Consider the following 56,788-nt stretch of genomic DNA (forward strand, 5'->3'; position numbering starts at 1 on the left):
ACAGCAACACCTTCAAGGTCATCCCCGGCGACAAGACCTGGCGCCCCAAGACGCCGAACCGCCCGATCATGGACGGCCCGCAGATCGCGATCGTCACCGGCCCGGCCGGCGAAGAGATCCACTGCGACGCGCACGGCCGGGTCAAAGTGCGATTCCCGTGGGACCGCTACAGCCAAAATGACGAACACAGCAGCGCCTGGCTACGGGTCAGCCAGGGCTGGGCCGGTGGCAACTACGGCTTCATGGCGCTGCCGCGCATCGGCCACGAAGTCATCGTCTCCTTCCTGGACGGGGATCCGGACCAGCCGATCATCACCGGGCGCACGTATCACGCCACCAACACGCCGCCCTACGCGCTGCCGGAACACAAAACCCGCACCACCCTGAAAACCCAGACCCACAAGGGCGAAGGCAGCAACGAACTGCGCTTCGAGGACGAAGCCGATAAAGAACAGATCTACGTCCACGCCCAGAAAGACCTGGACCTGCTGACCGAGAACGACCGCACCGAGGTGGTCCACAACAACAGCCACCTCACCGTCGACCAGGACCGCTACACCCAGATCCAGGCCAACGACCACAGCACCGTGACCGGCGAGAAGCGGGAGAAGGTCGGGGCCGATATGAGCCTGACCGTGGGTGGCAGCCACCATAGCAAGCAGGGCAAGTCCCAACTGGTGCAGGCCGGCACCGAGATCCACCACAAGGCGGGCATGAAAATCGTCGTCGAAGCCGGCGCCGAAATCACCCTCACCGCCGGCGGCAGCTTCGTCAAAGTCGACCCCAGCGGCGTGACCGTCTCGGGCCCGACGATCAAGATGAACTCCGGCGGATCGCCGGGCAGCGGCACCGCCGTCGCCGCCCTCGCGCCCACCGCGCCGCAGTCGCTGGACAAGAACGTGCACAACGCGGTGGAGCCGGATGCGTTGGCGGAAAGCTCGACACGGGACACCTTCGAAGCGATGCCTAGTTCACCTCAAAAGCTCAAACGAGCAGCCCAGAATGACACGCTACTGAGCAAGCAATGCCATCGCCAGCCAAACGGGCAGTGTCCGCTTACGGACTGCCTGTGCGAAGAAAGCTAGGCCGGAAATAGCCATGATGGAACAGTCAAAATCCACAGAGCTTGATCGCGAAGCTATCCCCAACGAATTCCTGTTACTCGATGGCGCGATGATCGATGCCCTGATGATCACTTATAAGTACGATGATTCCCCGTGGGTGGAATGGCTTTATCGAAACACCCGCCATGAATCCGCGATTGAAGTGAGCCCTCTACTCGTCAAACCATCTGCGAAGTCACGCCTGTGGGAAAATCTGGGTGAATGGTCGAAGTATGGAATCGTTCTGAAAACAAAGGCGACAACTGACACGTTGCTTGGTCATTTGAGAAGTCTGATTAGTGTCCGACTTCCGTCAGGGCAGCTTAGCTACTGCCGCTTCTATTCCCAATCCCATTTACCCAATCTCCTGAACGCCATGAACGATGGCGAAAGAGCTACGTTTAGTGGCCCCGTCGAGACCTGGGAAAATCCGAGCCCAAATGCGGACTGGCATGCTATCCCGATAACGCCTACGGGCTCGATCAAGCAACCAGAGGATGAAGGCTGGTTTCAGCTTACCCGGAAGCATATTGACCAGATTAATGGGGCTAAGAAAGAGGGCTATCTCAAGAAACTTGCAGCCCACCTGAGAATGAAACCGGATGAGCAGTCATTCAGTACCTTGAACGCCATTGTTCAGCAGGCTGAAACACACGCTTTCTCGACCGAAAAAGATATCGCCCGCTACACAGAAATGGCGATACAGCATGGCGAAAGACTCAAAGCCCCTGAGTGCCAGTCCCTTCTGGCTAATAACGAACTCACCAATATCGAAAAACTCTCCAGACTTGACCATCTACTGGCATACGGAGGTGCGTGATGGCATCAGCTTACATCGTTAAGTCGGGTGACACGCTGAGCCGTATCGCCCAGAAGAACAACTCGACGGTTTCCGGCCTGATGAGGCTCAATCCATCGATTGAAGATCCCAACCGCATCTATGCCGGACAAGAAATCACGCTGCCCGAATCCAACGGCCAGGCATTCACCTCCGCTCAGGCGACCGATATATCAGACACGGCGTCTTGTGAAGATGAGTACGTGGAGATTGTTCACGTCACAGGAACTGAAGAACTGTTCTTCCTGACAGAGGACGATTTAAACGACCTGATCGAAGAAGAAAACTTGGTTGGGGGAGCAATCGAAAAACTCTACCAGGACCTGGAAAGCAGCAACCCGACAGAAACGAGCTCCAATAGTTTACCCGCTGATGCCGAGGGTGCGCTGGCAACGCCCATCCAGGAAGAGAAGGAGGCCACAGTCAATGAGCTCGAAGAGCTCGATGTTGTCGGCACTTCAATGCAAACAACTCCAAAGCTGACGGAGATTAAACGCCTCAAGGGCAATAAGCACTACACCTACGTCCGATCTGACAAGATTGCCAACCATTGGCGCAGCTACAAGATGACAGCCAAGGACCGCGACAGAGCAAGCGGATGGCTCTCGCGAAGTGGCGTGAATACGGGGAAACTCCGCGAGGCGGTCGAAGCTGATTTCGGTTTTCGCCTCAAAAGCAGTTTCTGGCAGTTGGATCCGGAGAGCAACTTCAGCAAATCAATCAATCAGTTTCACGAAGAAGTCAGCTGGTCAATCTGGGGCGACGAGCAGGACCAAGAACGTCAGCGTAATGAAACAGGTTTCGATGCCTCTGCAGAAGCACAATTCATGCGGTTTGCGGCGGGTTCGGGGGCTTTTGCAGAGTTCAATCCGAGTGCAGGTAAATTGCACGTCCAAGCCAGGGCCGATGCACAGTTCAGTCTCGCCCAGGGTAAAGCATCAATTGAGCAGGCGTATCCTGCAAACAATGATTCTGAAATCAGAATCTACTATCGCAAAGGCGGCTGGGGCGGAGAAAGACTCTATGAGACACTCGGCCATTTCCAGGCCAGATTGACGATCACTCTGAGCGGATATGCCGGAGCCTCCGCTTGCATCGCGGGCAATATTAAAGTCGATTGCAGCCAGGGAGTTCCAAGTCTCAAAGGGATAACTTCCAAGCCGAACGACGGACAGGGCCTGGACGCAGAGGCTAGTGCGTTTGCAGGCATTCGTGGCGGATGCGAACTCCTGGGTGGCCTGTATTGGACGGATACGCTGTCACAGCAAAGCGACTGGAAAACGCTCTGCCAGGTTGGCCCCAAGGTAGAGGGGGCCGCGGGTATCGGCGCCGAGGCGTACCTGAAAATCATCTTCAGTCCACGGACAGGAAAGTTTATCGTCAACGCTCACGCCGGCTTGGTTGTCGGTCTCGGCGCCAGCGGAAGTTTCATTTTGCAGGTCAATGCCAACGATCTCGTCAGGATGGTGCACTTTGTCTATAACAGCTTGCTCAAGGTTGACTTCCGATACCTCGAAATCTTCGAGGAGCAGTCCGAGGCCTTCAAGCGTTATGTTCAGATCTCGTTGTTTGCACTATCAAAAGGCCTTGATTACGCAAATGCTGCGGCTGAACTGGCCAACTCCGGGATAGTCGCAGTCGAAAGCTGGGTCATGGAATTCATTAGTGAGCAGCAAGAAGGCCTGTCGCAGGAAAACGAGAGCGAAGAACTTGCCGAAAACATACTGAACGATATGGCACGCGGTGAGGACAGCGTTTTCCTTCATTCGCCCCCTGAAGTCAAAGGGCCAATTCTGAACAAACTGACATATGACTACTGGCTGACGCCGCAGCTATTCGATGGCACCCTAACCAAGGTTCGTGCGATCGCGGAGATCCTTAAGTCGTTCCAGGGCTGGCGCGATTTTGAGGAAGCGACAAAACGAATGAATCCGGATGGCGTTGCGATCCCCGAGAACGCTGAGAGTAATGCACAGAGGCTCTTCAGCTTTATTGGTAAGAACCGGCATGACTATCTGATGTTCAAGCAACTGCTTGAGGGCAAATCAGCCATTGCTGACGCCCCAGTCCAACTTGACCCGTTCAGTGCTTGCCGCAACTGCGGAATAGCCTAGTTTTTTGGATGCGAAATGATGCTCAACCGTAAACGTCCGATCCTGCTTATCTCTTTTGCCGTCGCGATGGCCGGATGTTCAAGCGCTCGTTCAGACTCTGATGCGTCAGCGGAAAGTGTTGACAGCACCGTGAACAGGGCTGTCGATCATTTGGTATTCCTCGAGGGAGGGACGTTTCGCCTAGGGGATATTGGAGCTCCTGAGGACTCTCCTTACACCACACTAACGGACGACAATAAACCACCTGTCAGCGTCGCTTTGGATAGCTATTCTATCTCAAAGTATGAAACGACCTGGGAGGATTTCGTTGTCTTTCTCAAAGACGTCGGCCGACTGGAAAACTACACGGTGGACGCCGGGTTTGTCATGGCAAACAAGCTCCCCATTACGGCCAGCGACGATCCTTCTTCACCGAACTTTTACAAGAAACCCGCACGATCCCCAAATTACAGTGAGGCGGAGAGCTACTGCGCCTGGCTGGCGGACCAATCAGGACTGCCCTTTGCCTTGCCTACAGAAGCTCAATGGGAATATGCCGCACGCAGCCGGGGAGAAGATGTTGCCTACGCAACAAACGACGGCACCATGGAGAACGATACCTATCTTCAGCGGCCGGACGAGTACGTTGATCCGACGACACCCCCATCAGGCAATGCACTCAGCCATTCCTCACTAAAAACGGAAAGGCGTCCGGTCGGCAGTTATCCTCCAAACCCCGTCGGCTTGTATGACATGACAGGCAACGTCTCCGAGTGGACAAGCGACTGGTACGCCGAGAGCGCCTATCAGCACATGGCTGCCAAAAACCCACAAGGTCCCGACGCGCCGACCGATTCCGAGCATCCCCAGAAAGTGGTTCGTGACTGGGCTGGCTTGGGCGAACATGCCGGCGGTGGCGATACCGTATTCATGAGAGGTGGGCGGCCGGTGAACGATACCAACAATGGGTTTCGCTGCGTCGTAAACCGGGCTAGCCAAGTTAACTGAGCCTTCCGGACAAACCATCCCCTATCGATCCAGGCCTGGGTCCCGGGCACGGACATCCGCCATTCCTTGGGATGCCTGCCCCAGCCGACCAAAAGATGAGAATTGAATTACTTGCCCTAAATAGTAATGAGAAAGCGAAATTCGGCTCTTCAAAATCGAAACGAGGGCATGTATTTAAAGAGATTGACGAGTGCTTTCAGATTGTAGATTAAGACCTTTCAGGTTCATCTCACGACATGCGTTTGAGCGAAAAGCTACACTTTTTGCACTTTTTCTCGCCACTTTCCCGATGACACCCTTTGCTCAGATAAAACGATGCGGTTGGATCGACAACCCATCACCCGCCAACCTTTGGCTGACTGATCGTGAAGGGCAATGGATTGTCTCAGAGCAAGGTGGACGGCGAGCCGTTGGCGCAGACTTCATCATGCCTTCTGACCGTACCGAGTTCGTGAGCATGAACAATGGGTACGGCTACTTCTGTGGGTGTCTGTCTGTCGATGCGCGATCCAATGAATCGGTTATCGCCACGGTCTTGTCCTTCACGCAGCTTTCTCTGAAGCGATGTAATACCGATCCGAGCCTGGAAAAGCGTGACCTTGGATTCAATCAGGATAGCTTCACTAAATAGATCGGCATCTCGATAAACTGATTGCAGGTAGCCGTTTATTGAACGTCAGTGGGAAGCCGACAAGTCCTCAAATACGCCAACTGAACCACCTCAACTTCACACACCCACCCTCAATTAGACCGCTTCCCCAACCAGTCCGCCAGTTCGATCCAGCTGGCTTCGGGCGCGCGGCTGCCGGCGAGGATGCCCATATGGCCGCCGGGGACCACGCGGAAGGTTTTGTCCGTGGAGCTGACGTGATCCAGCACCCGGGCGGCCGAGCGGGGTGTGGCCAGGGTGTCGTCGTCGCCGGCGATGGCCAGAAGATTGGCCTGGATGGTCTCCAGCCGGGCCAGGTCGTCGCCGATCTGGATGGTTCCTTCCGACAACTGGTTGTCGATCCACACCCGCACCACCGTGTCCTGGATGATGCCGCCGGGGTAGGCCACCATGCGGTTGAGGAACGCGGCGGTGGTGGCGTGGTTGGCGACGAATTCCCGGTCGCCCAGATGCAGCAGCAGTTCCCAGTACCCCATCAGGCTGCCCACCGGGTTGGTCAGTTTGAAACCGATGGTGTTGGCCCAGCCCGGCGTGTGCAGCCAGTGGGGTTTGACGTTATGCAGGCGGAACGGCGTGTGGCGTCGCACCACGCCGGCCATGTCGCTGAAGCGGCGGTAGAGCCGGCCGATCAGGCCCGAGGCGTGGCTGTCGATGGGCGAGCCCACCACGATCGCGTTGCGGATGTGCGGGTCGCCGCTCAGCGCGGCGTAGAACAGGGTGAAGAGCCCGCCCATGCTCCAGCCGTGCAGGCTCAGGTCCTGTTCGCCGCTGTGGTGTCTCACCTTTTCCAGGTAGCGGGGCAGCAGTTCGGCGACGTAGGTGTGCAGGTTGTAGTGGCTGTGCTCGCGGGTGGGCATGCCCCAGTCGATCAGGTACACCTCGAAACCGCGGGCGCGCAGGTAACGCACCAGGCTGCGTTGGGGAAACAGGTCGTAGATCAGCATGTTCACCGCCAGCGGCGGCACGATTACAACGGGTACCCGGTGGACCCGGTCGGCTACCGGCAGTGTCGCGTCGCCCAGGTCGACCGTCGTTTCCGTCAGCGGCGGATAATAGCGCAGGCTGACCAGCCCGTCGCCGGCCAGGACGTCGAACGGTGTCTGGCCGGCCAGCACCATGTCCGCCGAGCGGAACAGGCGATCGAAGGCGTTGCCGGTGTAGGCGCGGGCCTTCCGGCCCAGGCCGGAACTGTGCTTCAGGGTGGCTTGCAGGCGGCTCACGATGCCTCTCATTTGGGTTCCCATGGTGTGACCGAAGTGTAATGACCCGGCGCAAGGCGTCAGTGGCGAGTGTGGCATGGTGGCCGGGCATTTTGGCCAGTCGCTTGTTATCATGAGCGCCGGTTTTTCGTTCATGCCCAAGGGTGGACAACAACAATGCTGAGTTTTCTTCCGGCGCCGGTGCGCGGGGTCATCGCCGCGCTGCTGCTGGCGATCAATACCGTGTTCTGGTGTGTGCTGCTGTATATCCCGGCGCTGCTCAAGCTGATCCCGATCAAGCCCTGGCAGGCGCTGTGTACGCGGCTGATCATCGCCATCGCCGAGGCCTGGGTGGCCTGCAACAGCGGCTGGATGAAGCTGACCCAGTCGACCCGCTGGGACGTGCAGGGCGCCGACAAGCTGCAGCGCCAGGGCTGGTACCTGGTGCTGAGCAACCACCAGAGCTGGGTGGACATCTTCGCCATGCAGCGGGTGTTCAACCGGCGCGCGCCGTTCCTCAAGTTCTTCCTCAAGCGCGAGCTGATCTGGGTGCCGGTGATCGGCCTGGCCTGGTGGGGCTTGGATTTCCCATTCATGAAGCGCTACACCCGTGAGTATCTGATCAAGCACCCGGAGAAGCGCGGCCAGGACATGGTCTCCACCCGCAAGGCCTGTGAGAAGTTCCGGTTTGCGCCGGTGTCGGTGATGAACTTTGTCGAGGGCACCCGCTTCACGCCGGCCAAGCACGCCAAGCAGAAATCCCCCTACAAGCACCTGCTGCCGCCCAAGGCCGGTGGTGCCGGATTTGTGCTGGACGCCATGGGCGACGCCATCGAAACCCTGGTGGATGTGACCATTGCTTACCCCGCCGGCTCACCGTCGTTCTGGGACTTCCTCTGCGGCAAGGTGCCCGAGATCCGCATGCGCATCGATACGGTGCCTGTTCCGGCTCACCTGAAGGGGCGTGACTACAGCGAGGAAGCGACGTTCCGCAAGGAGATGAAGGCCTGGCTGGGCTCGATCTGGGCGGAGAAGGACGTGGCGCTGGAGAACCTCAAGGGAGACTGAAGCGCGACGCTGGCCGATCACTGAAGTCGTGAGGGCGCTTGCGGAGAGCGGCGTACCCTCTCGGCTTGCCATCGTGATTCCGGTGCCACCGCGTCGAATATCCGTTCTCGTCGGGGGCGGTGGTCCGCCTATCGCACCGATTCCCCCGCATCCGCCGACCGCAGCAGCCCCGTTGCGGGCAGTTGCTCCAGCAGATCCGCCACCGCCAGGGGGCGGCTGAACAGGAAGCCCTGGCCGTAGTGGGCGCCCATGCCCAGCAGGCAGCTCAGCTCCGCTTCGTTTTCGATGCCCTCGGCCACCACGTCCAGCTTCAGGCGTTCGCACAGGGTCAGGATCATCTCCAGAATGGCCCGTTTCTCGCTGTCGTAATCCACGCCCGACACCAGGCTGCGGTCAATCTTGAGCTGGTCCAGCGGCAGGTTGCGGATATAGGCCAGCGATGAGTAACCGGACCCGAAATCGTCCAGGGCGATGGCCACGCCGTGCTTGCGCAGGCGATGGATCAGGTGGATGGCCACGTTGGGATCCGCCATGACCGCGGTTTCGGTCAGTTCGATCTTGAGCCGCGACGGGTCGGCGTTTTCCCACTTGAGGATCTGCAGGATGTGGTCGGCCAGGTGCGGGTCGTGCAGTTGCGTGGGGGACAGGTTCACGCCCAGGCTGAAGCGCTCGCCGAAGTGCGCTTTGAGGCTTTCGTCCTCCAGCATGGGGATGGCCTGGCGCAGCATCTGCTCGCTCAGCGGCCGAATCAGACCGGTGCGCTCGGCGACCGGCACATAGACCGACGGCGAGATCACACCGCGCTCGGGATGGTGAATCCGGGACAGCACCTCGAAGCCGGCAATGGCGCCGGTCTGGAGATCCACCAGCGGCTGCAGGAAGGAGGCCTGCCAGCCCTGGCGCAGGGCGGTGCGGATGGTCTGCTCGATGTCCAGGCGGCCGTGGCGCTGGGCGCGCATGGTGTCCTCGAACAGCACGAAACTGCCGGTGCCCTTCTGGCGGCTTTCCGCCAGGGCCGCCCGCGCCGACTGGATCAGGCGGTGGGTGGAGCCGGGACCGTCGGGCTGGCCCAGGGCCGCGGCGGCCACCGCCGACAGCCAAACCTGGCGCTCGCCTAGGCTGAACGGATCTTCCAGCGCGTTCATGATGTGCTGGGCGCGCAGACGCAGCTTGGGTTCGGTGACCTGGGAGACCATGAAGGCGAGGGTGCCGTCGGGCAGGGTGGCGGCCAGTTCGTCGTGGGCCAGGCTGCGCTGCAGGCGTTGGCGCAGGGCCATTTTCAGCTGGCGGGTCTCGCGCGCGTCGAGGGTCTCGAACACCAGCGTCCAGTTGGGAATGCCCAGCAGGATCAGCGACAGGTCTGGCGGTTCTGCGCTGTCCAGGCGGCGTTCCAGCTGCTCTTCCAGATAGTCGGCGTTGGCAAAGCCGGTGTCGGTATCGGTGTACTTCTGGTCGTGCAGGGCCTGGTCCATCAGCGCCAGCAGATCATTGACGGTGTCGAGCAGACCCTGCAGATCGGGATCGTCGGACTGAGCGGACATGAGACCGCCTTCACTCCGGAACAGGCGGTCGCGGAGCTGGCGGGTGACAGCTTGGATACCCTGCCGGAGCGGGTTGTCGTTATCCCTGGCTGTGCTTTCCCTGGACACTGATGTTCACCCGTGTGGGGCCGCTGGGGCGGCCGGTTTCAGGGGGATGGCTCGTCGTTGCTTTCCTCGTCCTGGCCGTCGTCCTCGACCTCATCCGGATGCGACTGCCGGTACTTTTCCCAGTCTTCCCAGTCGTGGGGGGTACCGGCGTGGGGACGTTTCAGATGCCGGGCATGTTCCATGGCCTGGCCGCGCAGGCTGTGATCCTTTTCGTCCTCTTTATCGAAGCCGTACTTCTTCAGGAACTCGTCGGGACGCATTGGTCACACCTCCCCGGGAAGCTTTCCCGTTGATCGGGGCGCCTGGTGACAGACTCCCCGTGAACCTGATTGGACTATGGCCCCCTGAAACGGCCATTTCAAGTCAGCCCTCCGGTTTGGACCCGGATTCGGCGTCGGCCAGCTGGAACAGAATCTGCCGTTTTTCCTTGTCCACGCCGGTGAAGCGGATGTTCACCGCCTGATCCAGCTGGAAGATACGGTTGTCCGGACCGGTCAGGCGCAGGGTAATCGGGTCGAAGCTGTACTTGCCTGTCATATCCCGGGTGCTGACGTAGCCCTCGATGCCGTTGTCGTCCAGACGCACGAAGAAGCCGGCCGAGGTGGTGCGGCTGATCACGCCGCTGTAGACGCCGTCACCAAGCTGTGGCGCGTACAGGCTCTTGAGCCACTGTTCCAGGTTGTTGGCGGCGCGGCGGGCGTTGATCTGGCCCTCCTGCAGCGCCTCCAACTGGCTGGCATCCAGCGGTTTGGCCTGGCCGTTCCAGAGGGCGGCGCGCAGCAGGCGGTGCACCATGAAGTCGGTGTACTTGCGCAGCGGCGACGTGAAGGTGGTGTAGGCGGCCAGCCCCATGCCCTGGTGCGGCGCGGCGTCGAACGACAGCTCGGCGCGGGCCAGTTGGCGGGTCAGGATCGACTTGATCGGCACCTCGGCGTCGAGGCTCTCGGTTTCGGTCATCAGGCGGCGGAAGCCGTCCGGGCTGGTGACGTCGATGTCCGCCAGCTCCGGCGCGTATTGGGTCAGCAGCGACTTGATGTTGTCGGTGCGGTCGTCGCGCAGGCCTGGGTGGGTGATGAACAGGCCGGCGTTGCCGCTGTTCTGCAGGGCGCTGGCGGCGCAGCGGTTGGCGGCCACCATGCACTCTTCCACCACACGGTGGGCCTCGTTCTGCGGCGAGGGTTCGATCAGACGGATGTGGCGCTGATCGTCCAGGCGCAGACGGAACTCGGGGCGATCCGGGCTCAGCAGGGCGTTGCTGTCGCGCCAGCGACGTAGGGCGCTGGCGGCCTGGTGCAGCTGGTCCAGGCTGGCGCTGACCGCTTCCGGCAGGGCGTTGATGTCGTCGTCGCTGCGCCCGGCGATCACGCCGTCCACCAGGTCGTAGCTGAGCTTGCCGTGGGAGCGGATGATCGCTTCGCTCAGTTTGAACTCGCCCAGCGAGCCGTCGTTGTTCACCTGGATGTCGCAGACGATGGCCAGGCGGCGGGCGTCTGGCACCAGCGAGCAGAGGCCGGTGCTGACCGCGTCGTGAAGCATCGGGCGGGGCTCGCCGGGGAAATAGATGGCGGTGGCGCGCTGGCGCGCTTCCCGTTCCACGGCGCCGTCCACCGGCAGCAGTGCGGTGGGGTCGGCGATGGCGACCGACAGGGTCCAGCCGGTGGCGTTGGGCACGGCGCACAGGGCGTCGTCCATGTCCTGGGTGCTGGGGCTGTCGATGGTGACAAACGGGTCGTCGCTGCGATCGCTGCGGCCTTCCGCCAGGGCGTCGATGCGGCTCTCGTCGACGGCCTCGAATTCCTTGCGGGCGGCGTCCGGCCAGTCTTCGCTCAGGTCGAACTGGGCCACGGTGACGGCCCGTTCGATGCCCACCTGGTCCGGCTTGCCCAGGCGCCGGATGACGCTGGCCTGGCCCTTGCCGTCCTTGACCGGGTGGCGGCCGATCTTGCAGTAAATGAAGTCGCCGGGCTCAGCGCCGGCGCGCTGCTTGGGCGGAATGAACAGCCAGTGATTGAGACCCGGGGTTTCCGGCGCCACGAAATGCCCCTTGCCGCGCACTTTGTAGCGGCCGACGAAGGTTTTCAGCGGCGATTCCAGCAGGCGGTCCACCTGGCCGTAGGTCTTGCCGTTGTCGCCTTCGTGCTCGGTGACTTCGATGCGGTCGCCGGGCAGGACCCGCTGCATCTGGTCCTGGGGCAGGTAAAGATCCCGACCGTCGTCCAGGGCGACGAACCCGAACCGGCCGTTGGTGGCTTTGACGGTGCCCGGGAAGACCACTTTATTGGCTTCGATATCGGTTTTCAGCTGGCGCAACTGCGTGAGGGCGTCGGCGTTTAGCATGCGATGGAACCTGACTGGCGGGATCTTTGAAAATGGACGGGCAGTATACCGGTTATGAGGACTGTCGTCAGATGCCCGACGGTGGCATTTCTGAAAAAAATGTAAGGATCGGTCCGCATCGCGTGGCCGTGTTGGCGGATTCGGCAGGGCTCGTCCAGACTTCGGGAATCGCCGACCATCCGCATCACGGAGTCCGTACCGATGAACATCCGCAACGCTCTGGCCATCGCTCTGGGGGCGGCCCTGCTCAGCGCCTGCAGCACCACCGATCCGCAACCGCCCGGCGGTGGTCGTCACCTGGCGGATGGCCCGCGTGGCCAGTTCGAGTGCGCCGACCGCAACAGCAACGATTACATCGACCGGGCCGAATTGGTGTACCTGCATCAGTGCGGTGTGGGCGAGGACCTGCGGTGCGGGCCGGTGCCCGCCAACGTCGAGGCGCAGGCCCCGCGCGCCGATTTCGAGGGCGGCCGGCGCATGCTGGACGTCATCGACGCCGACGGTGACCAGCGCATCAGCAAGCTGGAATTCCGCGCCCACTGCACCAGCCAGCAGGCGCGGTAGATCACCGCCGGATCAGTCGTATTGGGCGAACGGCCGGGTCTGGCCGTTGTCGTTGAACAGCATGACGGTGTACGGATCCTGGCGATCGCCCATCTCCATGCCCGGCGAGCCAATGGGCATGCCGGGCACCGCCAGACCGCGGGCCTGCGGAGCCTCTTTCAACAGGCGCTTGATGTCCTGCGCCGGCACATGGCCTTCAATCACGTAACCGGTGTTCCGGTCCCCGCCGACGAAGGCGGTGTGGCAGCTGGCGAGGTTGCGGGTCAGCCCCGCCTCTACCTTGATCTGGTTGAGGGCGGTGGTGTCGTGGCTCTCCACCTCGAAGCCGTTGTCCTCCAGATGCTTGATCCAGTCGCTGCAGCAGCCGCACGTGGGGGATTTGTAGACGGTGATGGCCTCACCGGCGGCGGCCAGGGCGGTGCCCATCATGCCGCCGGCCAGCAGGGCCGCGCGCAGCAGGTGTCGTGTTGGCGTCATGCTCTTGTCCTCAATGGTGATGGTGGTGATCGTGTGATTCCGGTTGTGACGGTCCGCTGAGCCAGAACCAGCCGATCACGAAAGCGGCCAGCAGCAGGCCAGCGCCGTTGATCAGGATCGATGCGATCATGCCTGGACTCCTTTACGGGTAGAGGTGGCTGTATCGGGCGAGGTGCCTGGAGCGTCGCTGTGAGCCGGTTTGAACAGGCGCAGCCGGTTGGCGTTGGTCACCACCGTGACCGACGACAGGGACATGGCAGCCCCGGCCAGGACCGGGCTCATCAGGATGCCCCACAGCGGGTACAGCACCCCGGCGGCGATGGGCACGCCGAGGCTGTTGTAGACGAAGGCGCCGAACAGGTTCTGGCGGATGTTGCGTACCGTGGCCCGGGAGATGGCGATGGCATCGGTGACGCCGTCCAGGGAATCCCGCATCAGCGTGATGGCCGCGCTCTCGATGGCCACGTCGGTGCCGGCGCCGATGGCGAAGCCCACGTCGGACGCCGCCAGGGCCGGCGCGTCGTTGATGCCGTCGCCCACCATCGCGACCGTGCGGCCCTCGTCCCGCAGGCGTTTGACGATGTCGGCCTTGTCCTCCGGCAGCACGTTGGCGTGCACCTCATCGATGCCGGCTTCCCGGGCAATGGCGCGGGCGCTGGCTTCCACGTCGCCGGTGAGCATCACCACGCGGATGCCCTGGTTGCGCATGCGATCGATGGCGGCGCGGGAGTCCGGTTTGATGCGGTCGGCCACGCCGATCACGCCCAGGGCGTGGTTGTCGCGGGCCAGGAACAGCGGCGTGCCGGCGGCCTCGGCAATGCGGTCGGCCGCGGTTTGCAGGGCGCTCAGGTCCACACCCTCCGCTTCCAGCCAGCGCCGGTTGCCCAGGCGCAGGCGCTGGTTGTCGCTTTGGGCGCTGACGCCCTGGCCGTTGAGGGCCTCGAAGCGGTGCGTTTCGGCGCGCGTCACGCCGGCCTCGTCGGCGGCGGCCAGAACGGCCTGGGCCAGCGGGTGTTCGGAGTGCTGCTCCAGCCCGGCCGCCAGACTCAGCAGCGTCTGTTCGTCGACGCCCTCGGCCGGGACCAGCTCGGTGACCCGGGGCTTGCCCTCGGTGATGGTGCCGGTCTTGTCGAGGACCACGGTGTCGATCTGCCCGGCCCGTTGCAGGGCCTCACCCTGACGGATCAGCACGCCGTATTCGGCGGCCTTGCCCACGCCCACCATGACGGACATGGGCGTCGCCAGTCCCAGGGCGCAGGGGCAGGCGATGATCAGCACTGTGGTGGCCGCCACCAGCATATGGGCGCTGGCCGGCGCCGGCCCCAGGTTGTACCAGGCCAGTGCGGCGGCGATGGCGACCAGCAGGATGGCCGGCACGAAGATGGCGGAAATGCGGTCCGCCAGACGGCCGATGGGCGGCTTCTCGCCCTGGGCCTTCTTCACCAGCTGGATGATCTGGGCCAGGGCCGTTTCCGAGCCGACACGGGTCGCCTCGCACACCAGCGAGCCGCTGGTGTTGAGGGTGCCGGCAGACACCTCATCGCCGGCGCCCTTGGCCACGGGCATGGGCTCGCCGGTCAGCATGCTTTCATCGAGGCGGCTGTCGCCGTCGCGGACCACGGCGTCCACCGGGATCTTCTCGCCGGGACGCACGCGGAAGCGGTCACCCACCTGCACCTGTTCCACCGGGATGTCCTCCTCGGAGCCGTCGTCGTGGATGATGCGCGCGGTCTTGGCGCGCAGGTCGAGCAGGCGGCGGATGGCCTGGGAGGTGCGGCCTCGGGCGCGCAGCTCCAGCGCCTGGCCCAGGTTGATCAGGCCGATGATCATGGCCGAGGCCTCGAAGTAGACGTGGCGCGCCGCCGCCGGCAGCAGCTCGGGCACCAGCACCACCGCCATGGAGTAGAGCCAGGCGGTCCCGGTGCCCAGGGCGATCAGGGTGTCCATGTTGGCGTTATGGTGGCGGAACGCTTTCCAGGCGCCGGTGAAATAATGCCCGCCGGCGAGTACGAGAACGGCCAGGGTAGCGGCGCCGACCGCCAGCCACGCGGGCTGGTTGGCGTCGGTGACCGTCATGGTGCCACCGAACAGGCCCCAGGCCATCAGCGGTACCCCCAGACCCAGGCCGACCACCATCTTGATCAGCAGATTCCGGTATTCGCGGCGATCCGCGGCCTCTTTCTCTTCGTCGGCGCGGTCCGGGTCCTGGATTTCCGCGGCGCCGTAGCCAGCGCTGCTGATGGCTTGGACCAGCGCATCGGGTGAGGCCGAACCGTGGGCGGTGGCGGTCAGGTCGGCCAGGTTCATGCGGGCGTCGGTGACTCCGGGCACCCGCTGCATGGCGGTTTCGATGGTGCGCACGCAGGAAGCGCAGGTGGCGCCGGTGATGGACAGGTGCACGTCGCGTCCGGCCGCAGACGAGTGATCCGCGTGGCGGTCGGTCTCCGCCCCGGATTCGGGGGGCATCTCGCAGCTTGCGCCGGCGTCATCGCCCGGGTGTGGCGGGGGATCGGCGGCCAAGCGTTGTGCCGGGTAGCCCGCCTCGCTGACGCGGGCGGCGGCCTGATCCAGATCGATGCCGGCGGGCAGGGTGACGGTCTGCCGCTCCAGGTCGACGGTCACCGTATCGGGGTCGTCCACCAGCGGCGCCAGGGCGTCCCGGATCTTGTTGACGCAGCCCTGGCACGAGGCGCCCTGGATAGCCAGGATGGCCGGTGCCCCGGCGTCGATTGGCCGGGCCGGATAACCGGCGTCGCTGACCCGTTGGGCGGCGCTGTCGGGATCGGTGCCGGCGGGCAGCGTAACGCGCTGCTGTTCCAGATCGACGATCACCTGTTCCGGGTCCTCGACCAGCGCCTCCAGGGCCTGTCGGATCTTGCGCACGCAGCCCTGGCAAGAGGCGCCTTCGATGGCGAGTTGAACCGGTTGCGGGGTGGCGGTGTTCATGCGAGACCTCCCTTGTTTGCAGGATGCGCGTCGGCGTCGTCCCAATGCTCGATCAGGCGGCAGATGGTGTGGCCGTCGGGGGTACCGTCGGGCATGCTCTGCCAGGCGGTCATGGCGTCGCGCATGCGATCGCGCAGGGCTTCGAGTTCGGCCAGTCGCGCTTCTACGTCGCGCAGCCGCTGCTCGAAGATGTCGCGCACCATGGGGCAGGGGGAGTGGTGCTCGTCCGCCTGACCCAGGATGGACTGGATCTCGCCCAGGGCGAAGCCCAGCTGGCGCGCCTTGCGGGCGAAACGCAGCCGCTGCAGGTCGTCGCTGGAGTAGACGTGGTAGCCGTTGTCCGGATTGCGCGACGGCTGCAGCAAGCCTTCACGGGTGTAGTAACGCACCGTGTCGGGATTCACGCCGGCGGCGCGGGCCACTTCGCTGACCTTCATCGGGATGACCCCTTCGTGAGTATCTGGACACAGTTTAGAACCTGTGAGCCACTCAAAGGTCAAGGAAAATCCGAGGGGTCAGTGTGACTGGCGCGCCCGCAGGAAGGTCTGGCAATGGCGGCACTGATCCGGCGCCTGCAACTTGGCCTGCCAGCCGATGCGTTCGCCGCAGGCGGGGCAGCTCAGGCGCAACTGCATCACGATGATCGGCGCAATAAACGCGGCCAGCAGCGGGCCCAGGGCGCCCCACTCATCGCCGCTGGACACACCGAGCTGGCTGCTGAACACCAGCAGCACGATCAGGGTGATGAAGGCGAAGATGAAGTAGCGACGGTTCCAGCGTTCCCAGCGGCGGATGCGCTGATCCTGTTCCGGTGTCAGGTAGGTCGGCGTCGGTGTATCCATGGGGCTCCGGCGAAAATCGGGTTTGGGCTCATTCTACCGTGGTTTACGAACCACTGCCCGGACCCGTTCACTGGTGGAATTGGGTGGCCATTCCGGTGCGGTCGGCGAGGAAACTCTCCAACTGCGTCGCCGGCATGGGGCGGCCGATGAAGTAGCCCTGGGCCAGGTCGCAGCGGTGCGAAGACAGAAACGCCAGCTGTTCCTGCGTCTCGATGCCTTCGGCTGCCACCTGAATGCCCAGGTTGTGGGCCAGGTTGATGACGGCGCGGGTGATGATGGCGTCGTCGTAGCGCTCGGTCACGCGGGTGATGAACGCGCGGTCGATCTTCAGCAGGTCCACCGGGAAATTCCGCAGGTAGGCCAGTGACGAATAGCCGGTGCCGAAATCGTCGATGGCCAGGTGGATGCCCAGCCCGCTGAGGCGCTTGAGCTGGTCCAGGTTGTGATCGAGATTCTCGATGAAGATTTCCTCGGTCAGCTCCACTTCCAGCCGTTCCGGGCGGATCTGGTACTGGCGCAGCATCCGCTCGATGTTTTCCACTAGGTGACTGTCCTCCAGCTCGCGACCGGACAGGTTGATGGCGATGCGCAGGTGCGAAAGGGGGCCGTCGCGCCAGGCGGCAAGCTGCTGGCACGCGGCCATGGCCACCCAACGCCCGATATCGGCGATGCGCCCGCTTTCCTCGGCCAGCGGGATGAAGTCGGACGGTGGCAGCAGGCCGCGGGTGGGATGCTGCCAGCGCACCAGCGCCTCGACGCTGCCGACCTGCTGGGTGGACAGGTCCAGTTGGGGCTGGAAGTGGAGAACAAACTGGTTTTCGCTCAGGGCGCGGTTGAGGTCCTTGTCCAGCTCCAGCCGCTGCACCTCCTTGGCGTGCATGCCTTCGGTGTAGAACTGGTAGTGATTGCGCCCGCTGGCCTTGGCCTGGTACAGAGCCACATCGGCGTTGCGCAGCAGCAGGTCGGCGTCCAGCCCGCTCTGGGGATAGATGGCCACGCCCATGGTGGCGGTAATGGCGTGGTCCTGGTTCTGGATCTCGAACGGCTCGACAAAACACTGTTTGACCTGCCCCAGCAGGGCGATGACGTCGTCGATGTCGTCGATCTGCTGCTGGCAGAGCATGAATTCGTCGCCGCTGGAGTAGGCCACCAGCACGCGCTCGCTGCTGAGGCGGTTGAGCCGGTCCGCCACGCGGATCAGCAACTCGTCACCGAACTGGTGGCCCAGGGTGTCGTTGAGCACTTGGAAGCGGTCCAGGTCCAGCAGGATCAGCGCCACCTGGCGGTACTGTCGGTCGGCGATGGCCAGCGTGTGGTCCAGGTCTTCCATGAAGAAGCGCCGGTTGGCCAGGCCGGTCAGGGCGTCGGTGGATTCGATGCGGGCCAGGTCCTGTTGCACCGACTCGCGCTCGCGGATTTCCTCGCGCAGGGCCTGTTGTGTGGATTCCAGCGCGGCATTCCGGCGCAACAGCATCTGGCTGAGCCACACCAGCAGGCTGATCAGGATGCCCAGCGCAGCGATGGCGATCAGCGCCAGCCAGGGCCAGCGCCCCTCGTGTCGCTCCACCCAGGCGTGGGTGGGGGAGACGCGCAGGCTCCAGTCGAGTCCCGGAATCGACAGTGGTACCCGACGCGTGATCGACGTATTGACGGCGCCCTCGGGCAGTACGGGATAGCGGATAACACCGCGCTCTTCCACATCGACCCGGAAATGCTCGCGGATGCGCGGCGTGATCAGGGCCTCAAGCAGCCCATCCATACGGAACACGCCGGCGATGAAGCCCAGGTCGGTGCCGTCGGCGGTGACGATGGGCGCGTAGATCACCAGGCCGGTGCCGCCCTGGCGCAGTTCAATGATGCCGGAATAGTCGATGCGCCGCTGGCGGGTGGCGTCGAGCAGGCTTTGTCGTCGCTCTTCGTTGAAGGCGACGTTGAAGCCCACCACCTGCCTGTTCCCCGCCATGGGGGCGACCCAGCGGATGCGCCGGTCCGGTCCTATCCACTCGATGGCCTGGTAGTGTCCGAAGTCCCGCAGGTAGCGTTCCGCGTCGGCCCGCCAGATGGTTTCAGGCATGTCGGGGGTGGTGGCGCGGCGCCGGGCCATTCGATCCAGCGCCTGGACGTGGCTGCGGAAGTCCGCCTCCAGCTCGCGCACCAGCGCCTGGGCTTCGGCGTCCACGGTCAAGGCGACCTGGTTCTGGACCTGGCGCTCGCTGCCCTGCCAGATCACCACCGCCAGCACGACGAAGATCGCCAGCAGAGCCAGGGCCAGGAAGGGGCTGCCGATCATCCGTCGGAAACGCCGGGCGCTGCGGTAAGACTGGTTGGACATGGCGTTCCTATGGGTCCTGGGATGAATGGCGAGCCGTCCCGGGATGAATGGGGGGTACTTGTTGGATTGTCGGCAAGTCGCCGCGAGACTTCATTGGAATTTACAAGTATTTGCAATTGGTGCCAAAAAAACATGGCGCGCCGCTCACTTTTGCCGCGGCCGTCATGGGTGAGGTCAGGGACGGCCTAGATCAGGCCCAGGCTGCGCATCACGTAAATGCCGACGCTCAGGGAGACGGGGGCGAACAGGGTCGTCATGGCGATGATGCTGGCGGCCAGTTGATGGTTGCCGCCCAGGCTGCGGGCCATCACGTAGCTGACGGTGGCGGTGGGGGCCGCGAACATGGCGAACAGGGTGCCCAGCTCCAGCGGCGAGAAATCGAACTGGATGGCGCCGAGGGTGAGCAGCAGGGGAATGGCCACCAGTTTGATGGCGGTGGCGGTAAAAGCCAGGGCTGAGCCGTGGCGCAGTGCATCGAGGCTGAGCGTGGCGCCCACGCACAATAGGGCCAGCGGCAGGGTCATCTGGCCGAAGTAGGCAGCGCTGGTCAGGATCAGGTCCGGTACGGGCACTTTCAATCCCGCCAGCAGCAGGCCGATCAGGATGCTGATGATCAGTGGGTTGCGCAGCATGCCCTTGACCAGCGCCGACATCGACAGCCGGCTGCTGCCGGAGGCGCTCAGGGCATAGACCGACAGGATGTTGTAGGTCAGCGTGATACCGGCCAGCAGCACGGAACCGATGGCCAGGCCGGTACTGCCGTAGAGACTGGCGCAGACGGCGACGCCGATGATGCCGAGGTTGCCGCGAAAGGCCCCCTGCACGAAGACGCCGCGATCGCGTCCCGGCCCGGGCCAGTAGGCACTGATCAGCCACAGCACCAGGAAGCTGGCGAGAGAGGCGACCACCCCATAGCCGACGTGGCGCGGATGCACCATTTCCCCCAGGTCCACCTTGACCAGGCTGGTAATGATCAGGGCCGGCAGGGCAAGGCTGTAGACCAGCCTGGAGCCGGTCTCGACAAAGTGGTCGTCGATCCAGCGCAGGCGGCGCAGCAGCCAGCCGGCGGCCATGACGAGGAATATCGGCGCGGTGACGGACAGCGAGAACAGCAGGTTATCGAAGTAGGTCACGGCGTTCCTTGGGTCGATGGGCGTGCCGGCGGGGGAATGCACTACGGTCCGGGGTGTTGGTTCCGGGTTGGGCAGGGCTGACCGGCGGTGCGGTTGGGGCGGACAGCAGGGCGTCTCGCCACACGCCGATTTTTGCCGAGCGGCGGTGAGAATTCAAGCGGGGCCCGTGACCGCGGGTGGCGGGTCAGTCAGGCTGCGACGGAGGCTGCTAGAAACCCAGCCCCGGGCTGCCGGCGTACGCCGAAGCGAGGATGAACAGCGCCGTCACGGCGGCAATCTTTGCGAACGAAACCAGGTGATCGACCATCCTGCACCTCCCGGGGCGGCGCGCCGGGCGGTCACGGTGACCGGTTGCCGGCGTGCTGGCGTCTTGGTTCATGCGGTGGGCGTTTGAAGCCCATGTCCTGTTCGGTACCTCTTATTTAATGTGGCGCAAGAAAAAGACCGTTTTGTGAAAACTCGTCAAAACGGGGTGGATTTGTCGGGCGAACTTGAGACATCGCCTTAAGACGCATTGGGACGGGTTGTAAAGAAACGCGACACCCGGCGCCGGCCGGCTATCAGGAGGTGGCCAGCGCCACGCCCAGGCGGGGAATTTCCTGCTTGGGGCAGCGATCCATCACCACTTCCAGGCCGGCGTCTTCGGCGCGTTGGGCGGCGTCCTCATCGATGACACCGATCTGCATCCAGATCACGCGCACGCCGGGTTTGCGCAGGGCTTCGTCCACCACCGCGCCGACCCGGTGACTGGCCAGGAACAGGTCGACCATGTCCACCGGCTCGGGGATGGCGCTGATGTTGGGGTAGACGGTCTCGCCCAGCAGGGTGCCGCCGGCCAGGCGCGGGTTGACCGGTATCACCCGGTAGCCGCGTCCCTGCAGGTAGGCCATGACCGCGTGGCTGTCGCGGTGGGGTTTCTCCGAAGCGCCCACCAGGGCGATGGTGCGCACACTTTCCAGGATCCGGCGGATCTGCTCGGGACGGGTCATAATGATTCCAGGCCGTTCGGTTTCATGGATCGGGCCATGGCGCGGGCTGGCCGCACCCGGGCCGGACGGGTAAAGTTGGCTCTGGCCGATTCTGGACCAGATTCAGCGGCCCGGACAAGTCTTCCCCGAAACCGGCAGGAGCGAACAGACAGCATGGCCACCCTGACCATGACCGGCGTGGGCCACTCGGAAGCCATGGCCCACTGGAACAACAACGCCCTGGTGACGGTCGGCGAGCAGCGATTGCTGATCGATGCCGGCTACACCATCAAGTACGCGCTGCGGGACCTGTCCCTGGATTTCGGGGACATTGCCGGTGTTTTCATCACCCACGTCCACGCCGATCACTGCTTCGGGCTGGAGCGCATGGCCATCGAATGCCGCTTCCGCTACGGTTTCCGGCCACGCCTGTTCCTGCCGCCAGGGGTCTACGACGAACTCTGGGAGCAGACCCTCAAGGGCGTGATGGGAACCGTCGGCGAAGGGCCGGCGACCCTGGACGACTATTTCGAGGTGGTGCACCTGGACGACGGCGGTTTCGAATTCGAGGGCGTGGCGCTGGAATATTTCCAGAACGCCCATACCCCCAACAAGCCGTCCTACGGTCTGTGCATCAACGACGGCCTGCTGTTCAGCGGCGACACCCGGCCGATTCCCGCGGAAGTGGCGCGGCGGGATCCGGCGGTGATCCTGCACGACTGCACCCTGGCGGACTGGAACCCGGTGCATGCCAGCCTCAGCGAACTGCGCGAAACCTATCCCGCCGAGGTGCGCCAGCGGATGTACCTGATGAGTTACGAGGACCATTTCGCCGACTTCGAAGCGGCGGTGGCCGGCGAATTTGCCGGCTTTGCGCGTCAGGGCCAGGTGTTCGAGCTGTGAGCGCGGCAATCGGCTCAGCCGCGGCGAGCGTATCAAGAGGCTTCAGCATGTTGAGAGGTGTGAGCTAGGTATGTGGTACCTGTGCGGTCTGGGAAGCAACATCGACCCGGTGAATAACCTGCCGCGGGCGCTGGACAGTCTGGTGCGGCGGTTGGGGCGGCTGCGGGTCAGCCCGGTCGTCGTCACCCGGCCCCAGGGCATCGATACCGAGCGGGATTTCCTCAATGCGCTGGTGGTACTGCAGTCGCCGCTACCGGTCGCCGCGCTCAAGGCCTGGTTTAACCGCATCGAGGCGGAACTGGGGCGCGACCGCAGCGACCCCGATTCCAGCCGCAAGGACCGCCCCATCGACATCGATATTTTGGAGGTGTCCGAGCACGGCCCACTCACCGGCGACGCGGTGGAGGAGGATTATTTCCGCCGCCTGCTGGAAGGCCGGGTCAGGCCCGACGAGGTACGCCGGGTGGCGCTGGGGGATGGCCGGCTAGGCGAGGCGACGGCCACCGTCCACTGGGATCATGGCACCGGTCATGAAATCGTTGTCGATCAGCGCCAGGGCCTGCTTGACCACACTTTCGAAACCGCCTTCCCGGGCCAGTAGCGTTTCCGACATGACCGTGGCCTTCTCCGCGTCCGTATGTCGCGGCAGGAAGCGGATCGGCCCGGGCATGATGGCGTTGACCCGCACCTCCGGCGCCAGCGACTGGGCGTAGCTCAGGGTCAGGTTGGCCAGAGCCGCCTTGGTGGCGCAGTAGGCGGCGTACTGCGGGTTGGGTTTCTCGGCGAAAATGTCGGTGATGTTGATGATCACCGGCAGCCAGCCGTGTCCGCGGCCGGCCTTGGCCAGGGTGTCCGCCAGCCCCTCGATCAACAGCATGGGGGCGATGGTGTTGGTGCGGAACAAGCGCTCGGACAGCTGCGCCAGGTCATCACGATCGTCCGGGTTGGGCTCGAATTCCGAGGCGTTGTTGATCAGCACTTTCAGGTGGCTGGTGCGCCGGATTCGGTCGATCGCCTGGGACAGGCTGTGGTTATCGGACAGGTCCACCTGGATCAGGGTGGCGCCCGCCTCACGCAGCTTTTCCAGCTCATCGGTGGCGGTGCGGTAAAGGGCGAAGACCTGGTAATCGCGGGCCAGCAGCGCCTTGCTAAGCTCGAAGCCGAGGCGGCGGCCGGCACCGGTGACGACGGCAGCGGGTAGAGTCATGGCGTTATCCGGAACGGTGGCTGATCAGTTGCAGGAATTCGGTCCGCGTGGCCTGGGACTTGCGGAAACTGCCCAGCATGACCGACGTTTTCATCACGGAATTCTGTTTCTCCACACCCCGCATCATCATGCACATATGCTGCGCCTCGATGACCACGCCGACGCCCTGGGCACCGGTGACCTGCTCGATGGCTTCGGCGATCTGGCGGGTCAGGTTTTCCTGGATCTGGAAGCGCCGCGCGTACATATCGACGATGCGCGCCAGCTTGGACAGCCCCAGCACACGGCCCTGGGGAATGTAGGCGATGTGGCACTTGCCGATGAACGGCAGCAGATGGTGTTCGCACAGGCTGTAGAGCTCGATGTCCTGGACCACCACCATCTCGTCCATATCGGATTCGAAGGTGGCGCCGTTGACCACGCTCTCCAGGTCCTGCTCGTAGCCCCGGGTGAGAAAGGCCATGGCCTTGGCGGCCCGCTCCGGGGTTTTCGCCAGCCCCTCGCGGCTGGTGTCCTCACCCAACTGCTCCATGATCTGCTGGTAGTGCTGGGCAATCGTCTCGGTCTTGTCGGTCATGCGGCTCGTCTCTGGGCGTGAACGTCTTCCTGCCCCGGACTCTACGTCCGCCGGCGCCGGGTGGATGAGACCCGACCGTGAGCGTGGCGCGCCCGGGGCGGTTTTTCCGAAGACTAAGGCATTTTCTGCCCAAATCCCAAATCCCGGGCGGCCCGTCCGATGACCTGTGTCCGCTCAGCCCGATTCGGGATGCCGGCGATGAAGAGCGGTGCTGATGGCATCGGCTTCGGCGGCGAGCACCTGACACAGGAGACTGTCCCGTCGGTGGCCACCACCGGCGCGTCTGAGTTGCTGTTGTTTGAGATGGTACAGGCGGTTCAGTTTTTCGCTGTCCCGTTCGTCTGGCTCGATTGATTCGGTGATACACATGGCAGGACCTCACACGACTTCTCAACGACCCTGTTTACACCCGATCCCCCTTGATTAATGACTGTGGGGGATCGTCCGTTTTTCAACCACTGTTTTCATCGATGGCAGGTTCCCGGAGTCCGGTCGGTCTCCAAAAGCCTCCCTGTCAGACGATGCAGGTTCCGTACCACGCGCCACTGTGGCGGACGCCGCTCACAAGCGGGACGTAACGACCTGACTTGCCGTGCCTTCCGGCGCCGGGATGGTCTAGGCTGGGGAATAATGGGCGCGGTCGCAGTACGTCGGATGCCCGGGTGTAAAGTTCGCTTTACAGATGCGACCGAAAACGTAAATTCTGGACAATAAACAGGCACTCTGGACGGAATGGGACATATGGAACGTATGGTTTCCCTGGGCATGCCATCCGCCGGCAGGGCGGCGGGAATCCCCGTCAGGCGCTGGCAGCAGGGCGGCAAATGGTTTGCCTACGGTGAACATGCCATCTTCAGTCGCATGGAGGGTCAGGGCGAGACCCTTTTGCTGCTGCATGGTTTTCCGACAGCCTCCTGGGACTGGAACCGGGTCTGGTCGCCCCTGTGCGCGTCACACCGGGTGCTGGTGGCGGATATGCTGGGGTTCGGCTTCTCCGACAAGCCCCCGGACTACCCTTACAGCATCGTCGATCAGGCGGACCTGCATGAGGGCTGGCTGGAGGCGCTGGGCGTCGACTCGGTTCACCTGCTGGCCCACGACTACGGCAACAGCGTCGCCCAGGAACTGCTGGCGCGGGACCAGGAAGGTGGCCTGCCGTTCCGTATTCGCAGCGCCTGTTTCCTCAACGGCGCACTGTTTCCGGAAGTGCACCAGCCGCTGCTCATCCAGAAGCTGCTGTGCGGCCGGATGGGCAGTCTGATCAGCCGGGGCCTGACGCGCCGTATGTTCGACTACAACTTCTCGCGGTTGTTCGGCCACCATACCCAGCCCACGCGTCGGGAGCTGGCCTGCTTCTGGCAGCTGCTGGAGTACAACAACGGTCGCGGCATCCTGCACCGGCTGATCCATTACATGGATGAGCGTCGTTGTCACCGCAACCGCTGGGTCAATGCGTTGCAGCAGGCGAAACAGCCGCTGCGGCTGATTTCCGGAACCGATGACCCGGTGTCGGGTCTGGCCATGGCGGACCGCTATCGCCAACTGGTGCCGCGGCCGGATGTCGTCGCCCTGGAAGGCGTCGGGCATTACCCCCACTTCGAGAATCCGGTACAGGTGTTCGAGGCGGTGCGGGACTTTCACGCCCGTCTGTAACGGTGCTTTGGCTGCAGGGCGCTGTGGTTCAGTCGTTGCCGGCCAGCTGCGCCGAGTTTGCTCCGGCGCTACCTTCCCGCGGTGATCCGCGCAGGGTGATGCTCCGGTTGCGGCCCGCATCCTTGGCGCTGTAGAGCGCCTGGTCCGCCCGATTGAGCCAGGTGGACCAGGTTTCCCCCTGTATCACCTCGGTCACGCCGGCGCTTGCGGTGGTCTGGACGCCGTTGCCGAAAGGCGCGTAGCTGATCGTGGTCAGCAGCTGGCGGGCCAGCTCTTCCGCGGCTTTCTGACGGGTCTCCGGCAGCACGATCAGGAACTCCTCGCCGCCAATGCGGAACAGGTAATCGGTTTCCCGCAGACGCCGGCGCAGGCGCTCCGCTGCCTCCTTGAGCACCTGGTCGCCGACGGCGTGGCCCCAGCGGTCGTTAATGTGCTTGAAGTGGTCCAGATCGATCAGGATCAGGCTGGCCACCCGCTCGTACCGCTCCCGCATCTGGATCTGACCGTTCAGCATCTGCGCCATCTGGCTGCGGTTGAGGCAGCCGGTCAGGGGATCGGTGGTGGCCAGGTTGGTCAGTTCCAGCTGCATGCGGCCCACCAGCCAGGCGAAGACCGCGGTGAACGTGCCGGTCAGGGCCAGTGAACAGGTGATGCGCCAGAACTCGGTGCTGGGGAACTGTTGCAGGGCGATGGCGGACAGGCTGGTGACGAGCACGCACACCGTCAGCAGCGCATCGCGCATGGGCAGCAGGAAAAATATGGCGGCGATGGCCGGGTAGGCCCAGTAGAGCCCGTTGTGGTCGTTGATCAGCGTCGAGTAAATACAGCAGGCCACCGCGAACACAGCGAACAGACGGCCGTGGAACAGGTAGCGGTCGCGCAGGCGCAGCAGCAGGATGACAATCACCAGACCCAGGCAGAACAGCCCCAGCATGACCGCCAGCAGGGGGTTGCCCGCTTCCCATTGCACCAGCGTCAGCGGCGCCAGGGCGACCAGGGACCAGAAATGCAGGTGGTAGATGATCTGGCGCCGGTAGCCGAGGATGGTGTCTGTCGGGTTGGTCTGGGTTACCCCGGTCAAGTACTGCATGCCCACTCTGCGCTCCTGCAGCCCGCGGATTCCGGCGCGGGTTGGATTCCATCGTGCACGACTCGTTAATGCCCAGTTATAGCACGGATCCGGTGGAGGGAAAGTCGCCGGATCGTTTCAGTGAGGTGCCGGGCGCGCGGCCAGGCCACCTTCGATGAAATCGACGAAATAGGTGAACAGGGTGTGGTCGTCGGGGCGGATGTTGCCGAACGGCGTATTCGACAGCAGGTCGATTTCCGCCGCCCCGTGAATCAGGCTGACCACCGTGAACGCCAGGCGGATGCGCAGCACGTCCCGGGGAACGTCCGGCAGGGAGCGGCACAGTTGGGCCTCGATGCGCTCAATGTCCGGCCGGAAGTGACGGTTCAGCAACTGGGCAATCTCCGGCGTGTTGTCGGCGTGCAGGTGGGCCATGAAACGCAGCGCGGCCGGGCCCCAGTCCGGGGTCAGGGTCAGCGCCAGGTAGGGAGCCGTCATGGCCTTGACCACGTCCCGCAGGGACGGCGCCGGGGCCGCTTCGATGGCCGTAAAACCGGTCTCGAACTGCGGCCGTGTATGATCAGTGATGTGCGTGACGACGGCTTCCAGCAGCCCCAGCCGACTGCCGAAATGATAGTGCGCGGCCGCCGAGTTGCGGGTGCCGGATTCCGCGCTGATGGTGCGCAGCGATACCCCGTCCAGCCCATGGCGGGCGTAGAGTGCCAGAGCGGTGATGAGGATCTTGTTGCGGGTCGCTTCGCCGTGATTCGCGCGGGCCATGCCGGAGACCTGTGTCGGATTCCGCCGCAGTATAACCCAGGGGCGTCGCCGGATCAGGCCGCTGCCGGTGTTGCCCGTGGCCAATGACGGGCTGGTTGCCCGGGCGGATATTGCATACACTCGCGCTCACATCGTCTGTGCCGTACAGGAAACTGCCATGTCCACCGCCACTCCAGACTCTTCGCTTCTCACCATCCGCGCCGGTCGCCGTGCCTACGCCCGTATTCGCGAACAGGGCCTGAGCCCGGCGGACGTGCACGTGGTTCCGGGAGCGGCCGGTGGCCCGAAAGCGCTTGGGATCAGTGGCCTGGACAAGGCGGTGTTCGGTGAATGGTTGCCGCGGGCGCCGCAGGTGCGCTCGCTGATCGGGGCGTCGATCGGCAGTTGGCGCTTTGCCGCCGTGGCTTCGGGCGATCCGGTGTCGCAACTGGCCCGGCTGGCGGAGCTGTACACCACCCAGCGTTTTCCCAAGGGCGTCAGCACCGCCGAAGTGACCCGGCGCTGCGTGGTTTTCCTGGAGGAGCTGCTGGCGGGTCGTGAGGACGCCATCCTCAATCACCCGGACTATCGCCTCAACATCGTCGTGGTCCGCAGCCGCGGGATGCTGGAACACAACACCCGCGGCCGCCTGGCGCTGGGGCTGATGACGGCTATCAGCGCCAACATGGTCAGCCGTCGCCATCTGGGCCGGTTCATGGAGCGGGGCATCCTGCACGACCCGCGTGAGCGGGCGCCGCTCGGCGACCTGATCGACTTCCAGAGCCACCAGGTTTCCCTCACCCGCGACAATCTGATGGCGGCGCTGCTGGCGTCGGCGTCGATTCCCATGGTGATGGACGGGGTGCCCGGCATCGCCGGCGCCCCGGACGGCGTCTACCGCGACGGCGGGCTGCTCGATTACCACCTGGACCTGCCCTACGAGCAGCCCGGTGTGGTGCTTTATCCCCACTTCACCGACCGCGTGGTGCCAGGCTGGTTCGACAAGTCGCTGCCCTGGCGCCGCGGCGACGGCACCCGTTTGCAGGATGTGGTGCTGGTGGCCCCGTCGAAGCCATACCTGGAGAGCCTGCCAGACGGCAAGCTGCCGGACCGCAAGGACTTCGAGCGCTACCTGGGCCGGGATGACGCCCGCGAGAAAGCCTGGCGCGGCGCCGTGGCCGAAAGCGACCGGCTGGGCGATGCCTTCCTGGACCTGGTGGACAGCGGCCGCATCGCCGAGGTGGTGCAGCCGCTCTGAGTCTATGACGCGTTGGCCGCAACCGGTTCCGGTTCGGGCAGGGCGCGGGTGAGCAAGGCGGCGGCCACCACCAGCGCGCAGGAGATCCACAGGCAGGCGACCAGGCCGTAACTCTGGAACACCCAGCCGGACAGCAGCGTGCCCAGCAGTCGTCCGGCGGCGTTGGACATGTAGTAGAACCCCACATCCAGCGACACCCCGTCGCTGCGGGCAAAACGCACGATCAGGTAGCTGTGCAGCGAGGAGTTCAGCGCGAACAGCACGCCGAACAGCAGCAGCCCACCGAGCAGGACCGGCCGTGCCGGCAGGCCCTGGTCGAGGCCGATGGCGATGGCCGCGGGCATCAGGGCCAGCACGCCGGCCCAGGCCATTGCGGCGGATCGACCGGGCGGCACCGCGCGGTCGCGCCCGGTCAGGCGCGGCGCCAGGGTCTGCACCACGCCGTAGCCGATCACCCATAGGGCCAGGAAGCCGCCCACTTTCCAGAAATCCCAGCCAAACGCGGTGTGCAGGTACACCGGCAGGGCCACCACGAACCACACGTCGCGAGCGCCGAACAGGCACAGTCGCGCCGCCGACAGGGCGTTGATGGCCCGGCTCTTGGAGAGCATGTCGGTGAACTTGGGTTTCGCCTTGCTTCGACCCAGGTCCCGGCCCAGCAGCACGAGGCTGGCCAGCCACACCAGCGCCAGCACCGACGCCATCAGGACCACCGCGCCGCGGAAGCCGGCCAGCATCAGCAGGGCACCGCCGAGAAAGAACCCGACCCCCTTGAGGGTGTTCTTGGAGCCGGTCAGCAGGGCCACCCAGCGATACAGCTTGCCTTGTTCGGTATCGGGGACCAGCAGCTTGATGCCGCTTTTGGCGGACATCTTGTTCAGGTCCTTGGCGATGCCGGACAGGGCCTGCGCCGCCATCACCCAGGGCACGCTGAGCATCGCCGCCGGCACCGCCAGCAGGCCCAGCGCCAGGATCTGCAGGAACAGGCCAATGTTCATGGTGCGGTTCAGGCCCAGGCGCGCGCCCAGGTAGCCGCCCACCAGGTTGGTCACCACGCCGAAGAACTCGTAGAACAGGAACAGCAGGGCGATCTCCAGCGGCGAGTAGCCCAACTCGTGGAAATGCAGCACCACCAGCATGCGCAGGGCGCCGTCGGTGAGGGTAAAGGCCCAGTAGTTGCCGGTGATGATCAGGTACTGGCGAATGGCCGGGGACACTAGGCCTCTCCCACCTTGCGCGCCAGTTCCATGGTGCGGTTGGCGTAACCCCATTCGTTGTCGTACCAGGCGTAGATTTTCACCTGGGTGCCGTTGATCACCCGGGTCATGGGCGCGTCGACGATTGCCGAGCGAGGGTCGGTGCGGTAGTCGATGGACACCAGTGGTCGCTCCTCATAGCCGAGGATGCCGTTCAGCTCGTCCTCGGCGGCGTCGCGCAGCATGGCGTTGACCGCGTCCGCGTCGGTGGCCTGCTCCACCTCGAACACGCAGTCGGTCAGCGAGGCGTTGGTCAGCGGCACCCGCACCGCGTGGCCATCGAGGCGGCCTTTCAGTTCCGGGAAAATCTCGATGATGGCGGTGGCCGAACCGGTGCTGGTGGGAATCAGCGAGCTGCCGCAGGCCCGGGCCCGGCGCAGGTCCTTGTGAGGTGCGTCGACGATGGTCTGGGTGTTGGTCAGGCTGTGGATGGTGGTGATCGAGCCGTGGCGGATGCCCAGCCGTTCGTGGATCACCTTGACCACCGGCGCCAGGCAGTTGGTGGTGCAGGACGCGGCAGTGACGATGCGGTCAGTGGCCGGGTCGAAGGTGTCGTCGTTGACGCCCATGACGATGTTGCGGGCGCCGGCTTCCTTCACCGGGGCGGTGACCACCACGCGTTTCACGCCCTGGTCCAGGAAGGCCTGCAGCCGGTCGACCTGGCGCATGCGGCCGCTGGCTTCGATCACCAGATCGCAGCCGGACCAGCCGCTGTCGGCGATGGCGGTATTGCCGCTGACGGCTATGCGGCGGCCGTCGATCAGCAGGGCGTCGCCATCGGCCTCGGCGTTGTGGTGCCACTGACCGTGCACGCTGTCGAAGTTGAGCAGGTGGGCGAGGGTGGCGGCGTCGGCGCCCGGGTCGTTGATGGCGACGCATTGCATGTCGGGCCAGTCGAAGGCGGCGCGCAGGGCTAGCCGGCCGATGCGTCCAAAACCGTTGATACCGAAGGTGACTGTGCTCATGGCTTTCTCGCTGATTGGCTTGTGACTTGTGGCTTGGGAGAGCGAGGCGTACGCCCAGGGGCCGGGGCGGCGTCAGGCGCAGTTTTCCGGCCGATTGGGCATGTTGCTCAGGCGCTCTTCCTCGGTGTCGAGCAGGGCCGGATTGGCGGCGTCGGTCTCCCCGAGGGCGGTGACCAGCCAGTCCGGCAGAGCCGGGTGCAAGCGGTAATAGACCCACTGGCCGCGGCGCTCGTCCACCAGCAGGTGACGTTCCCGCAGCTGCCCCAGTTGGCGGCTGATGGTGGGCTGCGACGCATCCAGAGCCGCCACCAACTCGCAGACGCACAGCTCCCGGTGGCGCGCGATCAGCAGCATGATGGCCAGGCGCCCCTCGTCGCCGAGGGCCTTGAAAACCGGCGCCGGCGGGTAATGCTCCGAACTCCGGACTTCCTTCTGGTGCACCATCACGAACAGCTTGATGCGCTCGCGCAGGTCTTTCAGCACCAGGGCGAAGGTGGCGTGGCGGTTGGCGGGGACCGGGTCGGGAAAGTCCCAGGCGATGGTCTGGCCCACGGAATCCAGCGGCAGGGGTTCCTGGGCGGCCTTGTCGCACAGGGTGATGATGTAGTCCCAGTGCTCGTTCTTGACCGAGTCGATGGACTTGCTGTGCAGGGCGCTGGTGGCCAGTCTCGCCTCTTCGAGGCACTGCAGGGCCAGGGGGTGGGGCGCTTCCGGGCTGGTGCCGGCACTGGCGACCTCGAACCTGTCCGGGGCGATATCCCGCAGAACCGCCTCGGCCATCAGGGAGCGGGCGCTGTTGGAGTTGCAGACGAAAAGCACGCGGCGCTGGTTCATCGGCGTCACCTTATGTGAATTAATGCATATAACAATATGTGAATATGATGGCGTATGCAATGAAGTGAAGAGTGGCCGCACTCTATACTGAAGGCAGGACGTAACCTCGGTCGGCTCATGCATCGACTGGGCTGGCCGGGAAAGCCGTCACATTGGTGTGGAGGTGCTTGATGTCAGCGTTGGACAAACCCCATGTTGCCCGGACCACGCCCTGCGCCGTGCTGGTGGAGAAGGGAAAGGACTACTTCTGGTGCCAGTGCGGGCTGAGCGGGAGCCAGCCGTTCTGCGACGGTTCACACAAGGGGACCGGGTTTCGACCGGTCCGCTTCCGGGCCGATCGCGAGGAGTGGATCTGGTTCTGCGGCTGCAAGCAGACGGGGGAGCCGCCGTTCTGCGACGGCTCCCATCGTCAATTATAGTGGGCGCCCCGGTGGTCGTGAGGGGTCAGTCGGCCGGTACGGTGGTGGCGCTGCGGGCCTGGAGCGACAGGCGGAAACCGCTGCAGCCGGTGAGCGTGTCCACCACCGGCTTGATGCGCAGGGTGGCGGGCACCGGTGACTGCTCATCCAGATGCAGGTTCAGGTCGATCCGCTCCACCCGTTTCTCGGTGCGTGCGGCGGACAGGCACTGGTCATAGCGGGTGCGGTCGTTGGCGGCGACCAGGTCGCGCAGCGACCGGTTATGAAGGCGCGCGGGCGGTACGCCCAGCAGGTCCACCACCTGGGCCGAGATGAAACCGATACGGCCCTGTTCGTCCAGTTCCGCCGTCGTGCTGCCGGCGATTTCCACCAGGTCGCGGCTGCGCTGCTCGCTGTCCTGCAGGGCATTTTTGAGGGCGCTTTTTTCGATGCGGGCGTTTTCCAGCATCTGGTTTTCCGCGTCCAGCAGGCGCTGGGCGGTGGCGTGCGCGATCTGTTCCCGGTTCAGGCGCTGGGCCAACAGCCAGATAACGATCGCCGCCAGGAGACTGGCCGCCAGACCCACCAGCCAGATGATCTGCCCGATGCGTTCGGCCGGCGCGCTCATGAAATGCTTGTCGGGAATGGTGGTGAGGATCCATTCCCGGTCCGCCAGGCTGATGGCCGAGCGCAACGCCCAGGCCATGCGCGGCTGTTCCAGCCTGTCCGTGGCGAACAGCGGGCTTTTCAGGTGTTGGTCCAGATCGAACACCGTCACCTGCAGTGCCGGGCTCATGCGCGCCGGCAGAGCTTCGCGCAGCAGCTGGTCGGGGGAGAAGGCCAGGCTCACCAGGGAGCCATCGTCGAGCGACCGGAACAGACGCACGGCGAATTCGCTGGTGCCATTGCGGCGGAGGTGGGTCTGGGCCGTGGCGGATACCTTGTCGTGGCTGAGCGCGGTATCGATGGGCTGGCGCCAGTGGGGGACCGACGGCGCCACCAGGCCGAGGCTAGCTGCGACGCCCTGGCGCTGGGCCGCCTGCATCACCACCCAGTACTGGTCCTGCCGGGCGGCGGTGCTGACAGAGCCGCTCTCCTGCCACTGCCCCAGGGTGATGAACTGCCCGGAACGCTGCGACAGCTGCTGTTCCACCAGTTCGCGCTGGGCGTCGGAAATCCGCACGATGCGGTCGACGTTGACGATGTCCGGCATCCGGCGCAGCAGACCGCTGGCCTGGCGCTGGAACACGTCATCGGGGTGATCGGCGCCCGCCAGTGTACGCGCCAGGACATCCAGGGCCTGCAGGCGCATGTTGATGCTCTGCTGTACCAGGTCGGTGAACTGGGCGTGGTGGGCGTCGATCAGCGCCCGGGTCTGCTTGTCCAGGCTCTTGCTGACCCAATGATCCACTGCGCCCGTACCTAGCAGCCCGATGAGCAGAACAATGACCGGAGGCCAGATTGAGCGGCTCCGGCCTGAAGGCCGATCCATAGGCTTTCTCCCTCGCCCGTTGGCATGGTTTCACGGCAACCGTCGCCGACACGTCCTTCCCTGACGTCGGCACGGCGGCAAAAGTTCCCGGCCGTCCCGGGGGACGGGCCGAAAGCGGAGACGCCGTGATTGTCGTCGACCTTTTAACTCTAGGCGGGAGACCCGGTGACCGTCCAGTGTCGCCGCCGCGCGCCCATCCGGCGCGGCCTCAACCGTGTCGCTGTTCGCGCACCAGGCCGTAGACCAGCAGGAACAGCAGGAAGGCGGAAACCACCACCGAGGGCCCGGCGGGGCTGTCGAAGAACCAGGACAGGGACAGGCCGCCGGCGACGGCGATCATGCCCACGCCCACGGCCAGGAACACCATGCGTTCGGGGCTGCTGGCCAGGCGCCGGGCGGTGGCGGCGGGAATGATCAGCAGGGCCGTGATCAGCAGCACACCGACGATCTTCATGGCCACCGCGATCACCAGCGAGAACATCAGCATCAGGCCCAGGCGCAGCCATTCCACCGGCAGGCCTTCCACCTTGGCCAGCTCCTCGTGGATGGTACTCATCAGCAGACCGCGCCAGAGCCAGACCAGCAGGGCCAGCACCAGCGCGGCGCCGCCGTAGATCCAGGCCAGGTCGTTGCGGGTCATGGCCAGCAGGTCGCCGAACAGGTAGCCGGTCAGGTCCAGGCGCACATCGGGCATGAAGCTCAGGGTCACCAGGCCGATGGCCAGGGCGCTGTGGGCGAGGATGCCCAGCAAGGTATCGGTGGCCAGACTGCGGTTGCGCGAGAGCATCACCAGCAGCAGCGCGAGGCCCACGCACACCACCGCGATGCTGAGGCTCAGCTGGATCTGGAACAGGGTGCCCAGGGCGACGCCCAGCAGGGCCGAGTGGGCCAGGGTGTCGCCGAAGTAGGCCATGCGGCGCCAGACCACGAAGCAGCCCAGCGGCCCGGCGACCAGAGCCACGCCCAGGCCACCGATCATGGCTCGCCAGAAGAAATCGTCGAGCAGGGAATCAATGAGCGGCATGGTCGTGCTGGCACTCCGAACTGTGGCCGGGATCGACCACGTCGCCGTGCAGGTCGTGGTCGTGATTGTGATGGTGGTGGTAGATGGCGACGCTGTCCGCCACGTGGCGGCCGAACAGCTCGACGAAGGCCGGATCGTTGGAAATCTGCTCCGGGTAACCGCTGCAGCACACGTGCTGGTTCAGGCACAGCACCTTGTCGGTGGCCGCCATCACCAGGTGCAGGTCGTGGGAGATCATGATCACGCCGCAATCGAGGGTATCGCGCAGCTGACGGATCAGCTCGTACAGCTCCGCCTGGCCGTTGACGTCGACGCCCTGGGCGGGCTCGTCGAGGACCAGCAGGTCGGGTTCGCGCACCAGCGCCCGGGCGATCAGCAGACGCTGCATTTCGCCGCCGGAGAGGTGATGGATGGAGGCGTCGTACAGGTGCGCCACATCGGTCCGGGCCAGGGCCTCGCGGCCCGCCCGGGGACTGGCGCCGGTCAGGGCCAGGAAGCGCTTCACGGTCAACGGTAGGGTGGCCTGGAACTGGATGTGCTGCGGTACGTAGCCGATGGTCAGTCCCGGGGCCCGGCGGATCGAGCCGCTGCTGAGCGGCTGCAGGCCCAGCACCGACTTGATCAGCGTGGTCTTGCCGGCGCCGTTGGGGCCGATCACCGTGATGATGTCGCCGCGGCTGACGGTCAGCTCCACGTTGTCCACGATGCTCCGCCCGCCCAGACTCACGCCGGCACCGGCAAGCTGCACCAGCGCTTCAGGCATTGTCGGCCCCCGGCTGGCAGGCGGGGCACAGCCCGGCGATCTCAAGCGTGGTTTCCTCCACCTGGAAGCCTTCCTCGCGGCTGGCCTCTGAGACCGACTGGGCGATGGCCGGTGCGGACAGCTCCAGCACGTTGCGGCAGGCGCGGCAGATGAGGAAGAAACCGGTGTGATGATGGCCGGCGTGGGTGCAGCCGACAAACGCGTTGAGCGAGGCGATGCGGTGCACCAGGCCATGCTGCTGCAGAAAATCCAGCGCCCGGTAGACTGTGGGCGGTGCCGCGTTGTGTCCATCCTGGGCGAGGGCGCCGAGCAGGTCGTAGGCGCCCAGCGGCTTGTGGGATTGCCAGATCAGTTCCAGCACCCGTTGCCGGACCGGCGTTAGCCGGGCGTTGGCAGCGTCGCAGATGCGTTGGGCATCGCTCAGGGCCTGGTCCACGCAGGCGTCGTGATTGTGCGGTCGATAGGGCAGCGGCGTCTGAGTCATGATCGGTCCAGCCAGTCAGTGGTTGTTATATTATAACGTCTCGACGGCTGGCTGGACAGGTCGCCGGTTACCGCGGATCAGGCCGCTGACGATTGCAGGGCCAGGGACTCCAGGTATTCCAGGTTGGGAATGTAGGCGCTGTGGCCGTCCACATCGACTTTCATCAGGTCCGCCGGGCCGGTGTCGCCTTCGGTCTGCTGGATCTGATTCGCGCCCAGCTTGGTCTGGCTGGGAATCCCCTGGGTCACCATGGCCAGGAAAGGCAGAGCGTCGTGGCTGTCGCTGATGGTGTTGAACACCGCAATGCGGCCGCGGCCACTTTCCTGGCGGGCGTCGGCCACGCCGTTGGCGGCGTCGTAGGAAATCACCGGCAGGCGCAGGCCGCGCCAGCTCAGGTAGCCCACCAGCCAGTCCGGGCCGTCCTGTACGGTTTCCGGCTCGGCGTAATCGACGATCTCGGCCAGTGACACGTTGGGCAGCAGCAGCTGTCGATCCGTGACCGGGATCAGTACGCAGGGAAGGACTTGGGAGTTGTCGGCCATGGTCTTGTCCTCAGGCGGAATCGCTGGATTGCCGGCCGCGTAGCAGGCAATCCTCTTCAATGGTTTGTGTCAGTTTGCGCGCCAGCTGGGCCGGATCCCCGACGAAGCTGGTGCAGCCGGTGGCCGCCACCGAGTCCGGCATGGAGCTGTTGCCGCAGCTGTCGCTGCTCTGCACCCAGATGCGGCTGCCGTAGGCCCGCAGCAGAGGGGCGGCGATGGCGCCGTCGTTGCCCATGCCGGAGAACAGGATAGCATGGCAGCGGGCGCGGTAATGGTCCGAGACGTTCAGCAGCACCTGGTCGATCGACGGGCCGTAGGGGCCGGGCCAGGGCGTGGCCTTTTCCTGCAGGCAGCCCCGCGCGTCCAGGTGCCATTCATTCTCCACCGGCAACAGCACCACATCGCCGTTGCGCACCCGATAGCCGGCCTCGGCCCGACGCAGGGTGTAGGAGGCGTGGCGACCCAGCACCCGGGTCAGCACATCGGTGAAGTTGCCGTCGATGTGCTGGGCGTAGATAAAGCCGACCGGCAAATCCGACGGCAGGTGATCCAGGAAGGTTTTCACCGCGGCCGGTCCGCCCAGCGAGGCCCCCAGGATCCACACCTCCTCGGCCACCTGGCCGGTCCGGTCGGCGGGAATCCACGCCGGCCGGCTTTGCGGTTCGGGCCGCTCCTGCGGCCGGGCCAGGGCTTCCAGCGTCCCCTGGCTGTCGGTCTGTTCCAGTGGACCGAGCTGCTTTTCCAGTTTGTCGATCAGGCGCCGTTCCCAGCGGAAGGCGTCTGTGCTTCCGGGCGTCGGCGCCGGATCCATCCCGAACAGGATGGGCGCGTCGGTGTTCTCCAGCAGGGCATCGAACAGCGCCGGGTGATCCGCTTCGTCCTCCAGGGTCACCAGCCAGAGCTGGACGTCCGGCAAGGCAGCCAGGCCCAGTACGCGCTCCGGGTCGCCGCAGAACGGCGATTCCAGGCCGAACTTGCCCACCGCATCGAACAGTCGGCGACGCTGCAGCGGGCTATCGGAGACGATGGCCACGCGCGGCAGCGACCCCACCGCGTTCATCAACTGTTCCCGGTAAGCCGCTCAATCGTTTCGAGCAGCTGGGTTTCCTGGAACGGTTTACCCAGATATTCGTTGACGCCAATGGCCAGCGCCCGCTCGCGGTGCTTCTGGCCGGTCCGGGACGTGATCATGCAGATCGGCGTATCCCGCAGGTTGTCGTCGTGGCGGATAAAGCTGGCCACTTCGAAACCGTCCATCCGTGGCATCTCGATGTCCAGGAGAATGATGTCCGGCCGGTGATCCTGCAGCTGGGCGACGGCGTCCAGGCCGTCCTTCGCTGTCAGCACTTCCATGCCGTTCCGTTCCAGCAGGCGCGAGGTGACCTTACGCACCGTGACCGAGTCGTCCACCACCATGACCAGCGTTTCGCGGTCGTCGCGGCGGGCCTGTTCCTGGGCGGCTTCCAGATCCGCCAGACGCTGACGCTCGGACAGGATGTCGGAGCGGATCATCGCCGGCAGGTCGAGGATCACCACCACGTTACCGTCACCCAGGATGGTGGCACCGGACACCCCGCGCACCGAGGTGAACTGCGGACCGAGGGATTTGACCACGATCTCGCGGCTGCCCATCAGGCTGTCCACCTGCAGGGCCATGGGCTGTTCGGCGCCCCGCACCAGGATCACCGGCAGCGGCAGGGCCTGACCCTGCAGCTTGGGATGATGCTCGCTGTGCAGCAGGCTGCCCAGGTACTGCAGGCGGTACTCCTGGCCGGCGTACTCGTAGAGCGGCGCGTCCGGCTTGTAGTACTCCTCCAGCTCGTAGGTGCTGACCCGCACGATGCCTTCGATGGTGTTCAGCGGGATGGCGTAGAAGTCCTCGCCGGTGGACACCATCAGCGCGCGGTTGACCGAGACGGTGAACGGCAGGCGTACGGTGAAGGTCGTGCCCTGGCCCAGCACCGAGTCGATGTCCAGGCTGCCGCCGAGCTGCTTGATCTCGCTGGCAACCACGTCCATGCCGACGCCGCGGCCGGAAATCTGGGTCACCTGGGCGGCGGTGGAGAAGCCCGGCTGCAGGATGAACTGCAGGATTTCGCGGTCGGACAGATCCTCGTCGGCCCGCAGCATGCCCTGCTTGATGGCTTTCTCGCGGACTGCGGAGGTACGAATACCGGCGCCGTCGTCCATCATCCGCAGCACCACCTCGCCGCCTTCGCGGGTCAGGGACAGGGTGATTTCACCCGTTTCCGGCTTACCCGCCTGGCGCCGTTGCTCCGGCGTTTCGATGCCGTGGTCGACGGCGTTCCGCAGCATGTGCTCCAGCGGGGCCACCATCCGTTCCAGGATGTTGCGGTCCATTTCGCCTTCGGCGTTGCGCACATCGAATTCGACGTGCTTGCCCAGCTCGCCGCTGATCTGGCGAACGATCCGGCGCAGGCGCGGCACCATGGATGAGAACGGGTTCATCCGCGTTTTCATCAGGCCTTCCTGCAGCTCGGTGTTGATGCGTGACTGCTGCACCAGCAGGGTGTCCGTGTCGCGGGTCCGATCGGTCATGGTCTCGCGCAGGTCCGCCAAATCCGAGGCCGACTCGCTCAGGGCCCGAGACAGCTGCTGGATGGAGGAATAGCGGTCCATCTCCAGCGGGTCGAAGTCCTCGCTGTAGTCGGGGCCCTGTTCCTTCTCGGTGCGGAACAGGATCTGGGCCTCGGTCTCGATGTCCATGCGCCGCAGCTGCTCGCGCAGACGTTCGATGGTGGCGGCCATTTCATCCAGCGTGTGGGTGAAATCGCTCGACTGCTGTTCCAGGCGACTGCGCGTGATACTGGTTTCACCGGCCAGGTTGACCAGCTCGTCCAGCAGCGAGGCGTTGACGCGGATGGTCTCCTGGGCGCTGCGCACCGCATCGCGTTTGGGCTTGCGGGCCTTGTCCGCGGACTTGGCGCTGTCCGGCTTGGCGGCCGGTACGGGCGCCGAAGCCTGGGGCTGGGCCGGCTGTTCGGGGTCGGCTGGCGCCTGAGTGGGCGCCTCCGGCGCCGGCTCATCGTCGCTGGCGGGTGTCGCTTCGCCGGTATCTTCGGCGGCGGGCAGGGTCACCGGACCGGCGCCGGCTTCCTCGTAGCGCTTGCGGATCTCGCCCACCATGTCGGTGAGGCTGTCGTGATCCCGGGTAATGGCCGACCAGCTGTCGGGGCCGGGCTGGTTGCCGCCCAGGTCGATCAGTCGGGTCTCGAAGGCGTGAGCCTTGTCGCCGAGCTCCACCAGCTGCGCCAGACGCGCACCGCCCTTGAGCGTGTGCAGGGCTCGCTGCAGTTCCCGGTTGAAGTGGGTGTTGCCCGGTTCCTTGCGCCAGTCTTCCAGCAGGTTTTCGACCTGGTCGAGCAGCTCGCCGGCTTCCTCAAGGAAGATTTCCAGCACTTCCGGGTCGACGGATTCCGGCTGGCTTTCCTCCCGGGCCGGGGTCGGCTCCGGAGCCTCGATCGCGGATTTGGCGGTGAGGCTGGCCAGCAGCTCCACGTTGGCGGTCGGGGCGCGGTCGTCCTCGATCTCGCCCAGCATGCGGCCCAGTTCGGCCAGGGCCTGATCGCTCAGGCGCAGGGTTTCGGCCGTGTCGGCGGCGTCCGCCAGGGCGGACTCCAGGCGTTCGTTCCAGGCTTCGGCCAGATCCGCGACCGGGTCCAGATCCGCCAGTCGGGCGCCGCCTTTCAGGGTCTGCAGCTCCTGCTGCAGCGCGGTGACGCCGCTGAGGGATTCCGGTTCGTCACGCCACTGGGCCAGGCATTCCTTGATGGCCTCATGGATTTCCAGACCTTCATCGAGGAAGAAACCGATCAGGTCGGCGTCACGCTCCGGCGCGGTCTCTGCGCTGTCATCGACGGAAGCGGACGGTGCCTCCTCGACAGCCGGTTGCGCCGCCGGTGCGGGCGCCGCTGCTTCGGCCTCGCCGGCCTCGCGGGACAGGATCGCCTCGACCCGGGCGATCAGTTCTGCGGCGGGTTCGCAGGGCTTGTGCGCGGCCACCTGTTCGACCATCTGGGCCAGCCGGTCGTGGCAGGCAAACAGCAGATCGTTCATGGACTGGGTGGCGGCCAGGCGTCCTTCGGCAACCCGCTCAAACAGGCTTTCGAGCACATGCGTCAGATCGCCGATGGCGTCGACGCCGGCCATGCGGGCGCCGCCCTTGAGGGTGTGCACGTCGCGCTGCAGCTCGGCCGCCAGGGCCGTGTCGCTGGGGTCTTCGGTCCAGCTGTGCAGGGCGCTGGCGGTGGAGTTGATCAGGTCGTAGGCTTCCTCCAGGAAGATGCCCACCAGTTCCGGATCCATATCGCTGTCGGACGTTGCCGCGGTGTCGGCCGGAGACGTGTCTTCAGCCGTTGCTGCCGGTTCCTCGGGGCTTTCCTCAAGTTCGGGCAGCTCCAGCTCGATGGCGTCCTCTTCCGCCTCAACACGATCATCGACGTCGGACTCGGCATCGACTTCCGGCTCAGGTGTCGACTCCGGAGCCGGCGCTGCCGGTGTCTCGTCAAGCGCGGCGCGCAGGGCCTGCAGCACGCCTGGCGCTTCGGGGCACTGTCCGTCATCGGCGATGGCGTCGACCATGGCGGCCAGTTCGTCGTGGGCCTTCAGCGCCACACCGGTACGCTCGGCCGTGGCCGGCAGGCGACCTTCGACGATGCGTTCGAACAGGGTTTCCATCTCGTGCGCGATGTCGGCCACCGGCGCGATTTCCGCCATGCGGGCACCGCCCTTGAGGGTATGCAGTTCCCGCTGCAGTTCCTTGACCAGTTCCGGCTGATCCGGGTTGGCCTGCCACTGGTGCAGCTGTTCGGCGGTCGTGTCGATGATCTCGCCGGCTTCTTCCAGGAAGATTTCCGCCAGCTCGGGATCCAGCTGTTGCAGCGCGCCGGTCGGCTGGGCCTCGTCGGCCGCTTCCGGTGTGGGCTCGGGCTCGCCGGCGTCGGTGTCTTCGACGTCCAGCGTGGGTACGTCGTCAAAGCCGTAATCGGGTTCCGGTGTGCCGGCTGATCCGGCGTGCTCGCTGATGTAGCTCTGGATCTCGCGGATCAGGTCCGGCGCCGGGCGCGGCGGTTGGTTCTGGCTGATGGCATCGACCATGGCCGCGAGGCGATCGTGTGCGCTCAACAGCAGGTCTTCCAGATCCCCGCTGCTGGCCAGGCGGTTGTCGGTCAGGCCTTCGAACAGGGTCTCCAGCTCATGGGCAAGATCGCCGATGGCGCTGATATCCGCCAGACGGGCGCCGCCCTTGAGGGTATGCAGGTCCCGTTGCAGGTGACGCAGCAACTCGACATCGCCTGGGTTGGCGGTCCACTGATGCAGTCGTTCGCCGGTGCCTTCAATCAGGTCGCTGGCTTCCTCCAGGAAGATATCCACCAGCTCCGGATCGAGATTGGCGCTGTCACCGGCGTGCTCGGGCTCGGCCGGTTGGGTGTCGTCGTCTTCCTCGAAGGCGATGTCCAGGGTGGGCAGCTCCAGATCCTCGTCGAAGCCGTTGTCGATATCTTCGAGGTTCTGGCTGAAGGCGTTGTCGGCCTGACTGCGGAACTGGTCCAGTTGGGTCTGGAGCTGAGCCATCAGGGCCTGGTCGGGCTTGGTGGCCAGACCGGCGGCAATCTGGTCCATCATGTTGATCAGCGCTTCGTGGCTGGCGCGGGCCACTTCGAAGAACGCGTCATCCGGTCGTGCGTCGGCATCGAAAATTGCGGCGTAGATGCGTTCCAGCCGATCGGCCAGTTCGGAAACGTCGCTCAGCCCGGCGACTTCTGCGCCCCGGGCCAGTTGCCGCAGTTCCTGGACCAGTTGATCGAGCTGCGTGCTTTCCGAAGGATCGGCGGCCCAGCGATCAAGGATGCCGTCGGCGTCGAGCAGGATGTCGAGACCTTCGTTGAGGAACAGCTGCACCAGCTGTGGATCGACGGCCTGCTCGTGTTCGGCTTCGGCGGCGCCCATCGGGCCCGACGACAGGGTGCGTCGGGCCAGCATGTCGAGCCGTTCCAGGAAGGCATCGGTGCCGTCCAGCGGATCCTGCGGTGTGGTGCGGATCTGTTCCAGGCCGCGTTCGATAAAGCCGCAGGCGTCGGCCAGCAGTGCGAGGACTTCGCGGTCGGCCCGCTGGTTCTCCGAGCGGGCGGTCTTAACGAATTTCTCCAGCGGCGCAATGATCGTCGCCAGCGGCTCGATACCGGCGGTGTGGGCCGACCCTTTCAGGGTGTGCAGCGCGCGGGACAGACCGTCGGTGTAGGCCGTGGTGTCGCGGCCCTCGGCTTCGGACAGGAACTGCTTGAGCGCCTGTAGATGGGTCTCGGTCTCGCTCTCGAAGATGTCGAGCAGTACCGGGTCCACCAGTTGCTCTTCGGCCGTTGCGTCCAGGCCGGACAGGTCGTCGGCATCCGCGGTGGTGTCGGCGGCGCTTGCCGGCTCAATCGGGCTGGCGTCGTCCGGCATCGCGCTGGATTCCGGAATCTCGCCGTTGGCCAGGGCGGTGGCCCGGGCTTCAAGGGGGGCGGTATCCAGCGAAGCCGGACGGCGTGCCTCGAAATCCTTGACCAGGGTCGGGATGACGTCGACCACGTCCTGCAGCAGCTGGGCGATGTCGCCGTTCATGAACACGCTGGCGTCGATGACGCGGTTGAGCATGTTCTCGACGGCCCAGGCCAGCTCGCCCACCGCGTCGGCCCCGACCATGCGGCCGCTGCCCTTGAGCGTGTGGAAGGCCCGCCGGACTTCGGTCAGGGCGCTGCGGTCGTCAAACTGGCGCAGCAGCATCGGCAGGTATTCGTTGATGGTGTCGAGCACCTCGCCGGCTTCCTCGATGAAGATTTCGAGGATCTCGTCGTCGATCAGGTCGTCGCTGTCGAAGTCCGCGGCCGGTGTCGGTTCCGGTTCGGCCGGTGCTGCGGCTTCCGGGGTCTCGATATCGGCGTCGTCGCGGGTGGCCGGCTGGTCGGCGTCATCAGAGGCGGCTTCGGCCGGCGCGTCCTGCCCGGTCTTGCGGGTGGTGGCCAGGGCTTCGGCGCGGGCGATCAGCTCATTCACGTCGCCGGTGGCGTTGCCTTCGCGGAACTCGTTGATCAGTCCCGGCACGCGGGCGATCACGGTGTCCACCAGGGAGAAGAGCTCTTCGGTGGGTTTGATGCTCTGGTCGATGACCCGGTTGAGCAGGTTTTCCACCGACCACGCCAGCTCACCAATGCTGGTCGCACCCACCAGACGGCCGCTGCCCTTGAGGGTGTGGAACGCACGGCGGACTTCGGTCAGCGCCTCGCGGTCGTCGTGATTCTGGCGCAGGCGCGGGTAGAACTCTTCGATGGTGCTGAGGACTTCGCCGGCTTCCTCGATGAAGATTTCGAGGATCTCGTCGTCCACCAGGTCAGCGTCCGACGGCTTTCCGGCTTCCGGCGCTGCTGGCGTTTCCGGCTGTGGTTCGGCGGCCGGGGCCGGCGCGGCGTCCTGGTCCCAGGTGGGTTCTTCGCCCACCGGGAAGCCCAGCGAGCGCAGGCTGTCTTCGGCGATCCGCAGCACGGAATCGTTGTCGTCCACGCCGTCGGCCAGGCGCTCCAGGTAGTATTCGATGCTGGTGACCATATCGGCCAGGGTGTCCAGCTGCTGCCAGTCCGGCACGCGCTTGCCTTGCAACAGGACATCGCTGACGTAGCGCTCGGCGGACGCCAGCATGTCGCCCACCCGGTCCAGCGGGATAAGCTGAAGGCCGCCGCGGATGCTGTGCAGCAGGCCGGGCACGTGCTCGATCTCGCGCGGGTCCCACTGGGCGGCGATGAAGTTGACGATGGCGGTCTTGACCTGCTCCAGGGAGTTGCGTGACTCGCGCAGCAGGGCGCTGTTGGCTTCGCTCAGTTCCTGGCCGCCGTACTGGATGTCCTCACCGGTGTCCTCGGACTGCGTGGTGCGCTCTTTCTCCAGGCCGGCCAGGGTGGCTTCGACGTAGAGTAGGGCGCCGGCGATGTCCATCAGCACGCCGTCTTCGGCGGGCAGGGCGTCGCGGCTCAGGCGTTCGACGATCTCGATCTGTTCGGTGATGACCCGGCGCGGAATGCCCAGGCCCAGGACCGCCAGGGTGTTGGCCACCTGTTGCAGGCCCGGCAGCAGTTCTTCCAGCTCCTCGTTCTGGCGGAACTCGGCGCGAACGAACAGGTCGAGCTGGTCTTTCAGGCGTGCCAGCTCTTCGTTGAGGGCGCTGACCACCGAATGGATGGCGTCCCGGCCGGGACCGGAGACGCGGCTGCGGGCGTCGTCCACCGACTCGTCGGAAGGCAGGGCGGCGGCCAGGTGGTAGCGCTCGCGCAGGTCGTTGACCCGTGGCGTGTCGAGTTCGGCATCGCGCGCCACGTAATACAGAAGGTGCTTGAACAGGGCTTCGGGCACCGGCTGCTGGAGGATGTCCACGTTCTCGTCGATCAGCCGCTTGAGTTCGGCGTCGAGCTGGCGCAGCAGCGATTTGACGGCGGAGTTGATCGGGTTGTAACGACTCTTGAGGGTGTCGACAAAGGCGCCGGCAGCGAGCCACAGCTCTTCGCGCGGGCTTTTCTGGCACAGTTTGATGACCCGCTGGATCACCTTGTCCAGGTAGTCGAAATGGGAGTCCAGATCGGCCTCTCGGACCACGCCGGCCAGGGCAAACTGGAACATCTGGCGCAGCTTGCGCACGTGGCCCATGACCTTGGGATCCTGCAGGCGCTGGGAGATGCCCGGCGCCGGCTGGAACTGAACCGCGCTCAGGTCTGGCTTGAACAGCGAGGTGTCCGACAACAACGGTTCGCCCCGCGCGGCGCGCAGGTCGTTCAGCAGCGGCAGAAGGGCCAGCGGGAAGTCGTCGCGGCTGCTGTCCAGGTGCTCCAGGTACTGCGGCAGCTGCAGGATGGCCTGCATCAGGACTTCGATGGCCTCGTCGGCGTTGGCCGCGGTCTCATTGAGAACCGCCTGGGCCAGTTTTTCCATCTCCTCGGTCAGCAGGGCCGCGCCGTAAAGCTCGACCATCTGCAGGGTGCCGTGCACCTGGTGGAGGTAGTTCAGGCAAAAACGCAGGCGAGCGGTGTCGTCGCGGTTGTCGACGTACGCTTCCAGCGCCTGCTGACCCTGTTTCAGGGTGTCCTGAATTTCGCCCCTAACCCAATCCAGGGCGATGCTGTCATGGTGATTGCCCATAACCACTCCGGTTATTCTTCGTCAGTCTGGCGTTTGATCCACGCCAGAACGCTATCCGATGGCACCCGCTGCAGGGAGGGATGATGCCAGTCCGTCAATTCTCCCTGTCCCAGAACCAGTAGGCCGCCGGGGGCAAGCCGCTCGGTCAGGCGCTTTACGATCTCGCGACGCCGCCACTGGCGAAAGTAGATCAGGAGGTTCTGGCAGAAGATGATGTTCATGCCGTGCATCGGCGCCTGTTCCAGATCCAGCACATTGAGCTGCGTGAAACACACCCGCTGGCGCAGGGCCGGGTCGATTTCCCATTCGTTGCCACCCGAGGCCTGGAAATACTGGTCACGAGTGTCGGCGTCGGTGCTGACCAGCTTGCGGGCGCCGTAGAGGCCTCGTTGGGCCTTTTCCAGCGCCGGCTTGCTGATGTCGGAGCCGGTGACGCCGAACAGGGATTTCAACTCCAGTTGCCGCATGCTCTGATCCAGCAGCATGGCCAGCGTGTAGGGTTCCTCGCCGGTGGAGCAGCCGACGCTCCAGGCCTCGATCGGCTGTCGGCTAAGCTGCTCCCGCGGCCGCGTCATGATGTAGTCGGACACCAACCGGTAGGCATCGGGATCACGAAAGAAGCGGGTTTCCTGGACCGTCAGCCGGTCCACCAGTGTGGCCCATTCGACGATCGCGCCGGGGCCGGAAACCACTTTCTCGTAATAGGCCTGATAGGTGTCGCAACCGATCTCGCGCATGCGGATCCCCAGATTGGTCTGCAGGAACGAGCGCCGCTCCGCTTTCAGGGTGATCCCGGTCCGGTCTTCCAGCAGCTCCTGCCACTGGCGGAACTGCGCCTCGTCCATCTCGGGAAGAGGACGCAGTGTCCAGATGCCGGACGTCCTGTCATTGCGCGTTTCGGTCATGATCATGAGTCAGCCGTACTCTGGCGTCATCAGCCGCTGACAGTTATCAGCTAACAACAGGAACGTCGCTGTCTTCTTCTTCCTCTTCCGGCATATCCTCTTCCGGCAGAGTGAAGCCGGCAACGGAGGAGCGCAGCTCACCGGCCATTTCCGCCAGGTTACCGATCGACTTCGCGGTGGCGTTGGTACCGGAGGAGGTCTGCGAGGTGATCTCCTGGATAACGTTCATCGTGTTGGAGATGTGAGCCGCGGACGACGCCTGCTGGCGGGCCGCGTTGGAGATGTTCTGGATCAGTTCCGCGAGGTTCATCGAGACGTTCTCGATTTCCTCGAGGGCGACACCCGCGTCCTGGGCCAGACGGGCACCACGGACCACCTCGGCGGTGGTGTGCTCCATGGAGATAACCGCCTCGTTGGTATCGGACTGGATCGTCTTAACCAGGGCTTCAATCTGCTTGGTGGCCGCGGAGGAACGTTCCGCCAGGCGCTGAACCTCGTCCGCAACCACTGCGAAGCCCCGGCCCGCATCACCGGCCATGGACGCCTGGATGGCGGCGTTCAGGGACAGGATGTTGGTCTGGTCGGCGATGTCGTTGATCAGGGATACGATGTCACCGATTTCCTGGGAAGACTCACCCAGACGCTTGATCCGCTTGGAGGTTTCCTGGATCTGCTCGCGGATGTTGTCCATGCCGCGGATGGTGTTCTGTACGACTTCGGCGCCTTTCTTGGCGATGGCAACCGAGCGCTCCGCAACCGCGGACGACTCGGCGGCGTTGGAGGAGACCTGGTCGATGGACACGGCCATCTCGTTCACCGCCGCGGAGGCACCGGCGATTTCCTGGGCCTGGTGCTCGGAAGCGTCGGCCAGGTGCATCGCAGTGGCCTGGGTTTCCTGGGCCGCTGAGGAGACTCGAACCGCCGTACCCCGGATGGACTGTACCAGTCCGCGCATCTGGTCGATCGCGTAGTTGATGGAGTCGGCGATGGCCCCGGTGAAGTCCTCGGTAACCGTGGCCTCTGTGGTCAGGTCACCGTCGGCCAGGTCGGCCAGTTCGTCCAGCAGTCGCAGGATCGCGTTCTGGTTCTGCTCGTTCTGCTCCTGGGTCTTGGACAGACGCTCCTGGGAGGAACGGTAGATGGTCAGGCCGATGATCACGACCACAGCGGCCATGGCGGCCAGCAGGATGTACGCCAGGTAGGAGCTGATGATGCGCGAATCCGCCCGCTGACGGAACTGTTCCGCCAGTTGGGAGGTGCCGTTCAGCAGGGCCTGGGAGTTCTGGAAGATTTCGTTGGAAGCGCGACGCACGGTAAACAGGTCGGGCGAGGCTTCCAGGATGGCGTCAACGTTCTGGCTGACGAATTCGAACAGCTCGGACACGGCGTCGAGACCGTAGCGGGCGTCCTCGTCCTGGACCCGGGAGATGCCCATGGCCGAGTTGCCTTCGATCTGACCGCTCAGAACGCGGCCGAACAGTTTGGCGTCGCGGCCGAACCGGTCGGCGGCGATCACCGCGTCTTCGTCACCGGAGAGAACGTTATTGACCGAGCGCACGATCCGTTCCGCCAGCAGCGACTGACGCTGGGCCAGGGCCACGGTTTCGGCCGGTGCGTCGTTGTCGAGCAGGATCTGGACGATGTCATCGTACTCAACCTGCAGCTGCGGGATGTTCTCGTTCAGGGTCTGGGCAACCTGGTGCAGGCCCAGTACCGCTTCGCGGGTGGAGATGATGGTATCGGCCCGCTCACGGACTTCGTTCCAGTTCTCCTGTACACCGCTTTCGGCAGCCATCTCGCTGGCGGGAAGGCCGGTTTCCGGGTTCCCCTCGACAAGATAACCCCACAGACGCGCGAACTCGTCACGGGAGCGCTGCAGCTGGTCGAAGGCTTCCGGCGTACCGCCGGCCGCTTCCGAGGCGTTCTTCGCGATCTCCTGGGACAGTACCCGCAGCTCACTGGCGTGGGCGATGTATTCCTGGTCGTTGCTGCTGTCACGGTTGATGATGAACAGCACTGCGACGAGCAGGACGGTCAATACGATCAATGCACCGATCAGGGCGCCAACCAGCTTGTTGGCACCCTGACCCGCATTGAATCTTCCGGCTCTCTTTTTCATTTTCTGGCTCCCGGCCTAAACGTTGGCAAGTTGGTCCTTCGGGTCTGGAAAATCAGCGAACAGGCCCTGCCGTCCTGTTCACCACTGCGAAACATCCAGAAAGCGCTCGTCGTCCATCAGGGCGAAGGTCGAGAACACGTTCCAGGTTTCCTCGTTGCGTCGGTAGCCTCCCTGGACGAAAGGCTTGACGATGTCTGGGACTTCGGCGGCGACTTCCTCCGTGAAGCTCTCCGTGGCGAAATACTGCATGCCCGAAACGCTGTCGACGACGAGGCCGCTGAACAGGTCGTCCCGCTCGATGACCAGCACCCGGCGATCGCGATGACTGCGCGATGCACGGTTCATGTCAAAGAAATAGGCGAGATCGATCAGCGGCAGCAGGCGGCCGCGGACGTTGGCGGCGCCGAGCATAAACGAACGAACCCCCGGTACGTGGGTGTAGCGGGGGACGTGCAGTATCTCGACAACCTCACCCATGGGCGCGACGTAACGCTGGCCGGCCAGGGTAAAACCGATGCCGTTCCACAGTTCGATCGCTTCCTGCTGGGCTGGCAGTCCGGATGCACGGGACTTGCTACGCCGGGCGATATCCGTCAGTACGGCAAAAGGGGCAGCCTGGGCGGACATGCTTACTCCATACTGAGGTTCAGGCGATCAGACTGTCGATGGTCTTGATCAGTTCGTCTTCTTCGACCGGCTTGACCAGATAGCCCTTGGCGCCCTGACGGGTACCCCAGACGCGGTCAGTTTCCTGGTCCTTGGTGGTCACGATGACGACAGGGATGGACGCGGTTTCCGGCGAACGGGTCAGCTGGCGGGTGGCCTGGAAGCCGTTGAGCCCGGGCATGACCACGTCCATCAGGACCAGGTCCGGGTTCTCGGCGCGCGCCTTGGCAACGCCATCGGCGCCGTTATCGGCGGACAGCACTTCGTGCTGATGCTTTTCCAGGATGCTGGAGATTTTCTTAACCTCGGTCGGAGAGTCGTCGACAATCAGGATGCGGGCCATGATTTCCTCGATAAATTCGTTGCGCGAATCGGTTTACTGTTCCGGTGTGGGAACATACTGACGGATCGTGTTCAGCAGCTCGTCCTTGCTGAACGGCTTGGTCAGGTATTGATCCGAACCGACAATACGTCCCTTGGCCTTGTCGAAAAGGCCGTCCTTGCTGGACAGCATGATGACGGGAGTCTTTTTGAAGGCGGAGTTGTTCTTGATGAGAGCGCAGGTCTGATAGCCGTCGAGCCGCGGCATCATGATGTCTACGAACACGATGTCGGGTTGCGAGTCTGCGATCTTGGCGAGAGCATCGAATCCATCCGTTGCGGTGATGACTTCACAGCCAACCTTCTTGAGCAGGGTTTCGGCGGTGCGACGAATCGTCTTACTGTCGTCAATCACCATAATCTTCAGGTTTTCGAAGTTGTCATCCATTGTCCAACAGCCTTGCGCTCTACAGGATCGTTGTTGTTCAGCACCTGTCGGACCACAGCGGGTCCCGGTGAGGGACGGTCCAAAGGCGCTGGCCATGCTTCCAGCCCGGCACTTGACAGGCCCCGTCAGGCCGGTTTGCGAGACCAGCGGGAGACTTGACGGGCCTTTTTAACACACATTCAAGGGGCGTTCTATAAAGCCTGACTATTTATAGAATATAGGTCGCTTGAGAAAAAGCATAAGTTTGTGACCAAATGTACTCCCGTGCAGCCGTAGGCGGCTTTTGCGTACAGATGGGGGTGTCTTTTCGAGGGCATACTGACCCGATTCTGCGGAGCGCCCGACAGGCGCCGCCGGCCGGTTTCCGCTGTTGGACTTCCGGTGTTCCGGGCGTATCGTCGAACGGCTCCCCACACTATTGTTGAGGCTCCCCACACTATTGAGAGGTGTAACAAACACTATGACTGTCAGACTCGGTATCGTCATGGATCCAATCCAGGACATCCACTTCAAGAAGGACACCTCCCTGGCGATGCTCTGGGCCGCCCAGCAGCGCGGCTGGGAGCTGATCTACATGGAACAGCCGGATCTGTACCTGGATGGCGGAGAAGCCCGGGCGCGGGTGCAGGCCCTGACCGTGCGCATGGACCCGGACGACTGGTTTACCCTGGGCGACGACCGGGACATGGCGCTGGGCGAGCTGGACGTGATCCTGATGCGCAAGGATCCACCGGTGGACCGGGAGTTCATGATGGCCACCTACATCCTGGACGCCGCGGCCGACCAGGGCGCGCTGGTGGTGAACCCGCCGGCGGCGCTGCGAGACTGCAACGAGAAGCTGTTCGCCACCCGCTTCATCGACTGCACGCCGCCGCTGGTGGTGACCCGCAATGCCGACCGCCTGCGCGAGTTCTACGCCCGCCACGGCGACGTCATCATGAAGCCGGTGGACGGCATGGGCGGTAAGTCGATCTTCCGGGTCAAGGAGAACGACGCCAACCTGGGGGTGATCATTGAGACCCTGACCCAGGACGGCAACCACCAGATCATGGCGCAGAAGTTCCTGCCCGAGATCAAGGACGGCGACAAGCGCATCCTGCTGATCGACGGTGAGCCGGTGCCCTACGCGCTGGCGCGGATTCCGTCCCAGGGTGAGAACCGCGGCAACCTGGCGGCCGGTGGTCGTGGCGAAGGGCGCGAGCTGACCGCGCGCGACCGGGAGATCTGCGAGCGCATCGCGCCGAGCCTGAAGGAGAAGGGGCTGATCTTCGTCGGCATCGATGTGATCGGCGACTACCTGACCGAGATCAACGTCACCAGTCCCACCTGCGTGCGCGAGCTGGATCGCGAATTCGGCATCGATATCTCCAGTCAGTTGCTCGATGCCATCGAGAAACGCCTGGCGTAAGCGCCGTGACATCCTGTGACGTTTTGTTCGCGGGATGGACAAGCGGCCCCGAAGTCCGCAAACTTGGGGCCGCAAAGGAATGTACTCCCATCGGATGATCCGGGCGCGACCCTGCGCCCCTCCCTGAGTTTGGTTGAAGTGGCGAGCATGGCTGTCCAGGTCAGTGATTTTGATCGGTTCTCTTTTACGCTGTTCATGGCGTTAGCGCTCCACGCGGTCATCGTGCTGGGCGTGTCGTTTGCGCCGGACGATCCGGTGCCCGCTGCCGAAACCCTGGAAATCACCCTGTCCCAGTTCGACGACCAGGAAGACCCGGACAAGGCCGACTTCCTCGCCGCCACCAGCCAGCAGGGCAGTGGCACCCAGGATGAAAAGCAGGAGCTGACCACCACCCACCAGGCGCCGCTGAACAACAGCCAGGTCAAGCAGGTCCAGCCTCAGCCCAAGGCCCAGCAATCATCCGAGCCCCAGCCGCAGGAAGCCCGCGAGGTGGTGACCACCACCGCCAAGTCGCAGCCGGCGGCCCAGCAAAAGCCCAGGGAAAAGCCGGTCGAGGACGCGCCGGTCAAGAAAAAGCAGAGCCTGATGGAGCGCAGCCTGGAAATCGCCAGCCTCGAAGCACGGCTTGACCGGCAGCAGCGCGCCTACGCCAAGAAACCCCGTGTCCTGCGGGTGACCGCCGCCTCCACGCTCAAGTCCGCCAATGCCTGGTACGTGCAGAACTGGGTCAGCAAGGTCACCAAGGTGGGCAACCTCAACTATCCGCCCGAAGCGCGCAGCTCGGGCATCTACGGTTCCCTGCGCATGGTGGTGGTGCTGGAGAAGGATGGCAGCGTCAAGGACGTGGAAATCCTCAACTCTTCCGGCAGCAAGGTGCTGGACGACGCGGCCATCCGCATCGTGCGTCTGTCGGCGCCGTTCGCGCCCTTTCCGCCGGAAATGCGCGAGCAGGCCGACCAGTTGGAAATCATCCGCACCTGGTCGTTCCAGCGCCGTGGCCTGAGTTCCGGCTGACGGGCGCAGCGCCGTCCCGACCGCCGCCCACGCTTTACATTTCCAGGCTTGCCAAGGCTGGCCTTGCAACGAATACTATCGGCTATGACGATTCCCGAAGACTCACTGCGTAACCGCCTTCTGGTGGCTTCGCCCTACCTGCAGGATCCCGGCTTCCACGGGACCGTCATCTATATGTGTGAGCACACCAGCGACGGCGCCATGGGCCTGGTGATCAATCGCCCCCTGGAAATCTCGGTGGGCGAGGTGCTGGAGCAGCTCGACATGGACGGCGAGGAACTCGACGATCCGGTCTATGCCGGCGGCCCGGTCCAGCCCGAGCGCGGCTTCGTGCTGCATCGTCCGTTCGGTGAGTGGCAGAGTTCCATGGCCGTCACCGATCAGCTCACCATGACCACCTCCCGCGATATCCTGGAAGCCATTGGCGTTGGCGAAGGGCCGTCCGAATTCCTCATGGCGCTGGGCTATTCCGGCTGGTCGGAAGGCCAGTTGGAGAGCGAGCTGGCCGGCAGCAGCTGGCTGGTGTGTCCGGCCCACCACGACATCCTGTTCCGCACCGAGAGCGATCAGCGTTACGCCGCCGTGCTGCGCATGATGGGCATCGACCTCAACCAGCTGACCGATACGGTAGGCCATGCCTGACGTCGGCCAGCGCCGCGTCATGGGCTTCGATTTCGGCACCCGCCGGATCGGCGTCGCCGTGGGCCAGGAAATGCTGGGTACCGCCAAGCCGGTGGCCATGCTCAAGGCCCGCGACGGCCAGCCCAACTGGGACGAGATTGCCGCGCTGGTCGAGGAGTGGCGTCCCAACCTGTTCGTGGTCGGGCTGCCGCTGAACATGGACGGCACCGAGAGTGAGATGTGCCTGCGCGCCCGCAAGTTCGGCAAACGCCTGCACGGCCGCTTCCATCACGCGGTGGAGATGATCGACGAGCGCCTCAGCAGCTTCGAGGCCAAGGGCGAGGTCATGGCCCGGGGCGGTTCCCGGGATTTCGGCACCCATGGTGTCGACGACCTGGCCGCGGTCATCATCCTGGAGACCTGGTTCGCCCGCTGATTCTGCCTTCGTTCCCCGCCCCGTGATAGACTCATGTCGCTGTTCGGATGGGGGAAACCAATGACTGCATTGCTGAAAGTGGACGCCCTGCTCGACGACCTCGAGCAAGGCCTGCGCCGTATCCTGCAGGCGCGCAACATCGATGATCCGGTGCTGATCGGCATCCGCACCGGGGGCGTCTGGCTGGCGGATGTCCTGCACAAGCGCCTGGAGCTGACCGAACCCTTCGGCGAGCTCGACATTTCCTTCTATCGGGATGATTTCTCCCGCATCGGGCTCAACCCGAAGGTGCGTCCGTCCCACCTGCCATTCGAAACCGAAGGGCGCCACATCGTGCTGGTGGACGACGTTATCATGAGCGGACGCACCATCCGCGCGGCCATGAACGAGATTTTCGACTACGGTCGACCCGCCGGCATCATCCTGGCCACCCTGATCGACCTGGGCGCGCGAGAGCTGCCCATCCAGCCGGATGTGGTGGGTCAGTCGCTCAGCCTCAAGGCCAATGAGCGGGTCAAACTGAAGGGCCCGGACCCGTTGAGCGTGGAATTGCGCCAGGCCGACGCCCCGGCGTCTTCCACCGGACAAGGAGCCTGATTCGATGACCACGACGGACGCTTCCGCCCGTGCGCTGCAGCTGAACGACCAGGGCCAGCTGCGGCATTTCCTGACGATCGACGGCCTCGATCGCGACCTGCTGACCCAGATTCTCGACACCGCCGACTCCTTCATCGAAGTGGGCGAGCGGCGCATCAAGAAAGTCCCGCTGCTGCGCGGCTGTACGGTGGTGAACCTGTTCTTCGAGTCCAGCACCCGCACCCGCAGCACCTTCGAGCTGGCGGCCAAGCGCCTGTCCGCCGACGTCCTCAACCTGGACATCAGCACCTCGGCCACGTCCAAGGGCGAGTCCCTGTCCGACACCCTGCTTAACCTGGAGGCCATGGCCAGCGACATGTTCGTGGTGCGTCATTCCCGCAGCGGTGCGCCCCATTTCATTGCCGAGTCCGTGACCCCGGGCGTGGCCATCATCAACGCCGGCGACGGCCGCCACGCCCACCCCACCCAGGCGATGCTGGACATGCTCACCATCCGCCAGCACAAGCAGCGCTTCGAGGGGCTCAAGGTGGCCATCGTGGGGGATATCCTGCACTCGCGGGTGGCCCGCTCACAGATCCAGGCGCTCAATATCCTGGGGGCCGACGAGGTGCGTCTGATCGCCCCCAGTACCCTGCTGCCCAGCGACGTGGAAAGCCTGGGCTGCCGGGTGGACCACAACATGCAGTCCGGCCTCAAGGACATCGACGTGATCATCATGCTGCGTCTGCAGCGGGAGCGGATGGAGGGCGCCTTGCTGCCCAGTGAGCGGGAATTCTACAAAGTGTACGGCCTCAATACCGACAAGCTGGCCTACGCCAAGCCGGACGCCATCGTTATGCACCCGGGCCCGATCAACCGGGGCGTGGAGATCGAGTCGGCGGTCGCCGACGGGCCGCGTTCGGTGATCCTCAACCAGGTCACCAACGGCATCGCCATCCGCATGGCGGTGATGTCCATGGCCATGGGAGGACAGCGTGCCCAGAAAGGACAGGACGCGGAGGTGCGCTCATGAGTCAGTCTGAATCCCTGCGCATCGCGAACGGCCGCCTGCTGGATCCGCTGAGCGGGCAGGACAGCCGCCAGTCCCTGCTGATCCGCGACGACCGCATCGCCGCCATCGGCGCCGAGGCCGACGCTGCCCCGGCCGATCGCGTGCTGGACGCCGCCGGCGGGCTGATTACCCCGGGCTTCATTGATCTTTACTGCAACCTGCGCGAGCCGGGCAACGGCCAGAAAGGCTCCATCGCCAGCGAAACCCATGCGGCGGCCCGTGGAGGGTACACCACCGTCTGCGCCGCACCGGATTCCTCGCCGGTCAACGACTCCAGCGCCATCGCCCACCTGATCCGTGACGTGGCGGAGCGCGATGCGCCCATCCGCGTGCTGCCGCTGGGCGCGGCCACCAAGGGGCTCAACGGCGAGCTGCTCAGCGACATGGTGGGTCTGACCCAGGCTGGCTGCGTGGCCCTGAGCAACGGCCCGGCGCCGCTGGCCAACGCGCGCATCCTGCGCCGCTGCATGGCCTACGCCCAGACTTTCGGCATCACCCTGATGCTGCAGCCCCAGAACGAGATGCTGGCGGCCGACGGCTTTGCCCACGACGGCCTGATCACCGCCCAGCTGGGGCTGCTGGGTATTCCCGAGGTGGCTGAAACCACGGCGGTGATGGAAATGATCCTGCTGGCGGAGGAAACCGGGGTGCGGCTGCACCTGAGCCAGCTGTCCGCCGCGCGCAGCGTCGACATGGTGGCCCAGGCGCGCCAGCGCGGAGTGCCGGTGACCGCCGACGTGGCCATGCATCACCTGGTCTTCACCGAGCAGGCCCTGGCCGGCTTCGACAGCCGCTACCACGTGCAGCCGCCGCTGCGCTCGGAAGAGGACCGCCAGGGGCTGATTGAGGGCGTGCGCAGTGGCGCCATCAGCGCCATTGTCAGCCAGCACCAACCGCAGGACCCGGCCGCCAAGAACGCGCCGCTGGGGGACACGGAGCCTGGCCTGTCCAGCATCGAGAGCGTCCTGTCGCTGGGCCTGATGCTGGTGGAGCGCGGTGAGTTGGAACTGCAGTCGCTGATCCGCGCGCTGACCAGCGGTCCGGCCCAGGTGCTGGGTCGTCCGGCGCCGTCCCTGGCCAGCGGCGAACTGGCGGACCTGTGCTGGATCGATCCGGATGCCCGCTGGACGGCCACGCCGGAAACGCTGCGGTCGGTGGGCAAGCACGCGCCGCTGATGGACACGCCGCTACCGGGCCGGGTCAACCGTGTCTGGATGGCGGGCCGGGAGGCCTACAGCCGCGAGCCGGGCTTTGGCGCCGGCTAACGCGAGCGCCTGCTAAACTGATAACCGACAACAAAGGCCGGCGTTGGGCCGGCCGCACAATGTGACTGCCTGGAGATCGCTATGGGATTCCTGTCTTTCCTGCTGTTGCTGGCCATCGTCTGGTTGCTGTGGACCATTTCCCGCAACTCCACCGACGCCCTGGACAAGCAAACGGCGATGCAGCATCAGTTGATCGCGCTGGAAAAGCGGATCGAAAGCCTGGTCGAGCAGCTGGCGGACGACAAGAAAGCGAAAAGCACGTCGCCCAACCGTCGCAGCACGGCCACCAAGACCTCGACCGGAAAGAGCGGTACCGCGAAGAAAAGCGGAACCGGTTCAAAAA

Annotated in this window: 51 protein-coding genes (1 of these 51 cut by a window edge); 21 read left to right on the top strand and 30 right to left on the bottom strand. The window is 64.5% G+C overall.

Annotation, left to right across the window (positions count from 1 at the left end):
- From DKK67_RS20935 to DKK67_RS22040, 5 genes are all read left to right on the top strand, one after another.
- The coding region (locus DKK67_RS20935; RefSeq protein ID WP_162628896.1) for a type VI secretion system Vgr family protein at positions 1-1,085 on the top strand (1,085 nt) is incomplete at its 5' end.
- Between the two features lie 13 nt (positions 1,086-1,098).
- A complete protein-coding gene (locus tag DKK67_RS20940) occupies positions 1,099-1,923 on the top strand; it encodes a DUF4123 domain-containing protein (protein WP_111498482.1) in 825 nt (274 codons plus the stop codon).
- The gene (locus tag DKK67_RS20945; RefSeq protein WP_111498483.1) at positions 1,923-4,055 is read left to right on the top strand and encodes a LysM peptidoglycan-binding domain-containing protein; all 2,133 of its coding nucleotides are present in this window, start codon (positions 1,923-1,925) and stop codon (positions 4,053-4,055) included. Before DKK67_RS20940 ends, DKK67_RS20945 begins: the two co-directional genes overlap by 1 nt.
- 15 nt (positions 4,056-4,070) lie before the next feature.
- On the top strand, positions 4,071-5,042 hold the full coding sequence (locus tag DKK67_RS20950) for a formylglycine-generating enzyme family protein (protein ID WP_111498484.1): 972 nt from the start codon (positions 4,071-4,073) through the stop codon (positions 5,040-5,042).
- Positions 5,043-5,331: 289 nt separating this feature from the next.
- Positions 5,332-5,673, top strand: a complete 342-nt coding sequence (locus DKK67_RS22040; protein ID WP_111498485.1) for a DUF4087 domain-containing protein — start codon at positions 5,332-5,334, stop codon at positions 5,671-5,673.
- Between the two features lie 110 nt (positions 5,674-5,783).
- Here DKK67_RS22040 and DKK67_RS20960 read toward each other — a convergent pair whose 3' ends face one another.
- Positions 5,784-6,932 (bottom strand): alpha/beta fold hydrolase, encoded by a 1,149-nt coding sequence (locus tag DKK67_RS20960; protein WP_228160728.1) that lies wholly within the window; start codon positions 6,930-6,932, stop codon positions 5,784-5,786.
- 156 nt (positions 6,933-7,088) lie between these two features.
- On the opposite strand from DKK67_RS20960, the gene DKK67_RS20965 reads away from it, so the two are divergent.
- The gene (locus DKK67_RS20965) at positions 7,089-7,979 is read left to right on the top strand and encodes an acyltransferase (RefSeq protein WP_111498486.1); all 891 of its coding nucleotides are present in this window, start codon (positions 7,089-7,091) and stop codon (positions 7,977-7,979) included.
- 128 nt (positions 7,980-8,107) lie between these two features.
- Here the strand turns inward: DKK67_RS20965 and DKK67_RS20970 are convergent, their stop codons facing one another.
- From DKK67_RS20970 to DKK67_RS20980, 3 genes are all read right to left on the bottom strand, one after another.
- Positions 8,108-9,520, bottom strand: coding sequence for a putative bifunctional diguanylate cyclase/phosphodiesterase (locus tag DKK67_RS20970; protein WP_111498487.1), 1,413 nt, complete (start codon positions 9,518-9,520; stop codon positions 8,108-8,110).
- Between the two features lie 146 nt (positions 9,521-9,666).
- Complete coding sequence (locus DKK67_RS20975) at positions 9,667-9,888, bottom strand: hypothetical protein (RefSeq protein WP_111498488.1); 222 nt, start codon at positions 9,886-9,888, stop codon at positions 9,667-9,669.
- A 103-nt stretch (positions 9,889-9,991) separates the two neighbouring features.
- Positions 9,992-11,965 carry a ribonuclease R family protein gene (locus tag DKK67_RS20980; protein WP_111498489.1) on the bottom strand — a complete coding sequence of 658 codons (1,974 nt, stop codon included), beginning with the start codon at positions 11,963-11,965 and terminating at the stop codon, positions 9,992-9,994.
- A 201-nt stretch (positions 11,966-12,166) separates the two neighbouring features.
- Between DKK67_RS20980 and DKK67_RS20985 the strand changes: the two genes are divergently transcribed.
- Positions 12,167-12,529 (top strand): EF-hand domain-containing protein, encoded by a 363-nt coding sequence (locus tag DKK67_RS20985; RefSeq protein WP_111498490.1) that lies wholly within the window; start codon positions 12,167-12,169, stop codon positions 12,527-12,529.
- Positions 12,530-12,541: 12 nt separating this feature from the next.
- Here DKK67_RS20985 and DKK67_RS20990 read toward each other — a convergent pair whose 3' ends face one another.
- From DKK67_RS20990 to DKK67_RS21020, 7 genes are all read right to left on the bottom strand, one after another.
- Positions 12,542-13,006 (bottom strand): DUF411 domain-containing protein, encoded by a 465-nt coding sequence (locus DKK67_RS20990; RefSeq protein WP_111498491.1) that lies wholly within the window; start codon positions 13,004-13,006, stop codon positions 12,542-12,544.
- 126 nt (positions 13,007-13,132) lie between these two features.
- The gene (locus DKK67_RS20995) at positions 13,133-15,952 is read right to left on the bottom strand and encodes a heavy metal translocating P-type ATPase (RefSeq protein ID WP_111498492.1); all 2,820 of its coding nucleotides are present in this window, start codon (positions 15,950-15,952) and stop codon (positions 13,133-13,135) included.
- A complete protein-coding gene (locus tag DKK67_RS21000) occupies positions 15,949-16,389 on the bottom strand; it encodes a MerR family transcriptional regulator (protein ID WP_111498493.1) in 441 nt (146 codons plus the stop codon). Before DKK67_RS21000 ends, DKK67_RS20995 begins: the two co-directional genes overlap by 4 nt.
- Positions 16,390-16,467: 78 nt before the next feature.
- Positions 16,468-16,794: a hypothetical protein gene (locus DKK67_RS21005; RefSeq protein ID WP_111498494.1), complete on the bottom strand. Its 327-nt coding sequence runs from the start codon at positions 16,792-16,794 to the stop codon at positions 16,468-16,470.
- 67 nt (positions 16,795-16,861) lie between these two features.
- Positions 16,862-19,126: a putative bifunctional diguanylate cyclase/phosphodiesterase gene (locus tag DKK67_RS21010; RefSeq protein WP_228160729.1), complete on the bottom strand. Its 2,265-nt coding sequence runs from the start codon at positions 19,124-19,126 to the stop codon at positions 16,862-16,864.
- A 185-nt stretch (positions 19,127-19,311) separates the two neighbouring features.
- Positions 19,312-20,301, bottom strand: a complete 990-nt coding sequence (locus tag DKK67_RS21015) for an AEC family transporter (RefSeq protein ID WP_162628898.1) — start codon at positions 20,299-20,301, stop codon at positions 19,312-19,314.
- A 518-nt stretch (positions 20,302-20,819) separates the two neighbouring features.
- Positions 20,820-21,248 carry a CoA-binding protein gene (locus DKK67_RS21020; protein ID WP_111498496.1) on the bottom strand — a complete coding sequence of 143 codons (429 nt, stop codon included), beginning with the start codon at positions 21,246-21,248 and terminating at the stop codon, positions 20,820-20,822.
- A gap of 153 nt (positions 21,249-21,401) precedes the next feature.
- Here DKK67_RS21020 and DKK67_RS21025 point away from each other — a divergent pair, with 153 nt between their 5' ends.
- A complete protein-coding gene (locus DKK67_RS21025) occupies positions 21,402-22,130 on the top strand; it encodes an MBL fold metallo-hydrolase (RefSeq protein ID WP_111498497.1) in 729 nt (242 codons plus the stop codon).
- A gap of 70 nt (positions 22,131-22,200) precedes the next feature.
- A complete protein-coding gene (gene folK, locus DKK67_RS21030) occupies positions 22,201-22,731 on the top strand; it encodes a 2-amino-4-hydroxy-6-hydroxymethyldihydropteridine diphosphokinase (RefSeq protein WP_111498498.1) in 531 nt (176 codons plus the stop codon).
- Here the strand turns inward: folK and DKK67_RS21035 are convergent.
- On the bottom strand, positions 22,615-23,337 hold the full coding sequence (locus tag DKK67_RS21035) for an SDR family NAD(P)-dependent oxidoreductase (protein ID WP_111498499.1): 723 nt from the start codon (positions 23,335-23,337) through the stop codon (positions 22,615-22,617). The two genes, folK and DKK67_RS21035, sit on opposite strands and share 117 nt — an antisense overlap.
- Before the next feature lie 4 nt (positions 23,338-23,341).
- Positions 23,342-23,914, bottom strand: a complete 573-nt coding sequence (folE, locus tag DKK67_RS21040) for a GTP cyclohydrolase I FolE (RefSeq protein WP_111498500.1) — start codon at positions 23,912-23,914, stop codon at positions 23,342-23,344.
- A gap of 198 nt (positions 23,915-24,112) precedes the next feature.
- On the opposite strand from folE, the gene DKK67_RS21700 reads away from it, so the two are divergent.
- Entirely contained in the window at positions 24,113-24,268 is a 156-nt protein-coding gene (locus tag DKK67_RS21700; protein WP_162628899.1) for a hypothetical protein, read from the top strand.
- Positions 24,269-24,655: 387 nt separating this feature from the next.
- Complete coding sequence (locus DKK67_RS21050; protein ID WP_111498502.1) at positions 24,656-25,567, top strand: alpha/beta fold hydrolase; 912 nt, start codon at positions 24,656-24,658, stop codon at positions 25,565-25,567.
- A 28-nt stretch (positions 25,568-25,595) separates the two neighbouring features.
- Here the strand turns inward: DKK67_RS21050 and DKK67_RS21055 are convergent, their stop codons facing one another.
- The gene (locus DKK67_RS21055; RefSeq protein WP_111498503.1) at positions 25,596-26,657 is read right to left on the bottom strand and encodes a GGDEF domain-containing protein; all 1,062 of its coding nucleotides are present in this window, start codon (positions 26,655-26,657) and stop codon (positions 25,596-25,598) included.
- Between the two features lie 117 nt (positions 26,658-26,774).
- A complete protein-coding gene (locus tag DKK67_RS21060; RefSeq protein WP_162628900.1) occupies positions 26,775-27,416 on the bottom strand; it encodes a TetR/AcrR family transcriptional regulator in 642 nt (213 codons plus the stop codon).
- Positions 27,417-27,573: 157 nt separating this feature from the next.
- Here DKK67_RS21060 and DKK67_RS21065 point away from each other — a divergent pair, with 157 nt between their 5' ends.
- Complete coding sequence (locus DKK67_RS21065; RefSeq protein ID WP_111498505.1) at positions 27,574-28,653, top strand: patatin-like phospholipase family protein; 1,080 nt, start codon at positions 27,574-27,576, stop codon at positions 28,651-28,653.
- Positions 28,654-28,655: 2 nt separating this feature from the next.
- Here the strand turns inward: DKK67_RS21065 and arsJ are convergent, their stop codons facing one another.
- The 3 genes from arsJ to DKK67_RS21080 all read right to left on the bottom strand — a co-directional run bounded on the left by arsJ (position 28,656) and on the right by DKK67_RS21080 (position 31,708).
- A complete protein-coding gene (gene arsJ, locus DKK67_RS21070) occupies positions 28,656-29,870 on the bottom strand; it encodes an organoarsenical effux MFS transporter ArsJ (protein ID WP_111498506.1) in 1,215 nt (404 codons plus the stop codon).
- Complete coding sequence (locus DKK67_RS21075) at positions 29,870-30,874, bottom strand: ArsJ-associated glyceraldehyde-3-phosphate dehydrogenase (RefSeq protein ID WP_111498507.1); 1,005 nt, start codon at positions 30,872-30,874, stop codon at positions 29,870-29,872. The genes arsJ and DKK67_RS21075 overlap by 1 nt, the downstream gene beginning before the upstream one ends.
- A 72-nt stretch (positions 30,875-30,946) precedes the next feature.
- The gene (locus DKK67_RS21080) at positions 30,947-31,708 is read right to left on the bottom strand and encodes a metalloregulator ArsR/SmtB family transcription factor (protein ID WP_111498508.1); all 762 of its coding nucleotides are present in this window, start codon (positions 31,706-31,708) and stop codon (positions 30,947-30,949) included.
- Between the two features lie 170 nt (positions 31,709-31,878).
- Between DKK67_RS21080 and DKK67_RS21085 the strand changes: the two genes are divergently transcribed.
- On the top strand, positions 31,879-32,127 hold the full coding sequence (locus DKK67_RS21085; protein ID WP_111498509.1) for a CDGSH iron-sulfur domain-containing protein: 249 nt from the start codon (positions 31,879-31,881) through the stop codon (positions 32,125-32,127).
- A 25-nt stretch (positions 32,128-32,152) separates the two neighbouring features.
- On the opposite strand, the gene DKK67_RS21090 is transcribed toward DKK67_RS21085, so the two are convergent.
- From DKK67_RS21090 to pilG, 12 genes are all read right to left on the bottom strand, one after another.
- On the bottom strand, positions 32,153-33,517 hold the full coding sequence (locus tag DKK67_RS21090; protein WP_162628901.1) for a PAS domain-containing protein: 1,365 nt from the start codon (positions 33,515-33,517) through the stop codon (positions 32,153-32,155).
- 289 nt (positions 33,518-33,806) lie between these two features.
- Positions 33,807-34,622: a zinc ABC transporter permease subunit ZnuB gene (gene znuB / locus DKK67_RS21095; protein WP_111498511.1), complete on the bottom strand. Its 816-nt coding sequence runs from the start codon at positions 34,620-34,622 to the stop codon at positions 33,807-33,809.
- Positions 34,609-35,385 (bottom strand): zinc ABC transporter ATP-binding protein ZnuC, encoded by a 777-nt coding sequence (gene znuC / locus DKK67_RS21100; RefSeq protein WP_111498512.1) that lies wholly within the window; start codon positions 35,383-35,385, stop codon positions 34,609-34,611. Before znuC ends, znuB begins: the two co-directional genes overlap by 14 nt.
- Positions 35,378-35,869: a Fur family transcriptional regulator gene (locus DKK67_RS21105; RefSeq protein WP_111498513.1), complete on the bottom strand. Its 492-nt coding sequence runs from the start codon at positions 35,867-35,869 to the stop codon at positions 35,378-35,380. Before DKK67_RS21105 ends, znuC begins: the two co-directional genes overlap by 8 nt.
- A gap of 77 nt (positions 35,870-35,946) precedes the next feature.
- Complete coding sequence (locus tag DKK67_RS21110) at positions 35,947-36,411, bottom strand: chemotaxis protein CheW (RefSeq protein ID WP_111498514.1); 465 nt, start codon at positions 36,409-36,411, stop codon at positions 35,947-35,949.
- Positions 36,412-36,421: 10 nt separating this feature from the next.
- The gene (locus DKK67_RS21115) at positions 36,422-37,471 is read right to left on the bottom strand and encodes a chemotaxis protein CheB (RefSeq protein WP_111498515.1); all 1,050 of its coding nucleotides are present in this window, start codon (positions 37,469-37,471) and stop codon (positions 36,422-36,424) included.
- Positions 37,471-45,594, bottom strand: coding sequence for a hybrid sensor histidine kinase/response regulator (locus tag DKK67_RS21120; RefSeq protein WP_111498516.1), 8,124 nt, complete (start codon positions 45,592-45,594; stop codon positions 37,471-37,473). Before DKK67_RS21120 ends, DKK67_RS21115 begins: the two co-directional genes overlap by 1 nt.
- Positions 45,595-45,605: 11 nt before the next feature.
- Positions 45,606-46,499, bottom strand: a complete 894-nt coding sequence (locus tag DKK67_RS21125) for a CheR family methyltransferase (RefSeq protein WP_407657909.1) — start codon at positions 46,497-46,499, stop codon at positions 45,606-45,608.
- 46 nt (positions 46,500-46,545) lie between these two features.
- Positions 46,546-48,618, bottom strand: a complete 2,073-nt coding sequence (locus DKK67_RS21130) for a methyl-accepting chemotaxis protein (protein WP_111498518.1) — start codon at positions 48,616-48,618, stop codon at positions 46,546-46,548.
- Positions 48,619-48,696: 78 nt separating this feature from the next.
- A complete protein-coding gene (locus DKK67_RS21135; protein ID WP_111498519.1) occupies positions 48,697-49,245 on the bottom strand; it encodes a chemotaxis protein CheW in 549 nt (182 codons plus the stop codon).
- 19 nt (positions 49,246-49,264) lie between these two features.
- Positions 49,265-49,627, bottom strand: a complete 363-nt coding sequence (gene pilH, locus DKK67_RS21140) for a twitching motility response regulator PilH (protein ID WP_111498520.1) — start codon at positions 49,625-49,627, stop codon at positions 49,265-49,267.
- A 33-nt stretch (positions 49,628-49,660) separates the two neighbouring features.
- Entirely contained in the window at positions 49,661-50,053 is a 393-nt protein-coding gene (pilG, locus tag DKK67_RS21145; RefSeq protein ID WP_111498521.1) for a twitching motility response regulator PilG, read from the bottom strand.
- Between the two features lie 460 nt (positions 50,054-50,513).
- Between pilG and gshB the strand changes: the two genes are divergently transcribed.
- From gshB to DKK67_RS21185, 8 genes are all read left to right on the top strand, one after another.
- Positions 50,514-51,461: a glutathione synthase gene (gshB, locus tag DKK67_RS21150; RefSeq protein ID WP_111498522.1), complete on the top strand. Its 948-nt coding sequence runs from the start codon at positions 50,514-50,516 to the stop codon at positions 51,459-51,461.
- Between the two features lie 147 nt (positions 51,462-51,608).
- On the top strand, positions 51,609-52,475 hold the full coding sequence (locus DKK67_RS21155) for an energy transducer TonB (protein ID WP_111498523.1): 867 nt from the start codon (positions 51,609-51,611) through the stop codon (positions 52,473-52,475).
- Between the two features lie 84 nt (positions 52,476-52,559).
- Positions 52,560-53,117: a YqgE/AlgH family protein gene (locus DKK67_RS21160; RefSeq protein ID WP_204355893.1), complete on the top strand. Its 558-nt coding sequence runs from the start codon at positions 52,560-52,562 to the stop codon at positions 53,115-53,117.
- Positions 53,110-53,532 (top strand): Holliday junction resolvase RuvX, encoded by a 423-nt coding sequence (gene ruvX, locus DKK67_RS21165; protein ID WP_111498524.1) that lies wholly within the window; start codon positions 53,110-53,112, stop codon positions 53,530-53,532. The genes DKK67_RS21160 and ruvX overlap by 8 nt, the downstream gene beginning before the upstream one ends.
- Positions 53,533-53,592: 60 nt before the next feature.
- Positions 53,593-54,129, top strand: coding sequence for a bifunctional pyr operon transcriptional regulator/uracil phosphoribosyltransferase PyrR (gene pyrR / locus DKK67_RS21170; protein ID WP_111498525.1), 537 nt, complete (start codon positions 53,593-53,595; stop codon positions 54,127-54,129).
- A gap of 4 nt (positions 54,130-54,133) precedes the next feature.
- Positions 54,134-55,141: an aspartate carbamoyltransferase catalytic subunit gene (locus DKK67_RS21175; RefSeq protein WP_111498526.1), complete on the top strand. Its 1,008-nt coding sequence runs from the start codon at positions 54,134-54,136 to the stop codon at positions 55,139-55,141.
- The gene (locus tag DKK67_RS21180; RefSeq protein WP_111498527.1) at positions 55,138-56,445 is read left to right on the top strand and encodes a dihydroorotase; all 1,308 of its coding nucleotides are present in this window, start codon (positions 55,138-55,140) and stop codon (positions 56,443-56,445) included. The genes DKK67_RS21175 and DKK67_RS21180 overlap by 4 nt, the downstream gene beginning before the upstream one ends.
- A gap of 81 nt (positions 56,446-56,526) precedes the next feature.
- Positions 56,527-56,788: the 5' portion of a hypothetical protein gene (locus DKK67_RS21185; RefSeq protein WP_111498528.1), read on the top strand. It continues 59 nt past the right edge of the window; the window shows 262 of its 321 coding nt (coding positions 1-262); the start codon lies at positions 56,527-56,529; its stop codon lies off the right edge, out of view.

Origin of the sequence: Marinobacter bohaiensis (assembly GCF_003258515.1) — a bacterium.
Lineage (GTDB): Bacteria > Pseudomonadota > Gammaproteobacteria > Pseudomonadales > Oleiphilaceae > Marinobacter_A > Marinobacter_A bohaiensis.

What these genes read in the sequence shown, in the direction of transcription:
- DKK67_RS20940 (WP_111498482.1), top strand. Translation starts at nt 1,099, where the DNA reads ATGATGGAACAGTCAAAATCCACAGAGCTTGATCGCGAAGCTATCCCC.
- DKK67_RS20945 (WP_111498483.1), top strand. Translation starts at nt 1,923, where the DNA reads ATGGCATCAGCTTACATCGTTAAGTCGGGTGACACGCTGAGCCGTATC.
- DKK67_RS20950 (WP_111498484.1), top strand. Translation starts at nt 4,071, where the DNA reads ATGATGCTCAACCGTAAACGTCCGATCCTGCTTATCTCTTTTGCCGTC.
- DKK67_RS22040 (WP_111498485.1), top strand. Translation starts at nt 5,332, where the DNA reads ATGACACCCTTTGCTCAGATAAAACGATGCGGTTGGATCGACAACCCA.
- DKK67_RS20965 (WP_111498486.1), top strand. Translation starts at nt 7,089, where the DNA reads ATGCTGAGTTTTCTTCCGGCGCCGGTGCGCGGGGTCATCGCCGCGCTG.
- DKK67_RS20970 (WP_111498487.1), bottom strand. Translation starts at nt 9,520, where the DNA reads ATGTCCGCTCAGTCCGACGATCCCGATCTGCAGGGTCTGCTCGACACC.
- DKK67_RS20975 (WP_111498488.1), bottom strand. Translation starts at nt 9,888, where the DNA reads ATGCGTCCCGACGAGTTCCTGAAGAAGTACGGCTTCGATAAAGAGGAC.
- DKK67_RS20980 (WP_111498489.1), bottom strand. Translation starts at nt 11,965, where the DNA reads ATGCTAAACGCCGACGCCCTCACGCAGTTGCGCCAGCTGAAAACCGAT.
- DKK67_RS20985 (WP_111498490.1), top strand. Translation starts at nt 12,167, where the DNA reads ATGAACATCCGCAACGCTCTGGCCATCGCTCTGGGGGCGGCCCTGCTC.
- DKK67_RS20990 (WP_111498491.1), bottom strand. Translation starts at nt 13,006, where the DNA reads ATGACGCCAACACGACACCTGCTGCGCGCGGCCCTGCTGGCCGGCGGC.
- DKK67_RS20995 (WP_111498492.1), bottom strand. Translation starts at nt 15,952, where the DNA reads ATGAACACCGCCACCCCGCAACCGGTTCAACTCGCCATCGAAGGCGCC.
- DKK67_RS21000 (WP_111498493.1), bottom strand. Translation starts at nt 16,389, where the DNA reads ATGAAGGTCAGCGAAGTGGCCCGCGCCGCCGGCGTGAATCCCGACACG.
- DKK67_RS21005 (WP_111498494.1), bottom strand. Translation starts at nt 16,794, where the DNA reads ATGGATACACCGACGCCGACCTACCTGACACCGGAACAGGATCAGCGC.
- DKK67_RS21010 (WP_228160729.1), bottom strand. Translation starts at nt 19,126, where the DNA reads ATGTCCAACCAGTCTTACCGCAGCGCCCGGCGTTTCCGACGGATGATC.
- DKK67_RS21020 (WP_111498496.1), bottom strand. Translation starts at nt 21,248, where the DNA reads ATGACCCGTCCCGAGCAGATCCGCCGGATCCTGGAAAGTGTGCGCACC.
- DKK67_RS21025 (WP_111498497.1), top strand. Translation starts at nt 21,402, where the DNA reads ATGGCCACCCTGACCATGACCGGCGTGGGCCACTCGGAAGCCATGGCC.
- folK (WP_111498498.1), top strand. Translation starts at nt 22,201, where the DNA reads ATGTGGTACCTGTGCGGTCTGGGAAGCAACATCGACCCGGTGAATAAC.
- DKK67_RS21035 (WP_111498499.1), bottom strand. Translation starts at nt 23,337, where the DNA reads ATGACTCTACCCGCTGCCGTCGTCACCGGTGCCGGCCGCCGCCTCGGC.
- folE (WP_111498500.1), bottom strand. Translation starts at nt 23,914, where the DNA reads ATGACCGACAAGACCGAGACGATTGCCCAGCACTACCAGCAGATCATG.
- DKK67_RS21700 (WP_162628899.1), top strand. Translation starts at nt 24,113, where the DNA reads ATGAAGAGCGGTGCTGATGGCATCGGCTTCGGCGGCGAGCACCTGACA.
- DKK67_RS21050 (WP_111498502.1), top strand. Translation starts at nt 24,656, where the DNA reads ATGGAACGTATGGTTTCCCTGGGCATGCCATCCGCCGGCAGGGCGGCG.
- DKK67_RS21055 (WP_111498503.1), bottom strand. Translation starts at nt 26,657, where the DNA reads ATGCAGTACTTGACCGGGGTAACCCAGACCAACCCGACAGACACCATC.
- DKK67_RS21060 (WP_162628900.1), bottom strand. Translation starts at nt 27,416, where the DNA reads ATGGCCCGCGCGAATCACGGCGAAGCGACCCGCAACAAGATCCTCATC.
- DKK67_RS21065 (WP_111498505.1), top strand. Translation starts at nt 27,574, where the DNA reads ATGTCCACCGCCACTCCAGACTCTTCGCTTCTCACCATCCGCGCCGGT.
- DKK67_RS21075 (WP_111498507.1), bottom strand. Translation starts at nt 30,874, where the DNA reads ATGAGCACAGTCACCTTCGGTATCAACGGTTTTGGACGCATCGGCCGG.
- DKK67_RS21080 (WP_111498508.1), bottom strand. Translation starts at nt 31,708, where the DNA reads ATGAACCAGCGCCGCGTGCTTTTCGTCTGCAACTCCAACAGCGCCCGC.
- DKK67_RS21085 (WP_111498509.1), top strand. Translation starts at nt 31,879, where the DNA reads ATGTCAGCGTTGGACAAACCCCATGTTGCCCGGACCACGCCCTGCGCC.
- znuB (WP_111498511.1), bottom strand. Translation starts at nt 34,622, where the DNA reads ATGCCGCTCATTGATTCCCTGCTCGACGATTTCTTCTGGCGAGCCATG.
- znuC (WP_111498512.1), bottom strand. Translation starts at nt 35,385, where the DNA reads ATGCCTGAAGCGCTGGTGCAGCTTGCCGGTGCCGGCGTGAGTCTGGGC.
- DKK67_RS21105 (WP_111498513.1), bottom strand. Translation starts at nt 35,869, where the DNA reads ATGACTCAGACGCCGCTGCCCTATCGACCGCACAATCACGACGCCTGC.
- DKK67_RS21110 (WP_111498514.1), bottom strand. Translation starts at nt 36,411, where the DNA reads ATGGCCGACAACTCCCAAGTCCTTCCCTGCGTACTGATCCCGGTCACG.
- DKK67_RS21115 (WP_111498515.1), bottom strand. Translation starts at nt 37,471, where the DNA reads ATGAACGCGGTGGGGTCGCTGCCGCGCGTGGCCATCGTCTCCGATAGC.
- DKK67_RS21120 (WP_111498516.1), bottom strand. Translation starts at nt 45,594, where the DNA reads ATGGGCAATCACCATGACAGCATCGCCCTGGATTGGGTTAGGGGCGAA.
- DKK67_RS21125 (WP_407657909.1), bottom strand. Translation starts at nt 46,499, where the DNA reads ATGACCGAAACGCGCAATGACAGGACGTCCGGCATCTGGACACTGCGT.
- DKK67_RS21130 (WP_111498518.1), bottom strand. Translation starts at nt 48,618, where the DNA reads ATGAAAAAGAGAGCCGGAAGATTCAATGCGGGTCAGGGTGCCAACAAG.
- DKK67_RS21135 (WP_111498519.1), bottom strand. Translation starts at nt 49,245, where the DNA reads ATGTCCGCCCAGGCTGCCCCTTTTGCCGTACTGACGGATATCGCCCGG.
- pilH (WP_111498520.1), bottom strand. Translation starts at nt 49,627, where the DNA reads ATGGCCCGCATCCTGATTGTCGACGACTCTCCGACCGAGGTTAAGAAA.
- pilG (WP_111498521.1), bottom strand. Translation starts at nt 50,053, where the DNA reads ATGGATGACAACTTCGAAAACCTGAAGATTATGGTGATTGACGACAGT.
- gshB (WP_111498522.1), top strand. Translation starts at nt 50,514, where the DNA reads ATGACTGTCAGACTCGGTATCGTCATGGATCCAATCCAGGACATCCAC.
- DKK67_RS21155 (WP_111498523.1), top strand. Translation starts at nt 51,609, where the DNA reads ATGGCTGTCCAGGTCAGTGATTTTGATCGGTTCTCTTTTACGCTGTTC.
- DKK67_RS21160 (WP_204355893.1), top strand. Translation starts at nt 52,560, where the DNA reads ATGACGATTCCCGAAGACTCACTGCGTAACCGCCTTCTGGTGGCTTCG.
- ruvX (WP_111498524.1), top strand. Translation starts at nt 53,110, where the DNA reads ATGCCTGACGTCGGCCAGCGCCGCGTCATGGGCTTCGATTTCGGCACC.
- pyrR (WP_111498525.1), top strand. Translation starts at nt 53,593, where the DNA reads ATGACTGCATTGCTGAAAGTGGACGCCCTGCTCGACGACCTCGAGCAA.
- DKK67_RS21175 (WP_111498526.1), top strand. Translation starts at nt 54,134, where the DNA reads ATGACCACGACGGACGCTTCCGCCCGTGCGCTGCAGCTGAACGACCAG.
- DKK67_RS21180 (WP_111498527.1), top strand. Translation starts at nt 55,138, where the DNA reads ATGAGTCAGTCTGAATCCCTGCGCATCGCGAACGGCCGCCTGCTGGAT.